This window comes from Colwellia sp. MB02u-10 (assembly GCF_014077185.1).
GTDB lineage: Bacteria > Pseudomonadota > Gammaproteobacteria > Enterobacterales > Alteromonadaceae > Cognaticolwellia.
In genome coordinates this window covers 57672-100458 of record NZ_JACGVK010000077.1, presented here as the reverse complement: position 1 = coordinate 100458, position 42787 = coordinate 57672, and the positions used below count along the sequence as shown (strand labels likewise).

The following is a 42787-nucleotide window of genomic DNA, read 5'->3' as shown; positions in this document are numbered from 1 at the left end:
ATGAGGATATAGTGGATAAGTGTTCTATTGCATGGAACAACTTCATAGCGGATACAGAACGGGTCTTATCTCTATGCAGAAGGGACTGGGCAAAGTTGAACAGTTAATTATCGGAATTGGTATTACGAACACAAGCTGAAACAATTAGAAAATGAGTGATATATGGATTGTTGCATCATCTAGCACATAAACATCGAATTAAGATATCAGGTTGGGTAGAATAACCTAACGTTCATAAAGTTGTAAAAATCATGATGAATCAGTTTGATTGTGTTGTTGTTGGTGGTGGCATGGTAGGTGCGGCAAGTGCTTTATCACTGGCTGAGTTAGGATTAAGTGTAGCCATTATTGAAAAAAGTGTGCCAGAAAATTTTTCTCCCGAACAAGCCTTTGACTTGAGGGTTTCAGCGATTTCCTTAGCATCAGAGCAATTGTTAAAACAATTAAGTGCTTGGCAGCAGTTGCAAGAGTGGCGAGTTTGCCCCTATAAGCGCCTTGGCGTATGGGAGATTGAGCGCAGCTACACCGAGTTTAATGCCAAAGATATCGAACAAACGCATTTAGGTCATATTGTTGAAAATAGGTTGATACAACTTTCTTTATGGCAACAAATGCAGCAACACAGCAATATTACTTTATTGTGTCCTGAAACCTTAATTAAACTTGAGCAAAGCCCAACAGACGTTGAGTTAACTTTATCGTCAGGCACTATAAAAGCTAAAGTAGTTATTGGTGCCGATGGTCCGAATTCTTATGTCCGTAAACTAGTGAATATTGGCACCACAGGTTGGGACTATGCCCAATCAGCTCTGTTAATCAATGTCGAGACAGAAAAGCCACAACAAGATATAACTTGGCAACAGTTTTTTCAAACAGGCCCCATTGCCATGCTCCCTATGTCAGGGAATTGTGCTTCATTGGTTTGGTATCATAATAAAGATGAAATAAAGCGCTTATCAGCATTATCCCATGACAATCTAGCACAAGAAATAATGCAGCACTTTCCAAGCTGTTTAGGAAAAATAGCCATTACTAATAAAGCGTCGTTTCCCTTAACACGGCGACATGCGAATCAATACCAGAAAGGCCGAGTACTGTTAATAGGCGACGCGGCACACACGATTAATCCTATGGCAGGACAAGGAGTTAATTTAGGCTTTAAAGATGTTAAAGCCTTGCAGCATGTTATTGCAAAAGCTATCGGTAATGGCGAGTTATGGCATCAACCAGAAATTTTATCGCGTTATCAACAAAAAAGAAGAACGGATAATTTATTAATGATGACGACGATGGATGCATTATATTTGTCATTTGGCCATGTATCACCTTTAGTCAAGCTTGCCCGAAATGCTGGCTTAATGATGGTAAATAAAGTGCCAAACTTGAAAAATAAAGCCTTAGCTTATGCGTGTGGTGTATAGCGTTAATTTAATATCTTATAGCCGTTTGATTAGTTATCTGCTCTACTTTATTCGCAGGGGAAACGGGCAAAGACAGGGCGTTTATTTTAATAATGCCTTGTTCAGGGTAATAGGCGCCTGCAAGGTCTAGTAAACGCATCCATGCAGCGATAGTGATTAACTAAATAACATAGCAGTATGTTTTGAATCAGGAGAAATGATCAGAATAGTAGCAAGCGTATTTATTTTGAAAGGGATCGAGAGTAAAAATCAGCTTAGATTAAAAGTTAAAGTGTATTTTTTATGGGGAATAATAGCTAGTATCTAGGAGATGTATAAGAGAAGTTTAATTATGATAACTATATAGAAGTACAGGAAGAAAATTTATATCTAGAATTGGTGCGGAAGGAGAGACTCGAACTCTCACATCTTGCGATACTGGAACCTAAATCCAGCGCGTCTACCAATTCCGCCACTCCCGCATATTCAGGTAGTAATCTCAATAAATTGAAATCATAAAACAATTAACATAAAAGAAAGTGGCTGGGGTATGAGGATTTGAACCTCAGAATGACGGGATCAAAACCCGCTGCCTTACCGCTTGGCTATACCCCAACTGGATACTTTTAGATTAAAGTGAGAAACATTGATAAACTTTCAGATAACGTAAAAGAAAGTGGCTGGGGTATGAGGATTTGAACCTCAGAATGACGGGATCAAAACCCGCTGCCTTACCGCTTGGCTATACCCCAACAATGTTACTTACTTTCTAACAAATACCATGATGATACTTGTTAATAGAATGGTACGGGTCAAGAGACTTGAACTCTCACATCTTTCGATACTGGAACCTAAATCCAGCGCGTCTACCAATTCCGCCAAACCCGCATTTCTTCTATTTCTTACTAAGAGTGGAAAGTGGTGGCTACACCGGGATTTGAACCTGGGACCCCATCATTATGAGTGATGTGCTCTAACCAGCTGAGCTATGTAGCCTTTCCATCTCGCCTCTCAGCAAGTGGCGCGTATTATGCAAATCTGATCGCCTTACGTCAACCGTTTTTTATCAAAAAATAAGACTTTTTTCTTGTTTGGCTAATCGCTGTGCAATTTGTCGGATATCTGCACAGAAATAGCCCCAAAAGACAAAGCTAATAGTAAGATAGTTTAATGAGTTTACTTATCATGACTATTTAATAACTTCCTTGCTAGCTTTTACTACGCAATTTTTTTAATGATCACTAAACTTTTGCTAAACGTTTTATGTTTTATTGTCCTTTTGAGTGACAAAGTCTTTTTTAAAACCAAATTTTTTATTTCGTTGCTAGATTTCAGTAAGTCGAAAAAGAGTTATACCGGTTTTATTAAGTTTATGATCTTGTTGCGCGCAGTGAAAACTCCTCAAGATAGATGTTTATGGTTCCAGACTAAAGATTAAAGACTAAAGTTTAAAGGTAAGTACCGACATTTACATAGGCGAAATACTGCTTGATAATTATCTCGCCGTTCTTAGCCGTTCTCAGCTATCTATGGCTCCACGGCATGAGTGCATTCATGTAAGTCGCGGTTTCTAGCTATATAGGTAATTGTGCCTTAATCCGATGTTCTAGCTTAGCGCTGCAACTCAGCCTTGAAGTGGAGCGGCTATCTAATACCCAGTTGATTAATTAGCTGTTCATTTTTAATGGTGAAAATGAAAAACTACCCTGTTATACAATTTTCTGTATGAACAAGTAGTCCACTTAATTAAATGGGTATAACTGAATTACCTTTTAATTGTATTGTAATGTTTGAGGATGGTGACAAACGCTTTACTTAAATGCACAGAGCTAGCGTTAACGTTAAACAGATCAAGTGCTAGGTATGGGAGAAAAAAAGAGAGCCTAAGCTCTCTTTTTTTGGTCAATTAAACTTTAATTAAAAATTAAACATTAAATCTGAAATGCACCACGTCGCCATCTTTAACGCGATACTCTTTACCTTCTAAGCGCCACTTACCCGCTTCTTTCGCACCAGACTCACCGTTAAACTCGATAAAATCATCATAGGCAACTACTTCAGCGCGAATAAAGCCTTTTTCAAAATCAGTGTGAATAACACCGGCCGCTTGTGGTGCGGTAGCATCTTGCTTCACTGTCCAAGCTCTTACTTCTTTTACACCAGCAGTAAAATAGGTTTGCAAGTGAAGTAAAGAATAACCCGCATTGATAACACGATTTAGGCCAGGCTCTTCTAAGCCCATTTCAGCCATAAATTCAATACGGTCTTCATCATCCATTTCAGATAATTCGCTTTCAATTTCAGCACAAACTGCTACCACTATGGCACCTTCGGAATCAGCAATTTTCTGCACTTGGTCAAGGTAAGGGTTATTTTCAAAACCATCATCATTAACATTGGCGATATACATAGTTGGCTTGATGGTTAAAAAGTTTAAATAAGCAACGGCAGCTTTTTCTTCTTTAGTTAATACTAAAGAACGGATCATTTCACCATCTTCAACATGCTTTAGTATTTTTTCCAAAACGGGCATTTCAAATTTAGCCTCTTGATCGCCACCTTTGGCTTTCTTAGCTAAACGAAAAATAGCGCGCTCTGCGGTGTCCATATCAGATAAGGCTAATTCAGTATTGATCACTTCAATATCATCAATTGGACTAACTTTATTAGCAACGTGAATAATATTGTCATTGTCAAAACAACGAACAACATGGCCAATGGCATCAGTTTCACGAATATTAGCTAAAAACTTGTTACCTAAACCTTCACCTTTTGAAGCGCCAGCCACTAAGCCTGCAATATCAACAAATTCCATGGTGGTTGCTAACACACGCTCTGGCTTAACTATTTTTGTTAATGCGTCTAAGCGTGGGTCGGGTACAGGCACAACACCCGTATTAGGCTCGATTGTACAAAAAGGGAAGTTTGCTGCCTCAATACCTGCTTTAGTTAACGCATTGAAAAGCGTTGATTTACCTACGTTGGGCAAGCCAACAATACCACATTTAAATCCCATGATGTTTACCTATTATGTTGACGCAATAATCTTTATTGCGCTTTAAAAGAATGTAGACGATTTTGTGCTTTTTTAATGTCGTCTGTTTGCCAAATTTCAAAACAGCGCGCAGCTTCGTCTATCGCTTGGTCAATTAAATTTTGTTCATTGGCCGGTGCTTTGCCAAGCACATGCCCAGTAACGCGTTCGCGATGACCTGGATGATCAATACCAATGCGTAACCGATAAAATTCTTTGTTATTAGCCAAACATGAAATAATATCACGTAAGCCGTTGTGGCCACCGTGGCCGCCACCTTGTTTGATTTTACAAACGCCAGGTAACATATCTAGCTCATCGTGAGCAACAAGAATGCTTTCAACAGGAATACGAAAAAAATTGGCTAAAGGTGCTACGGCTTTACCACTACAATTCATAAAAGTAGTAGGAATGAGAAGATGAACTAATTGCCCTGCAATTAACCCCTTACCGTATAGGCCAGCGTATTTTTTTTCTGGCTTTAGTGAAATGTTGTTACGTGCAGCAAGCTCTTGAACGAACCAATCACCAGCATTATGACGGGTTTTACTGTATTCGGAACCTGGATTTCCTAAGCCGACTACTAATTGAATCGCCATCTAATTATTTACTCTTGTTATTAAACTTAAGGTCAATAAATTCAAGTGCATTTAAAACTAAAAAGCTTAAAGGGCATGTTATAAAAACATCTCCCTTTAAGCTTGTTCATCATGAGTAAAGTTAACTATTACTCAGCTGCAGCATCTTCAGCTGCTTCGCTGTCAGCATTTGGAACTTTAGGAGCGTTCACAGTAACAACGGCTTGATCATGGCTTTCGCCTTTAACTAATTCGTCAGATGTAACGCCTTTAGGCAAAGTAACATTTGATAAATGTATTGTTTCACCAACAGCTAAATTAGCAACATCAATTTCAATAAACTCAGGAATGTTAGCAGGTAAACATGTAATTGCTATTTCATTCATTAGATGAGCAATCTTGCCACCTAGTTTTTCTGCTGCTTCTTCATTAAGGAAATGAATTGGAGCATTAACTTGCACAACATGCGTTGCATCGATACGTAAAAAATCTAAATGCATGACAAGTTGTTTAAACGGGTGACGTTGCATGTCTTTTAAAAGACACTCAACAGGCTTGCCGTCAACGTTGATAGTTAAAACGTGAGAGTAGAATGCTTCTTCTTGTTGGGCACGAAAAACATTTTTGTGCGCTAACGTTAAAGAAACAGGCTCTTGGCCTTCACCGTATAAAATTGCTGGAACTTTGCTCGCGTGACGTAGGCGGCGGCTCGCACCTTTCCCTAAATCTGTACGTACTTCAGCATCCAATGTAAATAAATCAGTCATGGGTTATATCCATTATTTAATAATTAAAGGTCGTTGCTTTTTGCGACCAAAAGCAACCTGTTCCTTTTTTTAAGGTTAATTAGCGATTAACTAGTACTTCACTCTTAGTGAAACACTATCCAAGCGTAATTAGCTAAAAAAGGCGCAGCATGATAACACTCTGATGAATCGAAATCCATTACTTATGTTACTTTTAAAGGCAAGGCTATTATGAGTCAGGGCTTTGGATTTATAACAATAAAAAAAAGCACCTAAGGGTGCTTTTTTTGAATGATATTTGTTAATTAACGCTTAAGCATCAAACATCGCAGAAATAGATTCTTCGTTGCATACTCGACGAATAGCTTCTGACAACATGCCGCTTAAGGTAAGTTGACGAACTTTACCTAGCGCTTTAATTTCATCTGACAGTGGAATTGAGTCAGTAACAACAACTTCATCAATCACTGAATTTTTTATATTCTCAGCGGCATTACCAGAAAATACGGGATGAGTTGCATAAGCAAATACGCGTTTAGCACCGTGTTCTTTTAATGCTTCAGCCGCTTTTGCCAATGTACCACCAGTATCAATCATATCATCAACGATAAAACAGTCACGACCTTTAACATCACCAATAATGTGCATTACTTGCGCAATGTTTGCTTTAGGACGACGTTTATCGATAATGGCAAGATCTGCATCATCTAATAATTTAGCCACGGCACGTGCACGAACAACACCGCCAATGTCAGGTGAAACTACCACTGGATTTTCAATGTTACGCGCTAACATATCTTCTAATAAGATAGGCGTACCAAAAACGTTATCCACTGGCACATCAAAGAAGCCTTGAATTTGTTCTGCGTGTAAATCAACCGTTAAAACACGGTCAACGCCCACACTTGATAAGAAGTCAGCAACAACTTTTGCGGTAATGGGGACACGAGCACTGCGAACGCGACGGTCTTGACGAGCATAACCAAAGTAAGGCATAACAGCGGTAATACGTCCAGCTGATGCACGACGTAGCGCATCAATCATCACGATTAGTTCCATTAAGTTATCGTTGGTAGGGGCACATGTTGATTGAATAATAAAAACATCCGCACCACGTACGTTTTCGGTAATTTCAACACTAATTTCACCATCACTAAAACTGCCAATCTTGGCTTCGCCTAAGGTGATGTATAAGCGGTTAGCGATTTGTTTGGCCAGTTCAGGGGTGGCATTACCCGCAAAGATCTTCATGTCAGGCACGGTGAGTTCCTTAGAAACTTTTGACATTTAAATTACGATACTGAATAAAACGGTGAGTTAAATATCAGCAAATTATTTTATTTTTGCCAGTTTTAATGGCATTTATATTAATTTTATCCGAACTTAATTGTCGTTTACTGCCGCAATTGCAGCATGTAAGGGCGATTGATTTAGTCCTTCGGCTACGAATGATTCTATACCGTTTGGCAGTAAAGATTGCACATAGCACGCGTCTTGTTTGGAGCTAAAACGTGAAAAAATACACGCACCAGTTCCAGTCATCTGGGACGGCGCGTATTCTATCAACCAAGCCAGTAGTTTGGCAACCTCGGGGTGGTTTTTTATTACCCAAGTTTGACAATCATTGTGATAATTTTCTATATCATCATCGCTGTAACGTATAGTGGGCGTATCTCGAGTTAAATCTTTCGCGGTAAAAACACTGGCAGTAGAAATGCTGCAATCGGGTTTAGAAACTAAATACCAATAAGTTTTTGGTGTAGCGGGGGTCAGTTGTTCGCCAATGCCTTGGGCAAATGCGGCAAAACCATGAATGAAAATGGGTACGTCAGCACCCAAGGTTATGCCAAGCTCAGCAAGTTGTTCAATTGTCAGCTTTGTTTGCCAAAGTGCATTGAGTGCCAGTAGCACAGTCGCGGCATTTGATGAACCGCCGCCCAAGCCGCCGCCCATAGGTAATAGCTTTTCTAACTTAATCTCCACCCCTTGCTGACATTCGCTATAGTTTTGCAATAGTCGTGCAGCTTTGATGATTAAATTGTTGTCATTGTTTACGCCTGGAATCGGCGTCAGTAGCGTTATGGCTTTATCTGCTGTGATCCGCAAGGCGATAGTGTCGTGGTAATCTAGAAACTGAAAAACAGTTTCTAGTTGGTGATAACCGTTGTCCATTCTACCGACAATATGTAAAAATAAATTGAGCTTGGCCGGTGACTTAAATACAATAAAGGGCTGCTTATTCACGATAACCTCGTTAAAATTTCCATGAATGAATGACAATTTTTATCCGTAAATCGCCTTGAATAATCGTTAGCTGTTTAGCCAATTGAAATGGGCCAATGTGATGATATTTACTGTATTTTATCAACCAGTTTTTATTGTTATAATGACTGGTTAAAGACTGTGGTAGTTGAGTTTTCAGATGGTAATCTACCTTATCTGTAGGTAAAAAAGCTAACCCTTTCAGCCAATGGCTCATGGCACGCGTCGGTAAATCTAAACCGGTAAGTGTATAGATTAAATAGTCTAAATCTGCCGTATTATAAAGATTACCGTCAACTTCTAAAACAAAGTTATCTTGTTGTCGAGTAAGTGCTAATACCTGAATGCCAAATAAGGTCGATAAATTTAATGACTCGGTTTGATCAACAGCATTTTTTTTCCAGTGCAATGACGCACTTTGGCGCTTTTGACTATCGATAAAGGCTATTTTCCCCACTATGGTCCAGCTATTAAGTTGTGATACTTGTTGGTTGCGTGCGGCAATATCTTGGTTTTTTTGATTATTTTCTACGGGTATGTCGTTGATGCTAGAACAAGCACTTAATAGACTGATAAAAAACAGCGTAATGAGTCGTATATTATACATAGCGTTCCTGAGCTGAATAAATTAAATAAGCTTTGCTTCATCAAGAGAAACAACAAATAACGAAAACATATCACTGCATGCTTTCAATTTAAGGTGATTTTACGTAAAATTATCGCGATTTTTTATCTCAAATCATAGGTTTTTTTCAATATCTAACTGATAATTGCGCCGAATAGTCATTACAAGCGTATAATCAGCCGTAGATAATAGTCATCCGCCGCAGACACTGCCGGCCATTAACATTTTTTGGACTCAATATATTCATATGTCGATAGTTGCATTAGGTATCAATCATAAAACCGCTCCAGTGGCCATTAGGGAAAAAATATCATTTAACCCTGATAACTTGAGTTCGGCTTTGCAGGAACTGATCCATTCAGTAGATTGTAAAGAAGCCGCGATTTTATCTACCTGTAATCGAACCGAGCTTTATATCGTTCAAGAAGGTGATATTACCTTAACCCAAGAGCGTTTAGTACGTTGGTTAGTACAACACCACAATGTTCCTGCGTCTACCATAACGCCAAGTTTATATTGGCATCAAGATCAACAAGCGGTTAATCATATGATGCGTGTTGCTTGTGGTTTAGATTCTTTGGTACTGGGTGAGCCACAAATATTAGGGCAAATGAAACAAGCCTATAAACAAGCTAAAGCGGCCGGTTCAATGGCGTTAGTGATGGACCGACTTTTTCAACGTACTTTTGGTGTCGCTAAACAAGTGAGAACCGATACCGAAATAGGGGCAAGTGCGGTTTCTGTTGCTTTTGCTGCAGTTAACTTAGCAAAACATATTTTTGCCAGTTTAGATAAAACCCGGGTTCTGCTAGTGGGGGCTGGGGAAACTATTGAATTAGTGGCTAAACACTTATACGAAAATAATGTTGGCCATATTACGGTGGCAAACCGCACCTTAAGTCGCGCTGAAAACATGGCAAAAAAATTTGGTGCCGATGTTATAACGCTCGCACAAATTCCAGAAATGATGTCTAGTGCTGATATTGTCATCAGTTCAACCGGTAGTACTTTACCCATTATAGGTAAAGGTATGGTGGAAAAGGCTTTAATGAAAAGAAAGCATCGGCCAATGTTTATGGTCGATTTAGCTGTTCCTCGTGATATTGAAGAGCAGGTTTCAGATCTTGAAGACGTATTTCTCTACACCGTTGATGACTTACAAAATATCATTGCAAAAAATTTAAATAATCGCCGCAAAGAAGCAGTATTAGCCGAAGGTATTGTTACTGAACAGTCATCTGTTTTTATGTCATGGTTACGTGGTTTAAATACCCAAGATACGGTAATTTCATATCGTAAACAGTGTTTAGAAAATCGTGATCAATTGCTTGAAAAAGCCATGCAACAACTAGCGACAAACAAAAAACCTGAAGCGGTAATTGCTGAGCTTGCAACTAAGCTAACCAATAAATTTATGCATGCACCCACCAGTGCTATTCAATCGGCCGCACAAGGTGGAGAGTTAGACCGGCTTATTTACTTACGCGATATTTTTGATATTGACCATCAAGATTAGCCACTGGGTTTACCTCGTCTTTAATTTAAGCGGGCAATAATTTACCTTTCGCTATCTTCACAGCCGTTGAAACTCTGAGCTAAGCTCTTTATACTGCTCGCTTGCATACCTATTTAGTACAAATTACCTGCATAGTCGAATATAATGCGCGGGTAATTCATCAATCATTGACTATATAAGATCATTTAATGAATAAATCTGTTTACCAAAAACTTGAGATACTTGTCGAACGCTTTGAAGAAGTACAAGCGTTATTGTCTGATCCTGAAACTATTTCTAATCAAGAAAAGTTTCAGGCATTATCAAAAGAATTTTCACAATTAGAAGTTGTAACCTCAGCCTTTCATCGCTTTCAAGATGCCGAGAATGATTTTGCCGCGGCAGAAGAAATGCTTAAAGATGAAGACCCTGATATGCGTGAAATGGCGCAAGAAGAGTTTAAGTCGGCGAAGAAATTGGTAGAAAAAATGACCGAGGAATTGCAAGTTTTATTATTGCCTCGTGATCCAAAAGACGACAATAACTGTTTTGTTGAAATTCGTGCTGGAGCTGGCGGTGATGAAGCCGCTATTTTTGCCGGTGACTTATTTCGTATGTACAGCCGTTATGCTGAAAAGCAAGGTTGGAAAATCGAATTGATGAACTCCAACGAAAGTGAGCAGGGCGGTTATAAAGAAATTATTGTTAAAGTTAACGGTGTTGGTGTTTACGGTCAGATGAAGTATGAGTCTGGCGGTCACAGAGTGCAACGTGTGCCTGAAACTGAATCACAAGGGCGTGTGCATACTTCTGCTTGTACTGTGGTTGTGATGCCAGAAATTCCAGAGTCACAAGCCATTGAAATTAATAAAGCTGACTTAAAAGTAGATACTTTTCGTGCCTCTGGTGCGGGTGGACAACACGTCAACAAAACCGATTCAGCTATTCGTATTACCCATATTCCAAGTGGCGTGGCGGTTGAATGTCAAGATCAGCGCTCGCAGCACAAAAACCGTGCCCAAGCGATGTCAGTATTACAAGCTCGCTTACAACAAATAGAAGATGAAAAACGCCGAAGTGCAGAAGAGTCTTCTCGTCGTAACTTAGTGGCCAGTGGTGATCGTTCTGAACGAATTCGTACTTATAACTTCCCACAGGGGCGTATGAGTGATCATCGGATCAACCTGACACTTTATCGTTTAAACGAAATCATGGAAGGTAATTTACACTTAGTACTTGAGCCCATTATGCAAGAAAGTCAGGCTGATTTATTAGCAGAGCTTGCCGAGCAACATTAGTGAGTGCATCAGTTGTAGCGCAAAGGTTGTCGGTTGAAAACTTATCATCGATGACTTTGGCTAAATTAACCGCCTTTGGGCAACAACTTTTGTTGCCTCACTCAGATAGCAGCAAATTAGATACTGAAATACTCATTTGCTTTGTTATTGAAAAGCCAAGAAGTTTTTTATTAACTTGGCCAGAGCATCAGTTATCTACCAGCCAAGCAAAACAATTTGCTGAACTCATGTTGCGCAGAGTTCAGGGCGAACCTATCGCCTATATTGTTGAACTACGTGAGTTTTGGTCATTACCACTGCAAGTGTCACCGGCGACTTTAATTCCGCGTCCAGATACTGAAGTGCTAGTTGAATTGGTGTTAACTCATCATCAAGCAGCAGCACTAAGTTGTTTAGATTTAGGCACAGGTACGGGGGCTATTGCCTTAGCTTTAGCTTCAGAGCGACCTCAATGGCAAATAGAGGCGGTAGATTATAGCGATGAAGCCGTTGTGCTCGCCAAGATCAACGCCGACAACTTAGCGCTAACACAAGTTAATATTTATCAAAGTGATTGGTTTAATCAGGTAGCTGATGATAAGCGCTTTGACATTATCGTCAGCAATCCTCCGTATATTGATGAACATGATTATCACCTTAATGAAGGAGATGTCAGGTATGAGCCTAAAACCGCATTAGTTGCGGCGGATAATGGCTTAGCAGATATTAAAGTTATTGCTCACCACGCACTTAACTTTTTAAAACCGGGTGGCTTTTTGTATATTGAACATGGTTTTGAACAAAGCAAAATGGTACAAAAAATTCTAGCGGATTTAGCTTATAGCGAAATCCAAACAATAAAAGATTACAGTCACAATGATCGAGTTACTTGGGCTTGTTACTCTCCATAAAGCACAAAACTAAAAAATAAACTTAACTTAACGGAGTTATCATGCTTAAAAATTTACATATGACCATTGCGATGATCAGTGTTTTACTTTTTACTTTTCGTTTTGCCTTAACCTTAGCTAATTCAAATAAATTAACCTTGAAATGGTTGAAAATTGCCCCACATATTATCGATACCTTATTACTGGGTCTTGGGGTCGCGTTATCGATTCAGCTAGCGATAAATCCAGTAGAACAACTCTGGTTTGCCGAAAAACTGTTTGCCGTGTTGGCTTATATTTTTACCGGTTACTACACCCTGAAATTGGCGCGAAATCGTGCCATGCAAATTATTGGTTTTTTGGGCGCAATAGGCTGGATAATGCTAATTGTTCGTCTCGCCATAAGCAAGGAATCCGTATTTTTAGCTAGCTTATAAGCGGCTAAAATCATGACCAAATCCATTAAGTTAGTGACCAATCAGAGCTTGTTAGCTGTTTGAGAAAAAATTTAACTTTTTTGCATATAGTTATTCTATATGAAGGTAATCATAGGAAGTTATAGGCGATTATCGAATCACTGGAAAACTCCCGAAGGGTGAGTGTAAAAGGCTGACAGTCTGCGTTATTGATTTTGAAAATGGAATAACCATTCTCTCCAAGCAATACCTTGTTTCTAAGTCTTTTAAATTCTGCTAAGTGGGAAGAAACTTATTGGCATTGGTATAAGTATTAAACACTAATAGAGTATGCATGAACGATTTATTGTTATCAGAAATTAAATCTGAAGAAAATGAACTATTACAAACTTTTTTATTAATAGAAGAGTTTATTTTTGGCAAAAAAACGGCTGTTCAAAGTGAACTGGATGATCTAGTGGGTTATTGCCAAGGTGAAACTGATGAGATCAAAGATCCCATTGAACGTGCTGAGGTATTGATTAATGCCTTATTTATTGATCAACTTTTTATTGATAAACAGCAGCAAAATTGGCCAGTAATGTCATATCAGGTGTCATCAGCGTTAACGCATAAACTGGTTTCACCTATCTTAAAATCTGTTCTTATTGCCTATGTAGCGAATGCTTGTGATTGTCAGACTGACATTGTTTTTGTACCAGAAAAAGCCATGTTAAGAATTATTTGTGATGACAGTTACGCCATTATTCTTGATCCCGTTACCGGTGAGTCGCTAAATTGGCACGAGCTTGATACTCGCATGAGTGAAATTTCAGGTGACCCATTTGAAGTCACGCTAGATATAATGAAACAAGAAAGCCTAGTGCTTGAACATATCACGAGTCTAAAAGCGGCTTTTATACGAGAACAGGCTTACGATAACGCACTCAAATGTGTGGATATGCTATTGGCACTGAATCCAAATGATCCCTTTGAACGTCGCGACCGTGGCTTTTTATTACATCAACTTGATTGTTTTAAAGTCGCCTATGATGATTACCAATACTTTGTTGAGCAATGCCCCAAAGATCCTGCGGCGCAGCTATTAAAGCTTCAGTTAGATAAAATTTCAATTGCAGATACCATATTGCATTAACAAAACTTACCGGTTAAAAAGTCGGCTTAAGCGTCATTTATAAGAATAATAACAATACCGTAACTTGAAAAATCATAAGGATAAGTAATGCAAGATTCAGTTGTGGCTAGCATGCCATTGATCACCAACGATGCAACAGTACTTGGAATTCTAGCGCTAATTTTAGGCTTTGTTTTTTATACCTCAAGCAGCAGTAACCCCGCTTGTCGCTCATTTTATAAGTATGTGCCCGCACTGTTAATGTGCTATTTGTTACCATCGCTTTTAAATACTTTTGGTATTGTGAGTGCTGAAGTCAGTCAAGTTGATGAAGTGGCAAAATATTATTTATTACCTGCTTGTTTAGTCTTATTGACGCTTAGTATCGACATTAAAGCTATTGCTGGCTTGGGTAGTAAAGCCATTATTATGTTTTTAACTGGTACTGTTGGCGTAATCATAGGTGGGCCACTAGCATTATTAATTGTTTCAGTGGTATGGCCTGAGTTAATCGGGGTTTCAGGCCCAGACGCGGTATGGCGAGGTATGGCAGCGCTGGCGGGAAGTTGGATTGGCGGCGGCGCAAATATGCTTGCCATGAAAGAAATTTACGGTGCTGATGGTAAAATATTTACCATCATGGTGACGGTAGATATTGTAGTTGCCAATATTTGGATGGCCATTTTGCTTTATATGGCGGCGAACCATAAGCGAATTGATGCAAAAAATGGTGCAGATACTTCAAGCATTGATCGATTGATTGAAAAAGTTGAAGCCGAAACCCAAGAAAATTCAAAACAACCTGAACTAAAAGATTACATGCTCATTTTAGCCATTGGCTTTGGTGCTGCCGGTTTGGCACATTTAGCGGCTGATTACTTAGTACCCTTTTTTCAAAATAGCTATCCTGAGTTGAAGAAATTTAGCTTACACAGTAAATTATTTTGGATCATCGTATTAGTGACCACTATCGGTTTAGCACTTTCCTTTACTAAGGTCAGAAAACTAGAGGCGGTAGGAGCCTCAAAGGTGGGTAGTAGTTTTCTTTACATTTTAGTTGCTACTATTGGTTTGCATATGGATATTACGCAAATTGTTGAAGCGCCTAAATATATGGTGATTGGCTTAATATGGATGGCCGTGCACATAGGCTTATTATTTGCAGTACGTAAGTACATTAAAGCACCGGTATTTTATTTAGCGGTGGGTAGTAAAGCTAATATTGGCGGCGCAGCATCGGCACCCGTTATTGCCTCGGCATTTCATCCGTCATTAGCACCTGTTGGAGTTTTGTTAGCTGTTTTTGGTTATGCATTAGGTACTTATATGGCATGGTTATGTGGCCAGTTGTTAAGAATTATTGGCAGCTAGAATCGCCGCTAATCTATAGATAAATATTGGAAATATTATGACAAAGCAATTAATTTCACTGGGCGATATTGATATCGCCAACGATAAACCTTTCGTATTATTTGGTGGTATGAATGTGCTGGAGTCGAGAGACTTAGCCATGACCATTGCCGAGCATTATGTTGAAGTAACCCAAAAACTCAATATTCCTTTTGTATTTAAGGCCTCATTTGATAAAGCTAACCGTTCGTCGGTTAGCGCATATCGTGGCCCTGGTTTGGACGAGGGCTTAAAGATTTTTCAAGAAATTAAGTCGACATTTAATGTCCCAATTATTACTGATGTACATGAACCTTACCAAGCTGGACCTGTTGCTGAAGTGGCTGATATTATTCAGTTACCTGCGTTTCTTGCTCGCCAAACTGATTTGGTGGTTGCCATGGCAAAAACCGGTGCGATTATTAATGTGAAAAAGCCACAATTTTTGGCTGCCCATGAAATGCGTCATATCATCAATAAGTTTGCTGAAGCCGGTAACGAAGACATTATTCTTTGTGAGCGTGGGAGTTGCTTTGGTTACAATAACTTAATTGTTGATATGTTAGCCATGGATGAGATGAAAAACTATGCGCCCGTTATGTTTGACGCCACGCATGCTTTGCAACGCCCAGGTGGTAGAGAAGACTCAGCTGATGGCCGACGTGCACAAGCGGCGCAATTAGCCCGTAGTGGTATGGCTATTGGTATTGCAGGCTTATTTATCGAGTCGCACCCTGATCCATTAAACGCAAAGTGCGATGGCCCTTGCGCGTTACCCTTAGATAAGCTTGAACCTTACTTAGCACAAATGAAAGCGTTAGACGAGTTAGTTAAAGGCTTTGAACCACTCATTACAGGGTAGATACTTCAACTTAGATATATGGCTTAGCTTGTATGGTTTATATAGTGGCGCTAGGTTAATTAGGTGTTGTTGAGCTGACTAAGTTAGTAGCAATTGCCAGTAGTAACTTTTAGGCACTACTTTTAGTCACAACAACACATTGTTTACTAAAAATATTTACTATAAATAAAAAGGGCGCTATTAAGCGCCCTTTTTTTATATGAGTAGTGCCATGATTAAAGGTTATTTTAAGTGGTGAAAGTCAATGTCTTCGATATTTTTACCCGCTTTAGGGTCGTTAAACACCGCTTCATCAAATTGATCTTCAGACTTACCGACAATAATCGTTACCATACTATCACCCGTCACGTTAACCGCGGTACGTGTCATATCTAGTAAGCGGTCTACACCAATAATTAGCGCAATGCCTTCAACAGGTAAACCGACTTGCTCTAGCACCATAGCTAACATGATTAAGCCAACACCGGGAACTCCCGCCGTGCCAATTGATGCTAATGTCGCTGTTAATATCACCATTAAGTAATCAGTAAGCGTTAAGTCTTGGCTAAATACTTGTGCAATAAATACCGTAGCAACACCTTGCATAATTGCCGTACCGTCCATATTAATGGTGGCACCTAATGGCACAGTAAATGAAGCAATAGAGTTCTTAACACCCATTTTTTTTGTTGTTGTCTCTAAGGTAATGGGTAAAGTTGCATTACTGCTTGAGGTTGAAAATGCAAAAATAGCGGTATCACGCATTTTCTTTAAAAAGATTAATGGATTTAAGCCAGTAAATAACTTAAGTAAAACAGGATAAGTGACAAAGGCATGCAGTAATAAGGCAAAAAGCACCACAAAGAAATACTCTAACAAATTGCCAAAGGTACTTAACGACACGTCAGTAAATAAGCCGGCTAATAAACAAAATACACCATAGGGCGCAATGTTCATCAAGATAGTAACAAGGCGCATAACCACCACACTCATATCTTCAAAAAGTGCAGCAACACGCTCGCCCGGTTTGCCAGAAAGGGCAATGGCGATACCAAATAATAAAGCAAAAATAATAACTTGCAGCATGTTGCCCTGAGCAAATGAGGCAAATGGATTACTTGGGAACATTTGAATAAGGGTTTGCGCAAGTGAAGGGGCTTCTCGACTGGTAAAGGTTGTACCTGCCGTCATATTTACGCCTTCACCAGGGCTAACAAGTAAAGCTAAACCCATAGCAAAGCTAATAGCAATAGCCGTTGTGAGTAAGTATAAGCCTATAGATTTACCACCGATGCGACCTAGCTTAGTGGTATCTTTTAGTGAGCAGGTACCGCAAATTAACGACACGAACACTAAAGGTACGACCAACATTTGTAAACTAGAAATAAATACTTGGCCAATAACTTCAAAAACACCATCAACTAAAAAGCCGCGGACTGAAAAATCAAAGAGGTATAGAGGAATAACAAAATCAGAGCCATCAGGCATCAACCATTGTAAAATTGTGCCAGTGAGGATACCCGCAATCATACCGGTAACAATTCGAGCAGTTAAACTTGCTTGCTTTTTTTCAGCCATATTTTTCATATTTTATTGAGCGATGCCTTATTATGTTGTTGCGACGAACATAAATCAAATTATTAAAGTGTTGGGCTGTTGATTTTACGAGATTATTTTTATTGCTGGTTTTTTTGCTCCTTAATTAAGCTAGGTAGGTAAAAGGTAATGATTGGCGTTAATATGCGATGCGACGAGATTAACGACAAAAAAATATTTTAATGGTGCGTATGTTAAGTTGCTTAAATTTTATTACTGTATCCACTTTGCTTGAAAAATTACATAATTACATAATTACATAGCTACTTGTCTCAATAAAAAATAGCGTTTCGTTTGATTTAATTGGCGTAAATTTAATAAATAATCCCCTGAAAACCACCCGTTCTAGATAAATTATATTTTTATGTGAATCATTGACTTTTTTTGTAATAATACCGTTATTATATAAGTAAATTAATAACAAAAATTATAGGGAATTTCTTTTTATGGCGCTATTTCAACGTTTTAGTTTAATTTTAATGTTTGCAATATTAGTTGGTTGCGGAGGTAGTGCTGGTGGGTTTGACGAAACCTCAGATGGCAGCGATGGTAGTACACCAGACGCTATAACTATTACTTTAGCTATCTCAGATACTACGGTTACTGGCGCTGAGCCGGTAACCATAACCGCGACCGTGATGCAAAGCGGTTCGCCAGTTACCAATAGAGCTGTTACTTTTAGTACTGGATTAGGTTCATTTTCTCCGGCTTCTGGTACCGCATTAACGAACTATAGCGGTGTTGCAATCATTACTCTCACTGCCGGCAGTGTTCGTGGCGCCTCAGAGATATCAGCTACGCTCTCATCTGATGAAACTTCGACAATCCCATTAGGGTTTACCACTCAAGGTGATGATATCGGTGTTGTTGGTGATATCATCATAAATGTCAGTTTAATTGACGTTCAAGGCAACGCTACAAGCACAATTACCGCATCTAAACCTGGTCGAGTTATTGCAACAGTCAGCGGCATAAGCTCACCGTTAATTGTTAACTTTGTTGCTACCGTTGGTAATATCCCTATTGCGTCTGCGATTACCGATGACAATAATCAAGCGATTGTGGATATATTTGCTGGTGATGCTTTAGGAGCAGGTGATGTTACAGCATCTATTTCTACTGGTGAGTCTGGCAACGTTATTTTTGTAGTAGGTTCTTCAACCGTTACTATGGGAAGTGGTACGCCATTTGTTGAAGGTCTAGCCGAAATAAGTTTATTGCAAATTTCAGCCGGGGGGACCAGTGTTGTCTCTGTATCTGTTATTGATGACCAAGGCAATTTATTTACCGAGCCAGTAGATGTTAATTTTTCCTCAGCTTGTGTTACACAATCATTGGCCACAATGAGTAGCCCTATTACAACCGCAAATGGTCTTGCGACAAGTACTTATTTAGCTAAAGGTTGTACAGGTGATGATCCTATTAATGTTACTGCCAATGCTGGTGGTATCAACTTATCTGCTTCAACTTCTATTAATGTGTTTGCAGCTGACATTGGTAGTATTGAGTTTGTATCAGCGACTCCTGAAAATATTGGTATAACAGGAGCGGGTATTGTAAGTGGTTCAGAAAGCTCGACCGTCATTTTTAAAGTTAAAGATACTGATGGTAATCCATATAATAATCGTATTGTAAATTTTGCTCTTAATACTGATGTTGGAGGCATTTTACTAAGTCAAGAGCAAGCAACAACCAATGCTCAAGGGATTGTTCAAACTGTTGTTAACTCAGGCACCGTACCCACCACGATTCGCGTCATAGCATCGACAGAGGCATTAGATGGCACTATGGTGTTTACTCAATCAAGTCAGCTAGTTGTTTCTACAGGTTTACCTGATCAAGATAGCTTTAGTTTCGCTCGAGGTACAGCTAATCCTGAAGCTTGGAGCGTTGATGGCGTAGAAGTACCGGTTACTGTCCGCATGGCTGATGCATTCAATAATCCTGTCCCTGATGGCACCGCGGTAAACTTTACGACTGAAGGTGGTTCAGTTGGATCCTCATGTACAACAGTGAGTGGTGTATGTTCTGTTATGTGGACTAGTCAAAATCCTAGACCAGCAGGTAAAATATTAACCAGTAGTTTTTGTAGCGTTGCAGATGATAATAATTCAGCTGTTTTTTGTGCTCGTGGACCGTTAACAAATAATAAAAACTATCTTGGACAAGAGTTTGGTGGTCGAGCTACCGTTTTGGCAACAGCTATAGGTGAAGAGTCATTTCCAGATAAAAACGGTAATGGCCGTTTTGACGAAAGTGAGTATGTTTTATTCAAAGGGTTAAATGTAAGTGATTTACCTTATGATCTTAAAGAAGCTTTTGTTGATCATAATGAAGACAGCCTATATAACCCTGAAGAAAATAGCACGGAAGTTGGAGGTGAATTAGAAGAGTTTGTTGATTTTAATAATAACGGTACGTTTGATATTCAAGATAGTGTATATAACGGTGTGCTATGTGGTTTAAATGATGTTTCAAATCCAAATACTGAAGTAGTAAATCAATACTGTGCTAACCCAGATGATGAACCCGATCCGACTAAAAAAGCAGAAAAAATCTCTACGAATGTTCGTGGTTCGACTGTAATTATTATGTCAGGAAGTTCACCCTACATGACAGTGACAGCAACAAATGATGCGGTTACTGAAGATATTCAAGACCCGGATAACGCTGGCGAGACAATTCCAAACCCTAAGTTTGATGCAATTGATACAACACTTTATATCGCAGGCGAAAGCACAGGGACCGTGAGTATAATTATTGCTGATTTGCATAATCAACCTATGCCTGCAGGCACGACAGTTACGTTTGGTGCCACAGTAGGCTCTGTTGTAGGCACGAGTAGTTATACTTGGCCAGGCGATGCTAGCAATGGTGGTAGCGAATTTGGTGTTGCTATTAAAGGTGAGGCTGAAGCAACAAGTGGGCCGTTAGAAATAAATGTCACAACTCCTGGTGGTGTTACAACGGTGTTTAGCGGTATTAATATTGTTATTCAATAGAGATTAATCATCACCACTGACTAAAATTAAAAAACCGCTTAAAAAGCGGTTTTTATTTTCCTGATAAATCATATTAAGTAGATAATTTCTATCTAATCCAACGGCAAAGCTATTTATTCATCTCTTCAATCAAGAAAGCTGAAATCTCTGCACCTGCGGCCAGGGTTTTATCACGGCTGACGGCACCTAAACCTGTGCTGTCGGTGAAGGGGGCAATTTCCATCATGTCGGCGCCGGTAATTCGATACTGGGCGGCGATAGCGCGCAATATTTGCATTGACTCGTTGGGTGACAAGCCATCTGGCTCTGGTGTGCCTGTTGCTGCTGCATAGGTTTCATCGAGTGCGTCAATATCATAACTGACATAAATTTCATCGATATTATCGGCTTTTAATTGCTTGATTATTTTTTCAATAATCGCTTCCACGCCTTGCTCTTTAAGTTCATGTGCCCAATGTTGCTTAACGCCAAAAGTGCTTTCCCAATGTGCTTTAGGCTTGCCACTTGAGCGAATGCCGATTTGAATTAAATCACGACGTTCAGTTAAGTCGTCTAAGATGTGTGTGCACCACGAGCCAAAGCATAAGTCGATACCTAAACGTTCAACCAATAAATCGGTATGTGCGTCAAAGTGAATAATAGCCGCACGCACGCCTTGTTTTTTCTTCGCTTGTAAATAGGCTTTTGCTAATGGGTAACTAACAGAATGATCACCGCCAATACCAAATATACCTTTGTTAGGAAATTCGGCATAAAAGTCGTGTAATACATCTTCTGTGATTGATAATGGGCTAACAGGAAACTCGCTATTCTGATCTTGATAAAGCGCTTTTCGACAATTGGCAATGGTTGCTTCATTAAGGTATTTATCATGTAACAAATGCGGAATAACGCGCACGTCGCCTAAATCAAAGGCATTTAAATCAGGGTATTGTTCTAACAATGTTGAGCGAACAAATAAAGGTCCCCAGTTAGCACCACGTAAAATTCCGCCACCACAGTCTGAAGCAATGCCGAGAATAACCGCATTAGTCGACTGTGGCAGTTTTTCAAGACTTTGTTGCCATAGTGACTCTATATCGTTTGATTGGCCAAATAAGGCTTTATGCAAACGCTCCTTACGCTCTTTGGCTGTGTTGACGGTAAAAACCCCGTTTCCTGGTGGACATAAGCACTGGGTGATTTTATTTTTAAATGTTGACCATGAAGTTGTCATGTATATTCTCTTCCTATTAAAAGGTATTGAAATTCACTTAAATGAACGCAAACTACCTGGAGTGATTGTAAAAAATTGTTAATTCTGGCCATAAAGTGCAGTTATTTCGCTTTCAGCCCTTAAATTTTGCTAAAAAGTCGATTATGATGGCGCCGAAAAGTTCGCGTCATTATAGCTAAAAGTTGTAAAAAGGCATATATATAAAATTTTTTGCTTGTCAGCTCGCTAATTTACAGATATATCTAATAGTAATTTCAGTCTCAAATTTAATTTTACGTTTCAGTTTTATTTACGAAGGCAATTTTTTCTTAATGTTTAGCTCGCGCAATATTAAGTCATTCAATGCAAAAAACTGTGGCGCAACTGACATCGTCAGCTTAGTAGGAATATAAAATAATATGGCAAAATCTCTGGTAATTGTGGAATCGCCAGCCAAAGCGAAAACAATTAACAAGTACCTTGGTAAAGATTTTATTGTTAAATCTAGTGTGGGTCACGTTCGTGATCTGCCGCATAGTAGCACGGGTAAAAAAGTAGCGGCAAAATCTCCTGCTGAAGTAAGAAAAATGGCGCCTGCGGCGAAAGCTAAATATAAAGCTAAACGTGATAAACTCGCATTAGTTAATCGTATGGGCATTGATCCTGATAACGATTGGGCAGCGAATTATCAAATACTGGAAGGCAAAGAAAAAGTTGTTGCTGAATTAATCAAACTTGCCAGTACCGCTGATACCATCTATCTCGCAACCGATTTGGATAGAGAGGGTGAGGCAATTGCATGGCACTTAAAAGAAATTATTGGTGGCGATGACGCCAAATTTAAGCGCGTAGTTTTCAACGAAATTACTGAAAACGCTATTCAACAAGCGTTTTCTGCACCAGGCGAATTAAGCATGCCTGGGGTTAATGCTCAACAAGCGCGACGTTTTCTCGATCGTGTGGTTGGCTTTATGGTCAGCCCATTATTGTGGAAAAAAGTAGCTCGAGGTTTATCAGCTGGGCGTGTGCAATCGGTTGCCGTTAAACTTGTGGTGGAAAAAGAGCGTGAAATTAAAGCTTTTGATCCAAAAGAATATTGGGAAGTCAGTGCCGATACGCAAACCTCTTCAGGTAGCGATTTTGCGCTAGATGTTACTCACGACCATGGTAAAGCTTTTAAGCCAACCAACGAAGCCGATACGAACAAAGCGTTAACCGTTTTAAAATCATCGGCTTATACAGTAAGTAAACGTGAAGACAAACCGTCAAAAAGTACGCCGTCAGCACCGTTTATTACCTCGACGTTGCAACAGGCCGCTAGTACTAAATTAGGCTTTGGTGTTAAACGTACCATGGGGCTTGCGCAACGCTTGTACGAAGCGGGTCATATTACATATATGCGTACCGACTCGACCAACTTAAGTAAAGATGCGGTTGAAACCTGTCGAGGTTATATTACTGATAATTTTGGTGAAAATTATTTACCAGAAAATGCGAAAGTTTATACCAGTAAAGGTAATGCTCAAGAAGCGCATGAGGCTATTCGTCCATCAAACGTTAAGCTTGAAGCGGCCTTTATCACTGATGTTGATGCAGACGCGAAAAAGTTATACGAATTAATTTGGCGCCAATTTGTGGCTTGTCAAATGACGGCAGCACGTTACACGGTAAGTACCATTACCGTTGATGCTTCTGGCTTTGATTTAAAAGCGAAAGGGCGTGTAATGCAATTTGACGGTTGGACACGTGTTCACCCACAACTATCAAAAGGTGATGACACCCATTTACCTGATTTAGCCGTAGGTGAAGTATTAACACTTCAACAGTTAAATCCATCGCAAAACTTTACTAAGCCACCAGCGCGTTTTGGTGAAGCATCGTTAGTTAAAGAGTTAGAAAAACGTTCAATTGGTCGTCCTTCGACTTATGCGTCAATTATTTCTACCATTCAAGATCGCGGCTATGTGCGCTTAGATAAAAAACGCTTTTATGCGGAGAAAATGGGTGAAATTGTTACCGATAGCTTATCGGGTAGCTTTAAAAAATTAATGAATTATGACTTCACTGCCAATATGGAGCAGGAGTTAGATGAAGTTGCTGAAGGTAAAAGTAACTGGAAAGATGTATTAAACGGCTTCTATAAAAGCTTTACCGAGCAGCTAGAACTTGCCGACACGCCTTCTGAGGAAGGTGGTATGCGTAATAACGAGCCAATTGTAACCGACATTGATTGCCCAACCTGTGGTCGTAAAATGGGAATTAGAACTGGCTCAACGGGTGTGTTCTTAGGCTGTTCTGGCTATGCATTACCACCGAAAGAACGTTGTACTACTACCATGAACTTAACGCCTGGTGAAGAAGCGGTTAGTGTCTTAGCTGAAGATCAAGAAACCGAAGCGTTACGTGCTATGCACCGTTGTGAGAAATGTGGCACGGCGATGGACAGTTACCTGATTGACGAAACACGCAAATTGCATGTTTGTGGTAATAATCCAGTATGTGACGGCCTAGAATTAGAAACAGGTGAGTTTAAACTTAAAGGTTACGACGGACCTATTTTAGAATGTGACCGCTGTAATGCTGAAATGGAGTTAAAATCGGGCCGCTTTGGTAAGTATTTTGATTGTACTAACAGCGAGTGTAAAAACACCCGTAAGTTATTAGCCAGTGGCGAAGCCGCGCCACCCAAAGAAGACCCAGTACAATTACCTGAATTAGCATGTGAAAAGTCTGATGCACACTTTGTATTACGTGATGGCGCAGCCGGTATCTTTTTAGCGGCTAATACCTTCCCAAAATCACGGGAAACACGAGCACCTAAAGTGGCTGAGCTAGCGCGTTTTCGCGATAGAATTTCAGAAAAATTCTATTATCTAGCCGATGCACCAGCGCAAGATCCAGAAGGCAACTTAGCGGTTGTTCGTTATAGTCGAAAAACTAAGTCACAATATGTTATGACTGAAGTTGAAGGTAAAGCAACGGGTTGGAATGCTAAGTATATTGATGATAAGTGGGTTGAAGAACTCGCTAAGAAAAAAGTCGTAAAAGCGAAAGCAAAAACTAAAGCCAAGCCTAAAGCTAAAGCCAAGCCAGAGGCGAAAAAAACAGCCTAAATAGATGACGGCTCTACTTTAAAATGCTGAAACGGTATCTTGAAGTAGAATCGTGGCAGTAATGTGACAAAAAAAAGCGCTCTAAGAGCGCTTTTTTTATGTTCACGACAAACGCTCAGTTTGAGCTTATAACAATTTTTTACAGACAAAACTAAGTGCCAAAATATCTGTTGGCAATGTCGTGTTGAGATGGCGGTTCATCGCCATCTCGGTAATCGCTCCCGCATTACTTTAATGACTTGCATCCCGATAAAAAATAGCTGCACGGCATTAGTACATTCATGTGTGTTGATGTGAAAAAACAGCGATGTCAAAAACAATGTCGAGTTTCAACAGCTTTTCATTATTATCAGTGATAAAATCTGTTTTATTTTATCAAAGATTTATTATGGCGATTAATTGGTTCCCGGGGCATATGCATAAAGCCCAAAGAGAAATTAAAGAAATTTTACCGCAAATTGATGTGGTGATTGAAGTTTGTGATGCGCGTTTACCTTTTAGTAGCGAAAATCCCATGATCACTGAGATTCGTGGTGATAAACCATTAATTAAAATTTTAAATAAATCAGACTTAGCTGACCCAAAAGTCACCGAGTTATGGCTGAACCATCTAGAGTCTCAGCATAACGTAAAAGCGATTGCATTAACCACAGAGTCGCCATCAGTTGCTAAGACTATTCCAACCTTAATTCGAAAATTAGCCGCTAATAAAGATGAAGCCGGTAAGCAAATCAATGCCGTTATCATGGGGATCCCTAATGTCGGGAAATCTACCTTGATTAACACCTTAGTCGGTAAAGCTAAGGCTAAAGTTGGTAATGAACCTGCGGTAACAAAAGGTCAACAAAGAATACGTTTAGATGAAGGTTTATATTTATATGACACCCCAGGTATGCTTTGGCCGAAAATAGTCAATGAAAATAGTGGTTATCGTTTAGCAATTACTAGTGCAGTGAAAGATACCGCATTCGACCATGAAGAAATTGCTTGTTTTGCTGCTGAATATTTATTGGCTGCTTACCCTGAGCGTTTAAAAGAGCGTTATGGCATTGAAGAGCTGCCAGCACAAGAAGTTGAGTTAATTGAAGCGATTGGCAAACGTCGTGGTTGCGTTAAAAGCGGCGGACACATTGACTTTCACAAAGCATCTGAAATATTAATTAATGAAATTCGCGATAAAACCTTAGGCGGTATATCCTTTGAAACGCCAGAAATGGTGATGGCAGAGGTGGTGCATTTTGATAAGCTTGAAGCAGACAAAGTTGCTGCTAGAGAAGCCAAAAAACTCGCCAGAGGCCGAGGTCGCCGTAATAAACGTTAGTATTAACTAAGTTTACCACTAAACTTAGCATTGAAAATTTAGTTATAAGTCTAATTAGTATGTTTAATCAGTAAGTTGAGTTATAAGATTAAGATAAGGTAGCAATATGAGTGAGCAATTTAAATTACATCCACAATTAGTCAATGACTGTTTTGTTATGGCGGATTTTCCACTTTCTCGTTTATTACTGTGTAATGACAGTGCTTACCCTTGGTTCATTTTAGTGCCAAAAGTCGATGGTATTCAGGATATATATCAACTGGATTGGCAACAACAGCAACAGCTATTAAATGAATCAAGCATGCTAAGTGAAGTGCTTATGCAGGAATTTAAAGGTGACAAAATGAATGTGGCAGCCTTAGGCAATGTAGTGTCACAATTGCATTTACACCACATAGTGCGTTATGAAAATGACGCCTGTTGGCCAAAGCCTATTTGGGGGCAGCAAGCGCTAACACCCTATACAGATAGCGAGCTAGACGTTATCAAAAGTCGCATAATACCTAAGTTATCAGCCATATTGTTATCTGATAACTAAGTTTTAATATAGCTTAGCTTTAATATAACTAAGTTTTAAGATAACTAAGCCTTAATACTCAGTGTGTTAAGGCTTCTTGTATTTACCGGCTACATTTTAAGAGACAAACCAGTATTTGAAGTACAGCGGGCATAGTCGCGTAAGCTTAACTAAGCTAACTTATGCATGTATTTTCGTAACAGACGATTGCTTCATCATGGCAAGCGACTGGCTTAAATCTGCAATTAAATCATCAACATTTTCAAGACCAACTGATATTCTAATTAAACTATCGCTGATGCCGGCGGCTAAACGCTCTTCTTGAGTATAAGGTGAATGTGTCATCGACGCAGGATGTTGAATAAGAGACTCTGCATCCCCCAAACTAACGGCAATTGAAAATAACTGCATACGGTTAATAAAATCACTACCACCGGCTAAATCACTATCAATTTCAAAAGCAATAACACCGCCAGCTGCTTTCATTTGCGAGCCGATAAATTTATGTCCTGGGTGGCTTTTTAGACCTGGATAATAAACGTGACTGACTTGCTCATTACTTTCTAAAAATGTTGCTATTTTTTCAGCGTTACTGCAATGGCGTTCCATACGAATAGGTAAGGTTTTAAGGCCTCGCATGATCAACCATGCATCATGTGGACTCATGGTTGCGCCAATATCTTTGAGTACCGTCATTTTTATCATCATGATCATTTCACTGGTACCACAAATAATACCAGCAACCACGTCACCATGACCGTTTAAATATTTTGTTGCGCTATGCACCACTATATCGATGCCATACTTTCTAGGTTGCTGTAACACGGGCGTTAAAAAGGTGTTATCGACGATAGAAATAATATTGTTTTTTTGCGCTATTTCACCAATCATAGCTAAGTCGTATACCGCTAAGTTTGGATTTACCGGTGTTTCTAAAAAGATGACTTTTGTATTGGGTTTTATGGCCGCTTCAATTTCTGCAGGGTTGGCCATATCAACAAAGCTAACTTCAATGCCCCATCGGGTAAGTTGATGATTCATTAACGCAAATGAACAACCATAAACCGCTTTTGATGAAATTAAATGATCGCCACAAGATAAATTACTCAATAAAGCGCCAGACACCGCTCCCATGCCAGTGGCCGTAGCAGCCGCGTCTTCCATGCCTTCCATTGCGGCTACTCGCATTTCTAATTGTCGAGTTGTTGGGTTGCCTAAGCGACTATATATGTAGCCTTCAGCTTCGCCTGCAAACCTATCAGCGCCTTGTTGTGCATTGTCGAAGATAAAAGTAGAGGTTTGATAAAGTGGCGTAGCTAATGAACCAAATTGTTCGTCATTAATACGGCCTGAATGAATCGCTTGAGTTTCAATATGTTTACTTTCTGACATGGGATACCTTTATCTATGGGAGAATTATTATTGTTAGCTGTAAGTCAGTCACTTATTAATAGTTATATAGCAATTATACTGCCATCTTTTTATTTTATTATTTATCAGTAACTTATGTTTTTCTCATTAGATTTAACAAGCAGCTTGTAATATTATTATTACAAGCTGCTTGTGGCTAATAAAGATAGTGAGTTAAAATATGGAAGAAAGCTTTGTTAGCTATAGCTTTGCTTGAATTTTGTCTGTTGTAATAAATTAATTACAGTGTAATATTATTATTACAACACTAAGAATAGTATGGTATTGATGAGGAGTTTATGTGCGAATAGAAATAAAATCTGAAGACCGAATAGGTATTAGCCAAGAAATATTGGCAACTTTTACTGGTTTGGCGTTAGATATTCAAGCAATGGAAGTAAGCTCACAATTTATATTTGTGCATTTGGCCAAAAGCGCGATTAGTTTTAATAAAGTAAAACAAGCATTAATGAGCGTTGCCGGGGTTGATCACTGTCGGGCAGTAGATTTATTACCCTCAGAAAGTCGAGAACGGCATTTAAGGGCATTAGTGAATCGTTTACCTGATGCTATTATCGACATTGATGAAAACGCTTGTGTGATGGCGTTAAATCAAGCGAGTGAAAAGCTATTGGTGAATCATCAACGCCACAAAGGTGTTTCGCCATTACTCGGTGAGCAACTCAAAGGAGCTAAAGTTAATCGCTTACTTGATATAGAAATAATTTTGCCTTTATTGGATAAAATTAGCTCGCAAAATGTCGATATTGCCGGACAAAGTTACCTGGCAGAAATTAGTCCGATTAGTGAACAAGAAAACAGCTCTGGTGCCGTTATATCCTTAAAGTCAATCACCAGTTTAGGTCGACAAATTTCGATACTGCAAACGAGAGATGCTCAAGGACTGGACAATATTATTGGTCAATCTGCTAGCATTCAATTACTTAAAGAGCAAACAGCCCGTTTTGCTGAATTGGAATTGCCGGTATTAATTAATGGTGAAACAGGCACGGGTAAAGAGCTCATTGCCAGGGCTTTACATAATGCGAGTAAACGTCAACAAGCGCCATTTTTAGCGGTAAATTGTGCTACGTTACCTGAACATTTACTTGAAAGTGAGCTGTTTGGCTACGCAAACGGTGCTTTTACGGGCGCGCAAAAGGGCGGCAAACCGGGTTTACTTGAGTTGGCAGAAGGTGGCACTTTATTCTTAGATGAAATTGCTGAAATGTCACCTTATTTACAAGCTAAATTATTAAGGTTTTTACAAGACTTTAAATTTCGTCGCCTCGGTGGCACGAAAGAATTACAGGCCAACGTTAGAGTACTGAGTGCGACTCATCAAGATTTATTAGCTATGATAAATCAGCACAAGTTTAGGGAGGATTTGTTTTATCGCTTAAATGTGCTGAATTTGAATTCGCCACCATTACGTGAACGTGTGGAAGATATTGCCTTAATAGCGCGCCATTTTGTGGTGTTAGCGGCAATACAAATGAACTTGCAGCAACCGAAAGTTGATGAAAGCGCCATACAATTACTCTCATCGTATCCTTGGCCCGGCAATATTCGAGAATTACAAAATGTGCTTTTTAGGGCGGTAGCACTGAATGAATATGGTGATATCTCTGCACAAAATATCAGTGTCGCGTTAGCGCAATTTAAACGAACTGAAGTCACTGGTGTGGTTGAATTTAAAGTGGAAAACGAGCTGGAGGATTGGGCAAGTGCGCAAGCAAAATTTGAACAGCAGCTTATTAGCGCTTTATATCCTTATTATCCGACAACGCGCAAATTGGCAGAGCGATTAAAGGTATCACATAACAAAATTGCCATGAAATTACGCCAGTTTGGTATTAATAATTAAATAACTAATACCTATGGGTAACCGTTGTGAAGATGATTTAATCTTCTAATATTTTATAAAGAATTTGTTTAACGTTTTTAGGCTCAAATGGTTTATCACACATAGCTGTAACGCCCTCAGTGAGAATATTTGCTAACTGGGTTTGACTACTCTCACTCGTTACCATGAGTATGGGGATATGTGATTGTTGGCTCTCATTACGAATATATCGGGTTAGCTCTTGACCATTGACCTCTGGCATATTGTAGTCAGTAACGACGAGGTCAAACATATTTTCTTTTAACAAGGCAATGGCTTCATTGCCATCAACCGCTTCGGTTATTTTCAGTAAACCCAAGTTGTTCAATACGCGTTTAATATGATTTCTGGCTAGGCGACTATCATCAACGAGCAAAACGCGCACTTGATGAACATCAAAGTAGTCAAGTTCTAGCTCATCGGTTGATAATAAATCAATGGTCGTGTTTATTGCTGTTGCTAAGTGATCAGAAGTAAAAGGTTTTGGTAGTAAAGCAATAACACCCGACTGCTTAAACTCTTCTAATTTTTTAAGGCGACTCTCACTGGTAACCAGCATAAAAGGTGTTTCAGCAATAGCAGGGTTACTTCTTATTTTAGACAGTAGTTCTATCGCATTACCGTCATCAAAATACATCGCGCTGGTAATCAAGTCACGTGGATATTTTTCGGCACTGGCATAAGCTTCAGCAATGTTTTTAGCTTCTGATACTTGGGTAATACCTAGCTGTTTTAATTCTTTAATTATAATTTTTCTTTGTAAATCAGAAGGCTCAACAACCAGTAAAGCTAATTCATTTGGATTCATAATATTACTCTATAGTTTTTAATTGATTATTTAGCCACCAATGAATTTGACCTTAAAGCCATTTTTTTCCAGCACTAATTTTATCTCTTCGCGCTTATCACCTTGAACTTCTATCACTTCACCCACTACGCTGCCACCAGTACCACAGATTTTCTTAATTTTTTTGGCAAGTTCTTTTAAGGCTTTATTATCTAAGCCTAAACCGGTAATGGTGATAACACCTTTTCCTTTTCTGCCTTTAGTTTCTCGACGTACTTTTGCAAAACCGTCTGACGGCGTAACTGTCGTATTTTTAGCCGGTGATATTCTTCCATCAGCCGTTGAATAGACCAAAGCTTGATGGTTACTATTTTGCTTAGACGGTGTATCGTCGATGCTTTTACCAAAAGCACTAGCTAAGTCACTTAGGCTAGAAAATTTTTCTGTCATAGTTGTACTAACCTCACTAATCTTTGATCATTTATACTGGTTAAAACAAGCCAATACTAGCTTGTTTATTTAATCATTATCGCTTTATGAATGCCGACTATTAGATAATGCAGTAGCCTATCCTATGGTCCTAAACAAGTCGTTATTAAATAAATGCTTTGTATTTGGCGATGTTACCTGCATATAAAGTAGAGCAGATAATTAATGAAACGGGCCCTACTGCTAAAATTTAGATAAAATAAAACCACTGCTCGAGTGGTTTTATTATACAGAGAATAAAGTGAGCTTAAAGCTTACTTTCTAATTCAGGTAAAGCGTCAAATAAATCAGCCACTAAACCGTAATCAGCTACTTGGAATATTGGCGCTTCGGCATCTTTATTAATCGCAACAATGACTTTAGAGTCTTTCATACCAGCTAAATGCTGAATAGCGCCTGAAATACCTACGGCGATATATAAGTCAGGAGCAACAATTTTACCTGTTTGACCCACTTGCATATCGTTTGATACAAAGCCAGCATCAACCGCGGCACGAGAAGCGCCAATGGCCGCGCCTAACTTATCAGCTATACCATCAAGTAATTTGAAGTTGTCGCCGTTTTGCATACCACGACCACCAGAGATGATCACACTTGCCGCACCCAGTTCAGGTCTTTCTGAAACCGAAAGTTGTTCACTTACGTAGCTAGAAATTCCGGCATCAGTGACCTTATCTAGAGCAACAATTTCAGCATTACCATCGGTTGCAACGGCGTCAAAACCGGTAGAGCGAACAGTAATTACTTTTTTGTTATCTAAACTTTGTACAGTGGCAATGGCATTACCCGCGTATATAGGACGGACAAAGGTGTCACTACTTTCTACGGCAATAATATCTGAAATTTGCGTAACATCTAATAACGCAGCAACACGTGGCATAAAGTTTTTGCCCGTTGTGAGTGCTGTCGCTATGATGTGGCTATAATCTGCGGCAAGTTCAGTCACTAATAACGAAACATTTTCAGCCAGTTGGTGTTCATAGGCAGCGTTATCAGCTACTAACACTTTTGAAACACCATTAACTTTGCTTGCTGCTTCAGCAACGGCTTGACAGTTGTGACCGGTAACTAAAAGATGAATGTCTCCACCAATAGCTTGCGCTGCAGCAACAGTTTTTAGTGTGTCGGCTTTTAATTCGCTATTATCGTGCTCGGCAAATACTAAAATGCTCATGAGATCACCTTCGCTTCATTTTTTAATTTTTCTACTAATTCATCAATGCTTTCAACAATAATACCGGCTTTGCGTTCAGCAGGCGGTGTAACTTTAATTAAATTAGTCCGTGCGGTTAAATCAATACCAAAATCAGCTGCCGCTTTTACCACTAGTGGCTTACGTTTGGCCTTCATTATATTCGGTAATGAGGCATAACGAGGTTCATTTAAGCGTAAGTCAGTGGTGACAATCGCAGGTAGAGTTAAGGCTATAGTTTGTAAGCCGCTATCAACTTCACGAGTGACATTAACTTTATCGCCATCAATGCTAACAGCCGAGGCGAATGTGCCTTGTGCCATACCGGTAAGTGCCGCCAACATTTGGCCTGTCTGGTTGTTGTCGCTGTCAATTGACTGCTTACCAAGAATAACCAGTTGTGGCTGCTCTTCTTCCACTATTTTTTGTAATAGTTTAGCAACGTTGATTGAATCTAAGCTTTCATCTGTCTCAATTTGAATAGCACGGTCAGCACCTAAGGCTAGGGCTGTACGTAACTGTTCCTGGCAAGATTTATTACCAATAGATACTGCGATAACTTCAGTCGCTATGCCCGCTTCTTTTAAACGAACGGCTTCTTCAACAGCAATTTCACAAAAAGGGTTAATTGCCATTTTTACATTAGCAAGATCGACATTTGAATTGTCTGCTTTAACACGTACTTTTACGTTATAGTCAATAACGCGTTTGATGGGTACTAATACTTTCATCGTTGCCTCTGATTATGTTGTTTGTAGGTAATCTTGGTTAAACTAAAATTAATTCAACTTAACGCTATAATTATGGACTGAAAGACTACTTGCAGATGACGTTTACGTCAACGTCTTCTGTCGATATGGCCAGTCAAATCGTGCTTAAATAAATATTATCGTTAATTAATGCAATACAAGATAGTATTTAACACGAATATATCTATAATGTTTGATATTATCAAACAGGTGTTTGAAAATCAAACGTGTGTTTGAATATTTCATATAATAATTAAATGATGGGAGATGTTATGGAACGCGAATCAATGGAGTTTGATGTTGTAATTGTTGGAGCGGGTCCTGCAGGCCTGTCGACTGCTTGTCAACTAATGAAACTGGCACAAGAAAAAGAACAAGAACTTATGGTCTGCGTGGTTGAAAAGGGCTCTGAAGTGGGCGCTCATATTCTTTCTGGTGCAGTTTTTGAACCACGAGCATTAAATGAATTATTTCCTGATTGGAAAGAAAAGGGTGCGCCTTTAAATACTACTGTTACTGGCGATGATATTTATTTATTTAATAGTGAAAAGAGTGCGATAAAATTACCTAGCTTTAGTGTCCCTAAAACTATGCACAATGACGGTAATTACATTGTTAGTATGGGTAATGTTTGTCGTTGGTTAGCCGAACAGGCTGAAGAGTTGGGCGTAGAAATTTTCCCAGGCTTCCCTGCTCATAGCATCATTTATAATGACGATGGCAGTGTTGGTGGTGTTACTACCGGTGATATGGGGTTAGATACAGAAGGTAAGCCTAAAGATTCGTTTATGCCGGGTATGGAGCTAAAAGCAAAATACACGGTTTTTGCTGAAGGCTGTCGTGGTCATTTAGGCAAAGAACTTATCGCTAAATTTGGCTTAGATGCTGATAAATCACCACAACATTACGGTTTAGGTTTTAAAGAGATTTGGGATATTGCCCCTGAAAAGCATCAAGAAGGTTTAGTGGTGCATTCTGCTGGTTGGCCGCTTGAGAAAGACACTACCGGTGGCGGTTATTTATATCATGCGGAAAATAACCAAGTTTTTGTTGGCTTAATTGTTGATTTAAGTTATAGCAATCCGCATTTAAGTCCGTTTGATGAGTTTCAACGTTACAAGCATCATCCTAAAATTGCCCAATACCTTGAAGGTGGCAAACGTGTATCATATGGCGCAAGAGCAATGGCTAAGGGTGGCTTTAATTCACTACCTAAAATGACCATGCCAGGTGCTGTATTAGTAGGTTGTGACGCGGGTACCATTAACTTTGCTAAAATCAAAGGTAACCATACCGCGATGAAATCTGGCATGTTGGCGGCTGAGTCTATTTTTGATGCCTTATTAGCTGGTGATGAAGGTGGCAAAGATTTAACCAGTTTTACAGAGAAGTATCAAAACTCTTGGTTATATGATGAATTATATAAGACACGTAATTTTGGACCAGCTATGCACAAGTTCGGTACATTTTTAGGTGGCGCTTATAACACAGTCGACCAAAACTTCTTTGGTGGTAAGCTACCGTTTAATTTTAAAGATGACAGCTTAGATCACGAACAACTAAAACTAGCCGCAGATGTGCCGGTGATTAATTATCCCAAACCTGATAATAAATTGAGTTTTGATAAACTGTCATCAGTATTTTTATCAAATACTAATCATGCAGAAGAGCAGCCATGCCACTTGAAGTTAGCGGATAGCAGTATTCCTATTGGTGTTAACTTAGTCAAATATGGTGAGCCAGCGCGACTTTATTGTCCTGCAGGGGTATATGAAGTTGAAAGTACAACAGATGGCGATAAATTTGTTATTAACTCGCAAAACTGTGTGCACTGTAAAACTTGTGATATAAAAGATCCGAGCCAAAATATTACTTGGGTAACACCAGAAGGCACTGGCGGCCCTAATTATCCTAATATGTAGTAATGCAAAACGGATTATTAGCCACTTGTTCAGATTGATGTGATTGCGTATATCGCTATTTTTGAACAAAAAAACCTGCAATTGCAGGTTTTTTTATGTTTATAAAATGGTTTTTTACAATTATAAAACTTACTTTAGCGCTTTTTTCAATGGCGTAGCAAGGAGCGTTGTAAATGCAGTTGCTTAATGAGTTACTATCAAATTGAATTCTGCTAAGGCTGGTATTTCTAATTGTAGCTTGTTTTCTATCTGATCAAGTTTTAGTAGGCTTGCGCAAATAATTGCCGCTTTATTTTCTAACGTATTGGCTTGGTTACTTATATCGATTTTTATATCATTACCCATGGATTCAATGCGTTGGTCAAAAGTTTCAATACGTTGTTCGGTACTTTGTTTTTCTTTATGGGTGATGGCTTCACCCACCGCGACTAAAATGTTACCGACAGAGTTGGTCACAATAGTTTCGATTTCTTTTTTAAATTCACCAGCAAAAATCTCATCAAAATCATCGAAATCTTGTGGCGCAATATAGTAGCTTTCATCACTATGGTTAAAGCGATTACGTAGTCGCGATTTCATCTCATCAAACTTTTCTTGGAACTGTTGATGTGTAGCACTGTTTTCGCCAGTTAAGCTGCTGATCACTTTATTGACCGCTTTTAGTCCGAGCTCAACACCTTCTATGGCGATTGAAACTATCGCAGGCACTTGTGATCTAATGCCGCTGGTATACTCGCTCAATTGACTTTTTTGTGCCTTATTAAGCGCAATTTCACGGCCATAGACAAAAAGCTGATGTTGGCCATTTATTTGTACATAAGTTTGCCCCTGATTGACAATACGCAGGTGAGCAGGATCGATAATAACACCATAATTAAAATTAATATCGCATTGTTGGGCGTTTGCTGCGCTCATATACAAACAGGTAACTAGTAAGCTGCGGGCTATAAAGGCCATAGCAAAACTCCATATTATATCGGATTTTTAGCGGATATGATTACACTGAAACAAGTGGCTCTATATGAACCTTTTGGTCTTTGTAAATGAAACGACTGGGACCATATTCACGGCGAGTTTTATCATGATATTCACCAATGATAACTTGTACACCATGATACACTTTTTCGCTTGCTTCAACAGAGCCACTGGTCATATATTGTTGCAGTTTATCTTTATATGACTCTTTTTCAGCGCTAAACTCAGCCATTTTTTGCGTATGATAGCGGTAAGTGGAGATAACTTTTGTAATTATTTCTGGTTTTACTTTATTATTGGGACGTTTTTTTAGTTGAATCACTGTATCTTTTAGCCCTAAAAGGGTATCCGACTCAGCTTTTACAGATTGATCAATTTCTATAATTTTAGCTAAACAGTCGTGCATTCTATCGGCAAAAGTTATAGTGGTCATACTGCCGGATGTTGCACCTATTGTACCTGCATGCACCGACTGGCCTGCACTAATATAGCCAGCAATAAGCTTACCGTTGGCTTTTTCTTCACGACCAACCCACACCGTTTTATTCACCTTTACTATGCTATGCATTATTTGATTTTCAATTCGTAATGAGTCACAGGTGATATCGGCGTATTGGCAATATTTGGCAAAAACCTTACCATGGGCTTTAATATGAGCACTTAAGTTGATTTTAGAAATATCGACTGATTCAACTTCTTGTTTTTTACCAATAATACCTTTGGCAATAGTTATATCTCCACCAGCATCTAGCGTAGCAGATTCAACAAAACCGCCAATTGAAATGTCACCTGTAGCCACTACTTTCATGCCCTCACCAATGTCACCATCTATAATGACACTACCTTTAAATTTAACATGGCCAGTACCGATATCAACATTTTTAAGATAGTAAACACTGTCAACTTCCATACCGTTTTCAATGATACGAGGTAGGCCAACCAAGGTAGAAACTAAAATGCTGTTGTTTTTTTGGCTTAAAGCAGTTCCTTCACCAACCAATATTTCAATATCTGAACCAGGTGTAGAGTCTAATATATCGCCGGTGACGGTATAGCCTGGAATACCATTAGTCAGTGGAATTTTTTTAGCGAGAGGATCGCCTGTTTTTACACAGATAATATCGCCAAGATCGCGCATATCTACACTACCATCATCACGTTTTTTTGGTTTTAATATTCTATCTTGTGCACTCTCTACTAAGAATTTTATATAGGAATTTTTACCCTCTGTCGGTAATTTTCCGTGCGCTATTTCACTCTTTACCACCGAACCAGCTGGCGCTTCAGTTGCCTGTTTGGCAAGTGTTATTAACTGTTCTTTATTAAAACCTTTATAAACCTTAGCGGCTTGAGCAGCATCAAGTATTGCTTTCGCGCTCATGTGTTGGCCACCAAGCGCGGTTGTAATTTCTGCTGCAGCTGACATCTTGTCGTCAGCAACTTCAATTAAAAAGGTAGCATCACGCCGCTCAAGTATTTGGTATTTTATTTCACGGCCAGTATGATTTTCTTGTAACGGTTTTAAAACACTTTTCAGTTCAGCGATGGCATTTTTAATATTAGCCTCAACAACATATAAATGACTGTATTGAGAGGTATTAATTAGCTCATGTATATCAGCTTCCGTTAGGGGGTGCTTCGTTTTTATAGGAGATAACACTAGGTCGATGTTATTGACATCGTTTTTTACTAAAATTACCTTGCTCACAAGCCTATCACTCCATTATTTTATAAAATTTATTATTCCCTGAATATTATTCCCTGAATATAATTCTCTTGATGAACTTACCTTGCTCACAAGCCTATCACTCCATTATTTTATAAAAATTTATTATTCCCTAAATATAATTTTCTTGATGAACTTTAATAAAATTTTCAGTGTTTATTTTTGAATAATCTAATTTATATTCTTTATTGTCTAATGCCTCAATAAACACTAAAGTTTTTTCTTGGCCAAACACGTCAGGTTTACACAAATCAATAAGTTCTTGATGGGCTCTTTTTGCATCAATGCGTTTTTCTGGTAAAACACCTTTATATAAACCAATACCAGTATGGTTTACTATTATCACTGGATGATCACCGTTAACCAAAAGTAGATCGATTTTTCTGTTTTTATGAATAATAGTGTTACGGCCACTGACTCTAAAGTTTTTATCGTTCAAAGTACTCTCCCTATGATAATGAGTGACTTGTCACTTTAACTTGTGGTCAAAGCAAATTTTGCAGCTAATGTTGAAATGTATTACTTTTATATCAAGATCAGCTTTCAATAAGATTAAAATTTAATTGCTCTAAATATATAAAGATTTGAATCACTAAGCAATATAAAACCGCCCGTTTACCTCAATTTGCTTTAAGATTAACTTATACGGTCGTAGTATGTTGAATGTTAACTTTTTATTAACATCCTTCGGATTAAGTCTAAACTGCGAGCAGCAACCACCTGCTGAAAATGTTGCCTAGCGACAGGGATACAATAATACTTCGCCTGTAACGCTTGTTTGTTACCCCAAGCTATCCAGACCGAGCCGACAGGTTTATCTTCTGTAGCACCACCTGGCCCTGCTATGCCAGAAACAGCGATGACATAATCAGCATTAGACTTAGCCAAAGCTCCTTTGGCCATGGCTAACACTGTTGCCTTGCTAACCGCGCCGTGGCTAACTAAAGTTGCCGCCGGCACATCAAGCATTTCACTTTTCATCTTATTGGAGTAGGTGACAAAGCCGGCTTCAAAAACTGCTGAAGCGCCAGCTATAGCGGTTATTTGACTGGCAATTAACCCGCCAGTACAAGATTCTGCAAGGGTGATTTTTTGTTGTGATTTAACGAGTAAGGGGACAAGGTAGTCAGCGATTGTTACATGGTTACTTTTACCTGTTTTGAGTATATGACTACCTAACAAGTTACTCAGCTTGTGCTGCCATTGCGCTAATAGCTCTTTACCTTTTGGGCATTGAACGCTTAATTTCACTTCCAGCAATGGCATCGCTGCACGAAAACCAATCGCTATTTCATTAGGCCAGTCGGGGAACTTGTCATTGATCAGTGCCTGTAATGTTGACTCACCCATACCAAAAGTCTGCAAACGGATGAGATTTTGTTTGTTTGTTATTGGAAATAATTGCTGCAAGCTAGGAATTATTTCATCTTTTAGCATGTGGCTTAATTCACTTGGCACCCCTGGGGTACAAATAATCAGACACTGGCCTAATTGAATACGAATACCGACAGCGCTGCCAGTGGCATTATCAACAATTTCACTGCCTAAGGGTAAGTAAGCTTGTTTTAAATTAGGTTGATTGAGTTGAGTGTTCCTACGCTTGGCCCATTTTTTTAAGTGTGAATGTGCTTGTGGATCAAGATGTAAATCAACACAGCAAGCTTGTGCTAGTGCTTGTGATGTAAGATCATCAATCGTTGGGCCAAGGCCACCATTAATGAGCAATACATCTGCTGTTTGACTAAGTTGAACTATTTCTGTACATAAAAGTGCTAGATCATCAGCAATGGTTACTTTTTTATTGATAGTTAAGCCAATGTCATCGAGCTGTTGTGCAAACATTACTGAATTTGTATCAATAACATCGCCATTCATCAATTCGTTACCGGTTAACAGTATATTCACCTGAGTAGTCATATAGCGCCAAAATTCAATTGTAATATGGCTTTCATGTTAGCGAAAAAGTGGCTTGATTGCGCTGTAAATTTAGCTGATTGCCGTATTGTCATTATAGATATAAAGCAAAATGAGTGATTAATAGCAAAAAACAAAAATACAGGGGTTATTAAGTGTGTTTTTTTACCTTGTGGTTATTTCATCTGTGATTGTCACTCTGACTAACATAGAGGCTAAAGCCTGTATTATATGGTAATCTTGATGGTAGCAATGCTTAAGTGAAAATAGTCAAGCCGTACTAAAATAAAGCAGAAATACACTATTGTTGAAATACGAGCAAAAATTGTTGAAATACGAGCAAAATTTTTGAAACACTAGCCAATTTTTAGTCCAATACCCAAGCCTTCAGCTTGAAGTGGTTTGGCTATATCGCCATAAATTAATAAGACTTTTTATAAAATGACCCAAAAAATACAGTCGTACCATCGCACACTTTTGTTTGGTAAATGGTATCGCAGCGAACGAGATGACGAAGGTTACATGTTTACCGAGTTTGCAGAAATTTCAGCTGATGGCCGCTATGAATTTACTTTTATGCAGCATGACGACCATGGCACGGTTTCAGAGCAATCGGTAGAATCAGGTGATTGGGGTTTAGTCGGCGATATTCACTTTACCATTAGTAAGAGTGAATTCGTCAATGATGAACATTATGCGGCGGACTTAGAGCATGATGATAATTATCATGCTTATCGCGTACTGACATTAAATAGCCAAATTTTTGAATATCAACACATCTTAAGTAATGAAGTGTTTATCCTACGCCGAGTTATTGATAATATTGCCTTAAGTTAAAATTAGTTAAACTAATGCAAGGGCAAAAGCATTGTCTTCTTGTTATTAGTTTCCATTTATCATTTTTTTGAGAGTTCGGATGAAGCAATTTAAAGCAGCCAGTTTAATCACGGCAATCAAAACACCATTTAATGTCAAAGGCGAAATAGATTTTAATACTTATGATCAATTGGTCGCTAAACAAATTAAAGCCGGTGTTGATGGCATTGTTGTCGGCGGTACTACGGGTGAAGGACACTTGCTTACTTGGGAAGAACATTTAATCCTTATTGCTCATAGTGTTCACAAACATGGTAAAGATTTACTTATTATCGGTAATACAGGTAGTAACAACACTCGAGAAGCTATTAAAGCGACACAATATGGTTTTGCTGCCGGTATGGATGCAACACTGCAAATTAATCCCTATTATGGGCGCAGCTCATCTGAAGGTGTCATAGCGCATTTTGAAAAACTGCTTGATATTGGCCCTGCTTTTATTTACAACGTGCCAAGCCGTACAGGTCAGGATTTAACGCCCGCGTTAATTGAGCCATTATCAAAACATAAAAACTTTATCGGTGTTAAAGAATGTACTGGTAATGAGCGCATTGCTTATTATGAAGAGCGAGGCATTGCTTGCTGGTCAGGTAATGATGATGAAAGTGCCGCTGGGCGTCATCAGTATGGCTCTCATGGTGTTATTTCAGTAACTTCGAATATTGTTCCTAACTTAATGAGACAATTAATCGACGCGCCAAACGACAGTTTACAGCAAAGTATGCAACCGTTAATGCAATGGCTTTTTTGTGAACCGAACCCCATTGCTATTAATACCGCACTCATGATGACAGGTGCTGTAGCGCCTATTTTCAGAATGCCTTATAAAGCATTAACGAAAGTACAGCGTGAACAAGGTCTAGCTGTACTTGCCAATATTGCTAAAGATGAACTTGTTGGTGATAAACTGATGTTAATGGCAGATGATGATTTTCAATATTGTTGTTAAAAAGCCAAACACCTAAAGCGTTAAGTTTATAACCTAACAAGGTCCTCAAAATGAAACAAAACAGTGAGCTTATGCTCGCTGTTTTTGTTTCTAAGGCTATAACTAATCTAAAAGTAAGTTAAAAGTAAGTTAAAAGTCAGCTAAATTTACTTGGACTTGCTGTTAATCGAGCAATTTTGCTAATTGCGGGTGAAGTGCTATCGGCAGAGAAAAGTGCTGTTCAGTATGGTTTATTGGACAGATAAATTTGAGCTGTATGGCGCAAAGTTGTAAATCTACTGGCTCATCAGCTTCGTTAAGTTGATTTAGCTCTGCTGCCTTGCCATGCAGTCGGTCGCCAACCACGGGCAAGCCGATACTAGCAGCGTGAATGCGTATTTGATGCTTGCGGCCAGACTCAATGTTAACTTGCAGTAAAGACAAATTGCTTGCTTGGTGATGTTCAAGGCAAAGAAAATGACTGCAAGCGCTTTTATTATCAATAGCTAAGTCAATAGTCTCAGGTTGCGGGCGCTGCTGGTGATCGCCATGAACAATAATATGATAAGTTTTTTCTACTTGGTTTTGCTCAAATATCATGCTTAATGCCCGTGCGGCACCTTTACTGTGAGCAACTAAAATTAAGCCAGTGGCGGCACGGTCAAGACGATGTACGGGGAAAACTGGCCGTTCAGGAAACAAGTTTTTTTGTGCCCAGCGCGTTACGGTGCAATGGTCACTCCACTTTGAGCCCTGAGACAACATGCCGTAAGGTTTATACCAAACACTGTAATCACTTAAGTCGGCGATTAATATTGCCGGTGTTGGTGTTTGAGATAAAACATCTACGTCATAATAAAAATGCAGTTTATCGTCGATATGTAATTTTTTTTTCAGGCGTCGGCAGCGTTGTGTTGTTTTACCGCGGCTATGCCATAATGCACCTTTATCAATCGCTTTTTTTATTTCACCGACGCTTAAGTCACATTGAATTTGCAGCGCTTCAACGATATTTATCGCGCGATCAATATTGATATGGCATTCAAATTTTTTCAAAATAAATCTACTCAATTAATAATTAATGCTTAGTTTAACAAATTTTTTCCGATAATTGGCATGCCTA

General features: G+C 39.1%; 34 protein-coding genes and 5 tRNA genes. 16 read left to right on the top strand and 23 right to left on the bottom strand.

Annotation, left to right across the window (positions count from 1 at the left end):
• Positions 1-254: 254 nt before the first annotated feature.
• Positions 255-1421 (top strand): FAD-dependent oxidoreductase, encoded by a 1167-nt coding sequence (locus H4J59_RS03635; protein ID WP_182236888.1) that lies wholly within the window; start codon positions 255-257, stop codon positions 1419-1421.
• Between the two features lie 376 nt (positions 1422-1797).
• On the opposite strand, the gene H4J59_RS03630 is transcribed toward H4J59_RS03635, so the two are convergent.
• From H4J59_RS03630 to lolB, 11 genes are all read right to left on the bottom strand, one after another.
• Positions 1798-1882 (bottom strand) — tRNA-Leu (locus H4J59_RS03630).
• A gap of 58 nt (positions 1883-1940) precedes the next feature.
• Positions 1941-2015: transfer RNA gene (locus tag H4J59_RS03625), tRNA-Gln, on the bottom strand.
• 62 nt (positions 2016-2077) lie between these two features.
• Positions 2078-2152: transfer RNA gene (locus H4J59_RS03620), tRNA-Gln, on the bottom strand.
• Between the two features lie 51 nt (positions 2153-2203).
• Positions 2204-2288, bottom strand: a tRNA-Leu gene (locus H4J59_RS03615).
• Positions 2289-2319: 31 nt separating this feature from the next.
• Positions 2320-2396: transfer RNA gene (locus H4J59_RS03610), tRNA-Met, on the bottom strand.
• Between the two features lie 928 nt (positions 2397-3324).
• Positions 3325-4416: a redox-regulated ATPase YchF gene (gene ychF / locus H4J59_RS03605; protein WP_182138023.1), complete on the bottom strand. Its 1092-nt coding sequence runs from the start codon at positions 4414-4416 to the stop codon at positions 3325-3327.
• Between the two features lie 32 nt (positions 4417-4448).
• The gene (pth, locus tag H4J59_RS03600; protein ID WP_182138024.1) at positions 4449-5033 is read right to left on the bottom strand and encodes an aminoacyl-tRNA hydrolase; all 585 of its coding nucleotides are present in this window, start codon (positions 5031-5033) and stop codon (positions 4449-4451) included.
• 128 nt (positions 5034-5161) lie between these two features.
• Complete coding sequence (locus H4J59_RS03595) at positions 5162-5779, bottom strand: 50S ribosomal protein L25/general stress protein Ctc (protein WP_182236877.1); 618 nt, start codon at positions 5777-5779, stop codon at positions 5162-5164.
• 291 nt (positions 5780-6070) lie between these two features.
• On the bottom strand, positions 6071-7018 hold the full coding sequence (locus tag H4J59_RS03590; protein WP_182236887.1) for a ribose-phosphate pyrophosphokinase: 948 nt from the start codon (positions 7016-7018) through the stop codon (positions 6071-6073).
• A 123-nt stretch (positions 7019-7141) separates the two neighbouring features.
• Entirely contained in the window at positions 7142-8002 is an 861-nt protein-coding gene (gene ispE / locus H4J59_RS03585) for a 4-(cytidine 5'-diphospho)-2-C-methyl-D-erythritol kinase (RefSeq protein WP_310733156.1), read from the bottom strand.
• A 10-nt stretch (positions 8003-8012) separates the two neighbouring features.
• Entirely contained in the window at positions 8013-8627 is a 615-nt protein-coding gene (lolB, locus tag H4J59_RS03580) for a lipoprotein insertase outer membrane protein LolB (RefSeq protein WP_182236875.1), read from the bottom strand.
• Positions 8628-8892: 265 nt separating this feature from the next.
• Between lolB and hemA the strand changes: the two genes are divergently transcribed.
• The 7 genes from hemA to kdsA all read left to right on the top strand — a co-directional run bounded on the left by hemA (position 8893) and on the right by kdsA (position 16088).
• Positions 8893-10161: a glutamyl-tRNA reductase gene (gene hemA / locus H4J59_RS03575; RefSeq protein ID WP_182236873.1), complete on the top strand. Its 1269-nt coding sequence runs from the start codon at positions 8893-8895 to the stop codon at positions 10159-10161.
• Between the two features lie 188 nt (positions 10162-10349).
• On the top strand, positions 10350-11438 hold the full coding sequence (prfA, locus tag H4J59_RS03570; protein ID WP_182185068.1) for a peptide chain release factor 1: 1089 nt from the start codon (positions 10350-10352) through the stop codon (positions 11436-11438).
• A gap of 50 nt (positions 11439-11488) precedes the next feature.
• The gene (gene prmC / locus H4J59_RS03565; RefSeq protein WP_182236883.1) at positions 11489-12328 is read left to right on the top strand and encodes a peptide chain release factor N(5)-glutamine methyltransferase; all 840 of its coding nucleotides are present in this window, start codon (positions 11489-11491) and stop codon (positions 12326-12328) included.
• A gap of 41 nt (positions 12329-12369) precedes the next feature.
• A complete protein-coding gene (locus H4J59_RS03560; protein ID WP_182236872.1) occupies positions 12370-12744 on the top strand; it encodes a SirB2 family protein in 375 nt (124 codons plus the stop codon).
• 313 nt (positions 12745-13057) lie between these two features.
• Positions 13058-13858 (top strand): tetratricopeptide repeat protein, encoded by an 801-nt coding sequence (locus H4J59_RS03555; protein WP_182236870.1) that lies wholly within the window; start codon positions 13058-13060, stop codon positions 13856-13858.
• Positions 13859-13945: 87 nt separating this feature from the next.
• Complete coding sequence (locus H4J59_RS03550; protein WP_182236868.1) at positions 13946-15208, top strand: DUF819 domain-containing protein; 1263 nt, start codon at positions 13946-13948, stop codon at positions 15206-15208.
• 37 nt (positions 15209-15245) lie between these two features.
• Complete coding sequence (gene kdsA / locus H4J59_RS03545; protein WP_182190299.1) at positions 15246-16088, top strand: 3-deoxy-8-phosphooctulonate synthase; 843 nt, start codon at positions 15246-15248, stop codon at positions 16086-16088.
• A 222-nt stretch (positions 16089-16310) separates the two neighbouring features.
• On the opposite strand, the gene H4J59_RS03540 is transcribed toward kdsA, so the two are convergent.
• Positions 16311-17645: a dicarboxylate/amino acid:cation symporter gene (locus tag H4J59_RS03540; RefSeq protein ID WP_182236866.1), complete on the bottom strand. Its 1335-nt coding sequence runs from the start codon at positions 17643-17645 to the stop codon at positions 16311-16313.
• 464 nt (positions 17646-18109) lie between these two features.
• Here H4J59_RS03540 and H4J59_RS03535 point away from each other — a divergent pair, with 464 nt between their 5' ends.
• On the top strand, positions 18110-20665 hold the full coding sequence (locus tag H4J59_RS03535) for a hypothetical protein (RefSeq protein WP_182236864.1): 2556 nt from the start codon (positions 18110-18112) through the stop codon (positions 20663-20665).
• A gap of 109 nt (positions 20666-20774) precedes the next feature.
• Here H4J59_RS03535 and H4J59_RS03530 read toward each other — a convergent pair whose 3' ends face one another.
• Entirely contained in the window at positions 20775-21881 is a 1107-nt protein-coding gene (locus H4J59_RS03530; RefSeq protein WP_182236862.1) for an arginase family protein, read from the bottom strand.
• Between the two features lie 398 nt (positions 21882-22279).
• On the opposite strand from H4J59_RS03530, the gene topA reads away from it, so the two are divergent.
• From topA to H4J59_RS03515, 3 genes are all read left to right on the top strand, one after another.
• The gene (gene topA, locus H4J59_RS03525) at positions 22280-24973 is read left to right on the top strand and encodes a type I DNA topoisomerase (protein WP_182236860.1); all 2694 of its coding nucleotides are present in this window, start codon (positions 22280-22282) and stop codon (positions 24971-24973) included.
• A 388-nt stretch (positions 24974-25361) separates the two neighbouring features.
• Complete coding sequence (gene ylqF, locus H4J59_RS03520; RefSeq protein WP_182236858.1) at positions 25362-26294, top strand: ribosome biogenesis GTPase YlqF; 933 nt, start codon at positions 25362-25364, stop codon at positions 26292-26294.
• A gap of 106 nt (positions 26295-26400) precedes the next feature.
• Positions 26401-26832 carry an HIT domain-containing protein gene (locus tag H4J59_RS03515; protein ID WP_182236856.1) on the top strand — a complete coding sequence of 144 codons (432 nt, stop codon included), beginning with the start codon at positions 26401-26403 and terminating at the stop codon, positions 26830-26832.
• A 159-nt stretch (positions 26833-26991) separates the two neighbouring features.
• Here the strand turns inward: H4J59_RS03515 and megL are convergent, their stop codons facing one another.
• Positions 26992-28203 carry a methionine gamma-lyase gene (megL, locus tag H4J59_RS03510; RefSeq protein ID WP_182236854.1) on the bottom strand — a complete coding sequence of 404 codons (1212 nt, stop codon included), beginning with the start codon at positions 28201-28203 and terminating at the stop codon, positions 26992-26994.
• A gap of 319 nt (positions 28204-28522) precedes the next feature.
• Here megL and H4J59_RS03505 point away from each other — a divergent pair, with 319 nt between their 5' ends.
• The gene (locus H4J59_RS03505) at positions 28523-30088 is read left to right on the top strand and encodes a sigma 54-interacting transcriptional regulator (protein WP_182236852.1); all 1566 of its coding nucleotides are present in this window, start codon (positions 28523-28525) and stop codon (positions 30086-30088) included.
• A 37-nt stretch (positions 30089-30125) separates the two neighbouring features.
• Here H4J59_RS03505 and H4J59_RS03500 read toward each other — a convergent pair whose 3' ends face one another.
• The 4 genes from H4J59_RS03500 to H4J59_RS03485 all read right to left on the bottom strand — a co-directional run bounded on the left by H4J59_RS03500 (position 30126) and on the right by H4J59_RS03485 (position 33305).
• Complete coding sequence (locus H4J59_RS03500) at positions 30126-30914, bottom strand: response regulator (protein ID WP_182236850.1); 789 nt, start codon at positions 30912-30914, stop codon at positions 30126-30128.
• Between the two features lie 30 nt (positions 30915-30944).
• On the bottom strand, positions 30945-31343 hold the full coding sequence (locus H4J59_RS03495; protein WP_182236848.1) for a translation initiation factor: 399 nt from the start codon (positions 31341-31343) through the stop codon (positions 30945-30947).
• A 286-nt stretch (positions 31344-31629) separates the two neighbouring features.
• Positions 31630-32556: an electron transfer flavoprotein subunit alpha/FixB family protein gene (locus tag H4J59_RS03490; RefSeq protein WP_182236846.1), complete on the bottom strand. Its 927-nt coding sequence runs from the start codon at positions 32554-32556 to the stop codon at positions 31630-31632.
• Positions 32553-33305 carry an electron transfer flavoprotein subunit beta/FixA family protein gene (locus tag H4J59_RS03485; protein WP_182236844.1) on the bottom strand — a complete coding sequence of 251 codons (753 nt, stop codon included), beginning with the start codon at positions 33303-33305 and terminating at the stop codon, positions 32553-32555. Before H4J59_RS03485 ends, H4J59_RS03490 begins: the two co-directional genes overlap by 4 nt.
• Before the next feature lie 290 nt (positions 33306-33595).
• Here H4J59_RS03485 and H4J59_RS03480 point away from each other — a divergent pair, with 290 nt between their 5' ends.
• Positions 33596-35245 carry an electron transfer flavoprotein-ubiquinone oxidoreductase gene (locus tag H4J59_RS03480; RefSeq protein ID WP_182236842.1) on the top strand — a complete coding sequence of 550 codons (1650 nt, stop codon included), beginning with the start codon at positions 33596-33598 and terminating at the stop codon, positions 35243-35245.
• 183 nt (positions 35246-35428) lie between these two features.
• Here H4J59_RS03480 and H4J59_RS03475 read toward each other — a convergent pair whose 3' ends face one another.
• The 4 genes from H4J59_RS03475 to H4J59_RS03460 all read right to left on the bottom strand — a co-directional run bounded on the left by H4J59_RS03475 (position 35429) and on the right by H4J59_RS03460 (position 39863).
• Entirely contained in the window at positions 35429-36202 is a 774-nt protein-coding gene (locus H4J59_RS03475; RefSeq protein WP_182236840.1) for a DUF2884 family protein, read from the bottom strand.
• Between the two features lie 40 nt (positions 36203-36242).
• Positions 36243-37928 carry a DUF342 domain-containing protein gene (locus H4J59_RS03470; protein WP_182236839.1) on the bottom strand — a complete coding sequence of 562 codons (1686 nt, stop codon included), beginning with the start codon at positions 37926-37928 and terminating at the stop codon, positions 36243-36245.
• A 130-nt stretch (positions 37929-38058) separates the two neighbouring features.
• Positions 38059-38385, bottom strand: coding sequence for a hypothetical protein (locus H4J59_RS03465; RefSeq protein WP_182236837.1), 327 nt, complete (start codon positions 38383-38385; stop codon positions 38059-38061).
• A 227-nt stretch (positions 38386-38612) separates the two neighbouring features.
• On the bottom strand, positions 38613-39863 hold the full coding sequence (locus H4J59_RS03460) for a CinA family nicotinamide mononucleotide deamidase-related protein (RefSeq protein WP_182236835.1): 1251 nt from the start codon (positions 39861-39863) through the stop codon (positions 38613-38615).
• A gap of 438 nt (positions 39864-40301) precedes the next feature.
• Between H4J59_RS03460 and H4J59_RS03455 the strand changes: the two genes are divergently transcribed.
• Positions 40302-40697, top strand: a complete 396-nt coding sequence (locus tag H4J59_RS03455; protein WP_182190318.1) for a hypothetical protein — start codon at positions 40302-40304, stop codon at positions 40695-40697.
• Between the two features lie 79 nt (positions 40698-40776).
• A complete protein-coding gene (gene dapA / locus H4J59_RS03450; RefSeq protein WP_404851999.1) occupies positions 40777-41685 on the top strand; it encodes a 4-hydroxy-tetrahydrodipicolinate synthase in 909 nt (302 codons plus the stop codon).
• 162 nt (positions 41686-41847) lie between these two features.
• On the opposite strand, the gene H4J59_RS03445 is transcribed toward dapA, so the two are convergent.
• Positions 41848-42720, bottom strand: coding sequence for an RluA family pseudouridine synthase (locus tag H4J59_RS03445; protein ID WP_182236831.1), 873 nt, complete (start codon positions 42718-42720; stop codon positions 41848-41850).
• Between the last annotated feature and the right edge of the window lie 67 nt (positions 42721-42787).

What these genes read in the sequence shown, in the direction of transcription:
- H4J59_RS03635 (WP_182236888.1), top strand. Translation starts at nt 255, where the DNA reads ATGAATCAGTTTGATTGTGTTGTTGTTGGTGGTGGCATGGTAGGTGCG.
- ychF (WP_182138023.1), bottom strand. Translation starts at nt 4,416, where the DNA reads ATGGGATTTAAATGTGGTATTGTTGGCTTGCCCAACGTAGGTAAATCA.
- pth (WP_182138024.1), bottom strand. Translation starts at nt 5,033, where the DNA reads ATGGCGATTCAATTAGTAGTCGGCTTAGGAAATCCAGGTTCCGAATAC.
- H4J59_RS03595 (WP_182236877.1), bottom strand. Translation starts at nt 5,779, where the DNA reads ATGACTGATTTATTTACATTGGATGCTGAAGTACGTACAGATTTAGGG.
- lolB (WP_182236875.1), bottom strand. Translation starts at nt 8,627, where the DNA reads ATGTATAATATACGACTCATTACGCTGTTTTTTATCAGTCTATTAAGT.
- hemA (WP_182236873.1), top strand. Translation starts at nt 8,893, where the DNA reads ATGTCGATAGTTGCATTAGGTATCAATCATAAAACCGCTCCAGTGGCC.
- prfA (WP_182185068.1), top strand. Translation starts at nt 10,350, where the DNA reads ATGAATAAATCTGTTTACCAAAAACTTGAGATACTTGTCGAACGCTTT.
- prmC (WP_182236883.1), top strand. Translation starts at nt 11,489, where the DNA reads ATGACTTTGGCTAAATTAACCGCCTTTGGGCAACAACTTTTGTTGCCT.
- H4J59_RS03560 (WP_182236872.1), top strand. Translation starts at nt 12,370, where the DNA reads ATGCTTAAAAATTTACATATGACCATTGCGATGATCAGTGTTTTACTT.
- H4J59_RS03555 (WP_182236870.1), top strand. Translation starts at nt 13,058, where the DNA reads ATGAACGATTTATTGTTATCAGAAATTAAATCTGAAGAAAATGAACTA.
- H4J59_RS03550 (WP_182236868.1), top strand. Translation starts at nt 13,946, where the DNA reads ATGCAAGATTCAGTTGTGGCTAGCATGCCATTGATCACCAACGATGCA.
- kdsA (WP_182190299.1), top strand. Translation starts at nt 15,246, where the DNA reads ATGACAAAGCAATTAATTTCACTGGGCGATATTGATATCGCCAACGAT.
- H4J59_RS03540 (WP_182236866.1), bottom strand. Translation starts at nt 17,645, where the DNA reads ATGGCTGAAAAAAAGCAAGCAAGTTTAACTGCTCGAATTGTTACCGGT.
- H4J59_RS03535 (WP_182236864.1), top strand. Translation starts at nt 18,110, where the DNA reads ATGGCGCTATTTCAACGTTTTAGTTTAATTTTAATGTTTGCAATATTA.
- H4J59_RS03530 (WP_182236862.1), bottom strand. Translation starts at nt 21,881, where the DNA reads ATGACAACTTCATGGTCAACATTTAAAAATAAAATCACCCAGTGCTTA.
- topA (WP_182236860.1), top strand. Translation starts at nt 22,280, where the DNA reads ATGGCAAAATCTCTGGTAATTGTGGAATCGCCAGCCAAAGCGAAAACA.
- ylqF (WP_182236858.1), top strand. Translation starts at nt 25,362, where the DNA reads ATGGCGATTAATTGGTTCCCGGGGCATATGCATAAAGCCCAAAGAGAA.
- H4J59_RS03515 (WP_182236856.1), top strand. Translation starts at nt 26,401, where the DNA reads ATGAGTGAGCAATTTAAATTACATCCACAATTAGTCAATGACTGTTTT.
- megL (WP_182236854.1), bottom strand. Translation starts at nt 28,203, where the DNA reads ATGTCAGAAAGTAAACATATTGAAACTCAAGCGATTCATTCAGGCCGT.
- H4J59_RS03500 (WP_182236850.1), bottom strand. Translation starts at nt 30,914, where the DNA reads ATGAATCCAAATGAATTAGCTTTACTGGTTGTTGAGCCTTCTGATTTA.
- H4J59_RS03495 (WP_182236848.1), bottom strand. Translation starts at nt 31,343, where the DNA reads ATGACAGAAAAATTTTCTAGCCTAAGTGACTTAGCTAGTGCTTTTGGT.
- H4J59_RS03490 (WP_182236846.1), bottom strand. Translation starts at nt 32,556, where the DNA reads ATGAGCATTTTAGTATTTGCCGAGCACGATAATAGCGAATTAAAAGCC.
- H4J59_RS03485 (WP_182236844.1), bottom strand. Translation starts at nt 33,305, where the DNA reads ATGAAAGTATTAGTACCCATCAAACGCGTTATTGACTATAACGTAAAA.
- H4J59_RS03480 (WP_182236842.1), top strand. Translation starts at nt 33,596, where the DNA reads ATGGAACGCGAATCAATGGAGTTTGATGTTGTAATTGTTGGAGCGGGT.
- H4J59_RS03475 (WP_182236840.1), bottom strand. Translation starts at nt 36,202, where the DNA reads ATGGCCTTTATAGCCCGCAGCTTACTAGTTACCTGTTTGTATATGAGC.
- H4J59_RS03460 (WP_182236835.1), bottom strand. Translation starts at nt 39,863, where the DNA reads ATGACTACTCAGGTGAATATACTGTTAACCGGTAACGAATTGATGAAT.
- H4J59_RS03455 (WP_182190318.1), top strand. Translation starts at nt 40,302, where the DNA reads ATGACCCAAAAAATACAGTCGTACCATCGCACACTTTTGTTTGGTAAA.
- dapA (WP_404851999.1), top strand. Translation starts at nt 40,777, where the DNA reads ATGAAGCAATTTAAAGCAGCCAGTTTAATCACGGCAATCAAAACACCA.